At 62.3% G+C, this 57671-nt stretch carries 48 protein-coding genes, 2 tRNA genes and 1 pseudogene (2 of these 51 only partly in view); 17 read left to right on the top strand and 34 right to left on the bottom strand.

The annotated features are described in order from the left end of the window. From OBACDRAFT_RS10805 to OBACDRAFT_RS10775, 7 genes are all read right to left on the bottom strand, one after another. Window positions 1-12, bottom strand: the 5' end (the start) of a protein-coding gene (locus tag OBACDRAFT_RS10805; RefSeq protein WP_043585438.1) for a glycosyltransferase family 2 protein. 1701 nt of this gene lie to the left of the window's left edge; only the first 12 of its 1713 coding nucleotides appear in the window; it begins with the start codon at window positions 10-12; its stop codon lies off the left edge, out of view. Further along, window positions 9-1847: an ApeI family dehydratase gene (locus OBACDRAFT_RS10800; RefSeq protein WP_052361685.1), complete on the bottom strand. Its 1839-nt coding sequence runs from the start codon at window positions 1845-1847 to the stop codon at window positions 9-11. The genes OBACDRAFT_RS10805 and OBACDRAFT_RS10800 overlap by 4 nt, the downstream gene beginning before the upstream one ends. Then, window positions 1844-2452, bottom strand: coding sequence for a COG4648 family protein (locus tag OBACDRAFT_RS10795; RefSeq protein ID WP_043585437.1), 609 nt, complete (start codon window positions 2450-2452; stop codon window positions 1844-1846). Before OBACDRAFT_RS10795 ends, OBACDRAFT_RS10800 begins: the two co-directional genes overlap by 4 nt. 63 nt (window positions 2453-2515) lie before the next feature. Beyond that, window positions 2516-2794 carry an acyl carrier protein gene (locus OBACDRAFT_RS10790; RefSeq protein ID WP_043585436.1) on the bottom strand — a complete coding sequence of 93 codons (279 nt, stop codon included), beginning with the start codon at window positions 2792-2794 and terminating at the stop codon, window positions 2516-2518. Between the two features lie 22 nt (window positions 2795-2816). Then, entirely contained in the window at window positions 2817-3095 is a 279-nt protein-coding gene (locus tag OBACDRAFT_RS10785; protein ID WP_043585435.1) for a phosphopantetheine-binding protein, read from the bottom strand. After that, window positions 3092-3937 (bottom strand): lysophospholipid acyltransferase family protein, encoded by an 846-nt coding sequence (locus OBACDRAFT_RS10780; protein WP_052361684.1) that lies wholly within the window; start codon window positions 3935-3937, stop codon window positions 3092-3094. The genes OBACDRAFT_RS10785 and OBACDRAFT_RS10780 overlap by 4 nt, the downstream gene beginning before the upstream one ends. Beyond that, window positions 3910-4785 carry a beta-ketoacyl synthase chain length factor gene (locus OBACDRAFT_RS10775; protein ID WP_052361682.1) on the bottom strand — a complete coding sequence of 292 codons (876 nt, stop codon included), beginning with the start codon at window positions 4783-4785 and terminating at the stop codon, window positions 3910-3912. Before OBACDRAFT_RS10775 ends, OBACDRAFT_RS10780 begins: the two co-directional genes overlap by 28 nt. Before the next feature lie 125 nt (window positions 4786-4910). On the opposite strand from OBACDRAFT_RS10775, the gene OBACDRAFT_RS10770 reads away from it, so the two are divergent. Continuing rightward, a complete protein-coding gene (locus OBACDRAFT_RS10770) occupies window positions 4911-6020 on the top strand; it encodes a methyltransferase (RefSeq protein ID WP_052361681.1) in 1110 nt (369 codons plus the stop codon). A 54-nt stretch (window positions 6021-6074) separates the two neighbouring features. Here the strand turns inward: OBACDRAFT_RS10770 and OBACDRAFT_RS10765 are convergent, their stop codons facing one another. Further along, window positions 6075-7415 (bottom strand): hemolysin family protein, encoded by a 1341-nt coding sequence (locus tag OBACDRAFT_RS10765; RefSeq protein WP_052361679.1) that lies wholly within the window; start codon window positions 7413-7415, stop codon window positions 6075-6077. 200 nt (window positions 7416-7615) lie between these two features. Here OBACDRAFT_RS10765 and OBACDRAFT_RS10760 point away from each other — a divergent pair, with 200 nt between their 5' ends. The 6 genes from OBACDRAFT_RS10760 (at window position 7616) to eutC (ending at window position 15717) form a co-directional block, all read left to right on the top strand. Beyond that, on the top strand, window positions 7616-10105 hold the full coding sequence (locus tag OBACDRAFT_RS10760; protein WP_232766998.1) for a heavy metal translocating P-type ATPase: 2490 nt from the start codon (window positions 7616-7618) through the stop codon (window positions 10103-10105). 186 nt (window positions 10106-10291) lie between these two features. Further along, a complete protein-coding gene (locus tag OBACDRAFT_RS10755; protein WP_043585430.1) occupies window positions 10292-11332 on the top strand; it encodes a TRAP transporter substrate-binding protein in 1041 nt (346 codons plus the stop codon). 87 nt (window positions 11333-11419) lie between these two features. Then, the gene (locus tag OBACDRAFT_RS10750; RefSeq protein ID WP_232766997.1) at window positions 11420-12133 is read left to right on the top strand and encodes a TRAP transporter small permease subunit; all 714 of its coding nucleotides are present in this window, start codon (window positions 11420-11422) and stop codon (window positions 12131-12133) included. A gap of 36 nt (window positions 12134-12169) precedes the next feature. Beyond that, window positions 12170-13495: a TRAP transporter large permease gene (locus tag OBACDRAFT_RS10745; RefSeq protein ID WP_043585429.1), complete on the top strand. Its 1326-nt coding sequence runs from the start codon at window positions 12170-12172 to the stop codon at window positions 13493-13495. A 4-nt stretch (window positions 13496-13499) separates the two neighbouring features. Beyond that, window positions 13500-14867 (top strand): ethanolamine ammonia-lyase subunit EutB, encoded by a 1368-nt coding sequence (locus OBACDRAFT_RS10740; RefSeq protein ID WP_043585428.1) that lies wholly within the window; start codon window positions 13500-13502, stop codon window positions 14865-14867. Then, entirely contained in the window at window positions 14848-15717 is an 870-nt protein-coding gene (gene eutC / locus OBACDRAFT_RS10735; protein ID WP_081721958.1) for an ethanolamine ammonia-lyase subunit EutC, read from the top strand. The genes OBACDRAFT_RS10740 and eutC overlap by 20 nt, the downstream gene beginning before the upstream one ends. A 96-nt stretch (window positions 15718-15813) precedes the next feature. On the opposite strand, the gene OBACDRAFT_RS29665 is transcribed toward eutC, so the two are convergent. The 6 genes from OBACDRAFT_RS29665 to OBACDRAFT_RS10710 all read right to left on the bottom strand — a co-directional run bounded on the left by OBACDRAFT_RS29665 (window position 15814) and on the right by OBACDRAFT_RS10710 (window position 24875). Beyond that, complete coding sequence (locus OBACDRAFT_RS29665) at window positions 15814-16464, bottom strand: putative globular PEP-CTERM protein (protein WP_043585427.1); 651 nt, start codon at window positions 16462-16464, stop codon at window positions 15814-15816. A 71-nt stretch (window positions 16465-16535) separates the two neighbouring features. Beyond that, window positions 16536-18632, bottom strand: a complete 2097-nt coding sequence (locus OBACDRAFT_RS10725; RefSeq protein WP_043585426.1) for a hypothetical protein — start codon at window positions 18630-18632, stop codon at window positions 16536-16538. A 778-nt stretch (window positions 18633-19410) separates the two neighbouring features. Beyond that, entirely contained in the window at window positions 19411-19983 is a 573-nt protein-coding gene (locus tag OBACDRAFT_RS10720; protein WP_043585425.1) for a GNAT family N-acetyltransferase, read from the bottom strand. A 51-nt stretch (window positions 19984-20034) separates the two neighbouring features. After that, window positions 20035-21132, bottom strand: a complete 1098-nt coding sequence (locus OBACDRAFT_RS10715) for a uroporphyrinogen decarboxylase family protein (protein ID WP_081721957.1) — start codon at window positions 21130-21132, stop codon at window positions 20035-20037. Between the two features lie 77 nt (window positions 21133-21209). After that, window positions 21210-21335, bottom strand: coding sequence for a hypothetical protein (locus OBACDRAFT_RS30690; RefSeq protein ID WP_269799065.1), 126 nt, complete (start codon window positions 21333-21335; stop codon window positions 21210-21212). A 147-nt stretch (window positions 21336-21482) separates the two neighbouring features. Then, window positions 21483-24875 carry a glycoside hydrolase family 2 TIM barrel-domain containing protein gene (locus tag OBACDRAFT_RS10710; RefSeq protein WP_043585422.1) on the bottom strand — a complete coding sequence of 1131 codons (3393 nt, stop codon included), beginning with the start codon at window positions 24873-24875 and terminating at the stop codon, window positions 21483-21485. 203 nt (window positions 24876-25078) lie between these two features. Here OBACDRAFT_RS10710 and OBACDRAFT_RS25270 point away from each other — a divergent pair, with 203 nt between their 5' ends. Further along, window positions 25079-25816, top strand: a complete 738-nt coding sequence (locus OBACDRAFT_RS25270) for a DUF6515 family protein (protein WP_052361677.1) — start codon at window positions 25079-25081, stop codon at window positions 25814-25816. A gap of 219 nt (window positions 25817-26035) precedes the next feature. Here OBACDRAFT_RS25270 and OBACDRAFT_RS10700 read toward each other — a convergent pair whose 3' ends face one another. Both OBACDRAFT_RS10700 and OBACDRAFT_RS10695 read right to left on the bottom strand, forming a co-directional pair. Then, window positions 26036-27070, bottom strand: a complete 1035-nt coding sequence (locus tag OBACDRAFT_RS10700) for a zinc-dependent alcohol dehydrogenase (RefSeq protein WP_043585420.1) — start codon at window positions 27068-27070, stop codon at window positions 26036-26038. 145 nt (window positions 27071-27215) lie between these two features. Beyond that, complete coding sequence (locus OBACDRAFT_RS10695; protein ID WP_043585419.1) at window positions 27216-28238, bottom strand: zinc-dependent alcohol dehydrogenase; 1023 nt, start codon at window positions 28236-28238, stop codon at window positions 27216-27218. Window positions 28239-28329: 91 nt separating this feature from the next. On the opposite strand from OBACDRAFT_RS10695, the gene OBACDRAFT_RS10690 reads away from it, so the two are divergent. Next, on the top strand, window positions 28330-29283 hold the full coding sequence (locus OBACDRAFT_RS10690; RefSeq protein WP_043585418.1) for a helix-turn-helix domain-containing protein: 954 nt from the start codon (window positions 28330-28332) through the stop codon (window positions 29281-29283). Between the two features lie 57 nt (window positions 29284-29340). Here the strand turns inward: OBACDRAFT_RS10690 and OBACDRAFT_RS10685 are convergent, their stop codons facing one another. Continuing rightward, window positions 29341-29916 (bottom strand): NUDIX hydrolase, encoded by a 576-nt coding sequence (locus OBACDRAFT_RS10685; RefSeq protein WP_043585498.1) that lies wholly within the window; start codon window positions 29914-29916, stop codon window positions 29341-29343. Between the two features lie 62 nt (window positions 29917-29978). On the opposite strand from OBACDRAFT_RS10685, the gene OBACDRAFT_RS10680 reads away from it, so the two are divergent. Continuing rightward, window positions 29979-30452 carry a hypothetical protein gene (locus OBACDRAFT_RS10680; protein ID WP_043585417.1) on the top strand — a complete coding sequence of 158 codons (474 nt, stop codon included), beginning with the start codon at window positions 29979-29981 and terminating at the stop codon, window positions 30450-30452. A 414-nt stretch (window positions 30453-30866) separates the two neighbouring features. Here OBACDRAFT_RS10680 and rpoC read toward each other — a convergent pair whose 3' ends face one another. The 17 genes from rpoC to OBACDRAFT_RS10595 all read right to left on the bottom strand — a co-directional run bounded on the left by rpoC (window position 30867) and on the right by OBACDRAFT_RS10595 (window position 50112). Then, window positions 30867-35108, bottom strand: coding sequence for a DNA-directed RNA polymerase subunit beta' (rpoC, locus tag OBACDRAFT_RS10675; RefSeq protein ID WP_052361675.1), 4242 nt, complete (start codon window positions 35106-35108; stop codon window positions 30867-30869). Between the two features lie 104 nt (window positions 35109-35212). Further along, on the bottom strand, window positions 35213-39016 hold the full coding sequence (gene rpoB, locus OBACDRAFT_RS10670) for a DNA-directed RNA polymerase subunit beta (protein ID WP_043585415.1): 3804 nt from the start codon (window positions 39014-39016) through the stop codon (window positions 35213-35215). A gap of 229 nt (window positions 39017-39245) precedes the next feature. After that, window positions 39246-39620, bottom strand: a complete 375-nt coding sequence (gene rplL / locus OBACDRAFT_RS10665) for a 50S ribosomal protein L7/L12 (RefSeq protein WP_043585412.1) — start codon at window positions 39618-39620, stop codon at window positions 39246-39248. 152 nt (window positions 39621-39772) lie between these two features. Then, a complete protein-coding gene (rplJ, locus tag OBACDRAFT_RS10660) occupies window positions 39773-40291 on the bottom strand; it encodes a 50S ribosomal protein L10 (protein WP_043585411.1) in 519 nt (172 codons plus the stop codon). Between the two features lie 12 nt (window positions 40292-40303). After that, on the bottom strand, window positions 40304-41002 hold the full coding sequence (rplA, locus tag OBACDRAFT_RS10655; protein ID WP_043585410.1) for a 50S ribosomal protein L1: 699 nt from the start codon (window positions 41000-41002) through the stop codon (window positions 40304-40306). 90 nt (window positions 41003-41092) lie between these two features. Then, window positions 41093-41518 (bottom strand): 50S ribosomal protein L11, encoded by a 426-nt coding sequence (gene rplK, locus OBACDRAFT_RS10650; protein ID WP_007360545.1) that lies wholly within the window; start codon window positions 41516-41518, stop codon window positions 41093-41095. 134 nt (window positions 41519-41652) lie between these two features. Further along, entirely contained in the window at window positions 41653-42231 is a 579-nt protein-coding gene (nusG, locus tag OBACDRAFT_RS10645; RefSeq protein ID WP_043585408.1) for a transcription termination/antitermination protein NusG, read from the bottom strand. 24 nt (window positions 42232-42255) lie between these two features. After that, window positions 42256-42459, bottom strand: a complete 204-nt coding sequence (secE, locus tag OBACDRAFT_RS10640) for a preprotein translocase subunit SecE (protein ID WP_043585406.1) — start codon at window positions 42457-42459, stop codon at window positions 42256-42258. A 51-nt stretch (window positions 42460-42510) separates the two neighbouring features. Then, window positions 42511-42586, bottom strand: a tRNA-Trp gene (locus OBACDRAFT_RS10635). A 131-nt stretch (window positions 42587-42717) separates the two neighbouring features. Next, the gene (gene tuf / locus OBACDRAFT_RS10630; protein ID WP_043585405.1) at window positions 42718-43908 is read right to left on the bottom strand and encodes an elongation factor Tu; all 1191 of its coding nucleotides are present in this window, start codon (window positions 43906-43908) and stop codon (window positions 42718-42720) included. 80 nt (window positions 43909-43988) lie between these two features. Continuing rightward, a tRNA-Thr gene (locus OBACDRAFT_RS10625) sits at window positions 43989-44064 on the bottom strand. 94 nt (window positions 44065-44158) lie between these two features. After that, window positions 44159-45025: a hypothetical protein gene (locus OBACDRAFT_RS10620; RefSeq protein ID WP_043585404.1), complete on the bottom strand. Its 867-nt coding sequence runs from the start codon at window positions 45023-45025 to the stop codon at window positions 44159-44161. Then, window positions 45022-45477 (bottom strand): ExbD/TolR family protein, encoded by a 456-nt coding sequence (locus OBACDRAFT_RS10615; RefSeq protein ID WP_052361673.1) that lies wholly within the window; start codon window positions 45475-45477, stop codon window positions 45022-45024. Before OBACDRAFT_RS10615 ends, OBACDRAFT_RS10620 begins: the two co-directional genes overlap by 4 nt. A 2-nt stretch (window positions 45478-45479) precedes the next feature. Further along, the gene (locus OBACDRAFT_RS10610; RefSeq protein ID WP_052361671.1) at window positions 45480-46241 is read right to left on the bottom strand and encodes a MotA/TolQ/ExbB proton channel family protein; all 762 of its coding nucleotides are present in this window, start codon (window positions 46239-46241) and stop codon (window positions 45480-45482) included. Beyond that, entirely contained in the window at window positions 46196-48976 is a 2781-nt protein-coding gene (locus OBACDRAFT_RS30685; protein WP_043585402.1) for a tetratricopeptide repeat protein, read from the bottom strand. The genes OBACDRAFT_RS10610 and OBACDRAFT_RS30685 overlap by 46 nt, the downstream gene beginning before the upstream one ends. A gap of 124 nt (window positions 48977-49100) precedes the next feature. Continuing rightward, a complete protein-coding gene (locus OBACDRAFT_RS10600) occupies window positions 49101-49679 on the bottom strand; it encodes a DUF4202 domain-containing protein (RefSeq protein WP_043585400.1) in 579 nt (192 codons plus the stop codon). Between the two features lie 61 nt (window positions 49680-49740). Beyond that, the gene (locus OBACDRAFT_RS10595) at window positions 49741-50112 is read right to left on the bottom strand and encodes a dUTPase (protein ID WP_043585399.1); all 372 of its coding nucleotides are present in this window, start codon (window positions 50110-50112) and stop codon (window positions 49741-49743) included. A gap of 128 nt (window positions 50113-50240) precedes the next feature. Between OBACDRAFT_RS10595 and OBACDRAFT_RS10590 the strand changes: the two genes are divergently transcribed. From OBACDRAFT_RS10590 to OBACDRAFT_RS29650, 7 genes and pseudogenes are all read left to right on the top strand, one after another. Continuing rightward, a complete protein-coding gene (locus OBACDRAFT_RS10590) occupies window positions 50241-51776 on the top strand; it encodes a COG3014 family protein (protein WP_232766993.1) in 1536 nt (511 codons plus the stop codon). A gap of 186 nt (window positions 51777-51962) precedes the next feature. Beyond that, on the top strand, window positions 51963-52391 hold the full coding sequence (locus tag OBACDRAFT_RS10585) for a YcfL family putative periplasmic lipoprotein (protein ID WP_043585398.1): 429 nt from the start codon (window positions 51963-51965) through the stop codon (window positions 52389-52391). A gap of 85 nt (window positions 52392-52476) precedes the next feature. Next, window positions 52477-53058, top strand: a complete 582-nt coding sequence (locus OBACDRAFT_RS10580; protein ID WP_043585396.1) for a penicillin-binding protein activator LpoB — start codon at window positions 52477-52479, stop codon at window positions 53056-53058. Window positions 53059-53469: 411 nt separating this feature from the next. After that, on the top strand, window positions 53470-53952 hold the full coding sequence (locus OBACDRAFT_RS10575; RefSeq protein WP_043585394.1) for an HIT family protein: 483 nt from the start codon (window positions 53470-53472) through the stop codon (window positions 53950-53952). Between the two features lie 127 nt (window positions 53953-54079). Next, on the top strand, window positions 54080-55111 hold the full coding sequence (locus OBACDRAFT_RS10570) for a PhoH family protein (RefSeq protein ID WP_043585392.1): 1032 nt from the start codon (window positions 54080-54082) through the stop codon (window positions 55109-55111). 77 nt (window positions 55112-55188) lie between these two features. Next, a pseudogene (locus OBACDRAFT_RS31240) lies at window positions 55189-55569 on the top strand (HD family phosphohydrolase); the annotation flags it as partial. Then, window positions 55530-57671 carry the 5' portion of an HD family phosphohydrolase gene (locus OBACDRAFT_RS29650; RefSeq protein WP_425601737.1) on the top strand. 144 nt of this gene lie beyond the right edge of the window, so the window shows 2142 of its 2286 coding nt (coding positions 1-2142); its start codon is at window positions 55530-55532; the stop codon falls past the right edge of the window. The pseudogene OBACDRAFT_RS31240 and the gene OBACDRAFT_RS29650, both read left to right, overlap by 40 nt.

Genomic DNA, 57671 nt, shown 5'->3' with positions numbered 1-57671 from the left:
GCGGTGGCTCATGGCAGCGGAGGGGGGGGCGTTGCCGGGATGAGCGTGAGGCGTCCGGTACTGGCAACCGACGCGGCACCGGCACTGGGGGGGGGGGGGGGGACGGTGGCGGTAAAGTCGAGGCGGTTGGCTTCGGGCGTCCAGCGGAGGTGCATGCGCAGCGTCTCTCCGGGAAGGACGGGGCGTCGGAATTTCAGAGACTCAATGCGCGGAAGGCGTTCACCGAGTCCGAAGGCGCGCGCGGCATGTTGCAAAACCCAGTGAAGCTGGGCGACGCCGGGGAGGAGTTTGAGGCGGGGAAAGTGGCCGCGAAACCAGAGCAAATCCGGATGTAGCGGGATGTCGATGACGGCCTCGGTTGCCCCCGACGGGAGCGCGGTGGTGGCGGCGAGCGCAGGGGAGTCAGAGGGCAAGGGAGACGGGGCGAACAGGGCGGCGAGCAGGGAGGCGGGACGTTTGCCCTGCGGAGTGGCCGGGATGACGTCGGCGACATGGAGCCGGCGCGGGAGGGCAACGGGTTCGAGCCAGGCGCGGAGTTCGCGGCGGAGCGCGAGCAGGAACGCACCGTGGCCGTCGCGGTTGTAGCGGGCGCGGCCGGTTTCGGAGAGCACGAGGACGGCGCCAAGTTGCAGGCGGGCGCGACCCGACGGCGAGGGAGCGGACAGGGGGACGACGGCGGCGTCGGCCACGGAATCGAGGGAGAGAAGGCGCTGCTCGATTTCGGGGAGCGAGACGCGCTTTTCCTCGATCTTGATGATGCGATCGAGACGCCCGAGGAGTTCAAAGGAAGTGATGCCGGCGGCGGGGTCGCAGGCGGGGCGTATCTGGTCGTCGGTGACAAGCGTCTGGCCGGGAGGAAGAAAAGGGGAGGTAAGCGAGAGGCGTCCGTCCGCGGAGTCGCAGCGGAGGCGCACGCCGGGGAGAGGGGTCCAGAAGCGGCGTTCGACGGCGGTGTCGCGCCATGCGATGGCACCGGCCTCGGTGCTGCCGTAGATTTCAAATGGGGAGCGGCCAAGGACGCGCAGGCAGAGGCCGGCGTCATCGGGGGAGAGAAAACCCCCGGCGGAGAGGACGTGACGTACCGCGGAGGAATCGAGCGGTGGGAGGGCGGGATCGAGGCGTTTGATGAAGGCCGGGCTGGTGATGAGGGCGAAGGGCCGGGGGGCGGCGTGAAGGAGTTGCTCGTGGTATTCGATGATGCGCGTGTTGAAGGGAACGCCAAGGGTGAGCGGGAGAAGCATCCGGAACTGGAAGCCGTAAAGGTGCTGGTGGGAGGTGGTGCCCGCAACGCTGGTTCCGGCAAGAGCAGCGCCCCAGCGGGCAGCGTGGGTGTCGTTTTCCCGTTGCAGGGCGGCGAGGGTCTTGTGGACGGCCTTGGGGCTGCCGGTGGAGCCGGAGGTGTGGAAGGTGACGCCGGAGCAATCGGGACCGTGGGAAAAATCTCCAAAGGACGCGCCTGCGCCGGGCTCCGGGCAGGCGTCCGGATGCAGGCACGGGAGAGCCGGATTGTGGATCGGCAGGTCGGTGAGGAGGGCGTCGAAGGCGTGGCGTTGTTCGAGAAGAAGCGCCTCGCGCGTGTGGCCGGGCAGGACGACGGCCTTGCCGGTGTGCAGGGCGGCGAGGAAGGAGGCGGCGAGCCACCAGGTGTCTTCGAAGCAGAGCGCCCAGCGGTTTTCCGGACGGGCGGCGAGGGTGGCGGCGAGGCGCAGCGCGTCGCCGCGGAGCCGGTCGAGCGTCAGGGCGAGAGGAGGATGGCCGCCGACGGAAGGCGTCCAGGCGGCGGGGATGTTGTCCGTGCGTCCGGGCGCAAGGATTTCGGAAAACCGGAGCGGGAGGGCGGGCGTCATGGCGTGGACGGTGCGTGCCTGCTCATAAAACGGCGGCGGACGAACCATTCGCCGGCCATGAGGAGGCCGATGAGCAGGTAGCTGACGGCGCCGTTGTAGAGCGTCCAGAGGCGGAGGTCGCCGCGCAGGCAGGTGGCGAGGGCGGCGAGGGCGTTGCAGGCAAAGAAGACGCACCAAACGCGCGTGACGTTGCGCGTGTAGGCGACGGCGGCGGCGGGCAGGCGCGGATCGGCGAGGCGGGCCAGACGCTCGACGAGGCTGGGGGGGCGCAGAAGCGTCCAGCCGAAGACGGCGAGCAGGATGAGGCTGACGGCGACCGGATAATACAGAAGCCAGCCGCTCCTTTTGAGTATCCATGAAGCCATGACAAGGATGATGCCGACGGTGGCGATGGCAACGGTGACGGGAAACAACTCCCGGGTCCGGGGCCGGGCGCGGAGGAGGCGCAGCCCGAAGACGGCCAGAAGCAGCGGTGCGAGGACGCCGATTCCCCAGGACGAGACACCCGCGTAAATGGCAAACGGATACAGGACCAGCGCGAGCGTGGAGAGCAGATCAAGCGCCTTGAGCAAGACGGAGGCTGCGGAGGTGGAGGTGGCGGCCATGAGCGCTGTCGCGGAAAGGGAATCCTGTTTCGATGTTCAATGGGCGCGCCCGCCAGCGGCGGCTCATTGCCCACCGGAGGGCGGCGGGGAGTTGACGAGCTTGTGGATGGCGTCAACGACGTCGGAGACGGTGCGCACGGCCTTGAACTCCTCGGGCTTGATCTTGCGCCCGGTGGCCCGCTGGAGTTGCACGACCAGATCGACGGCGTCGATGGAGTCGAGGCCGAGATCCTGATAGATGCGGGATTCGGGCGTGACGGTGTCGGGAGCGATGTCGAAGAGTTTTTTGAGGTGCTCCTTGAGCTCGGCGAGAATCTCGGGCTTGGCTTTTTCTGTTGGCATAAGGTGAGGACGAGGAGGGAAATCAGGAGCGGGAGGAGGCGATGAGGGCGGCAAGGCTGGCGACGGAGGCGAAGTGTTTCCGGGTGTCGGCATTGTCGGAGGAGAGGACGATGCCGTAGCGGTTTTTTATGGCGAGGCCGAGTTCGAGCGCGTCGATGGAGTCGAGGCCGAGCCCTTCGTTGAAAAGCGGGGCGTCCGTTTCGATGTCGCCGGGCGAGATTCCTTCGAGGTTCAGCGACTCGATAATGAGGGCTTTTATCTCCTGGTGCAGGGAAGAGGTGTCCGGTTCGGGAGGATTCATGGTTGAGTGGCTTGAGTGGTGTTAGCCGGTGTGGCGCGGGGATCAAGCGCACGCTGGAGGCGGGCGTTGAGAAGACGGGCGGCGCGCCAGGGGGAAAACTCGCCGTCGGAGGATGCTTCGAGGAAGGGGATCACATCGATTTTTTCCCGGACGGTGATGCGAAAAACCGGCCGGGTGGCCGCCGTCTGCCACCACTTGTGCTGGCGGGTGAGGATGGGCGGGGTGCAGGTGATGTGGATCACCCGGAGGGGGACGCGGCAGCGGACGGCGAGGTTGGCCGCGCCTCGCTGGAGGAGAATGGGCTGTCCCGGCGTGCTGCGGGTGCCTTCGGGAAAAATGAGGATGCGCCGGCCTTGGGCAAAACGTTCCCGGCAGGCGTCGAACAACGCGGCCGTGTCGTCGTTGGGGATGTAACCGGCGGCCTTGACCAGCGGGCGGGTGAAAAAGTTGCGCTGCGCCAGGGGTTTTTTGACGATGCAATCGCACCGGGGCATCAGGGACGCGAGGAACACGTAGTCGAGAAGGCTCGGATGGTTGGCCACGACCAGCAGCGGCTGGTTTTCGTCCTCGCGGAGCAGCGCGGCGTTTTCGATCCGGAAGTCGATGGCGCGAAGGCCGCGCATGATGCGGATATAGATGCGGAAACTGGCCGAGATGCAGCGCTGGGCCAGATCATGCCGCGCGGAGGAGGTGCGGAGGCGCGAAAAAAGCGCGGCCAGCGGGATGACGGCAAAGGCAAGAAGAAGTCCGCCGAGGCCAAACAGGAAAAAGGAGAGCGCGGTGGCGGCGTTTCTCCATCGGCGGGCGATCAGATTCAGGAATGTGGCGTTTCCTGCGTCCATTGCCAGTCGTGGGTTTCACCGGGAATGACGAACGAGGCCGCTCCGGAAAGGTGGTTTTGAAGAAAGAGGAGGCTCTGCGGCAGCGCGCCGGACCGGGAGGCGGAGGATTCCGGACGGGGAACCGGAGCGATCCGCCATGAGGATTGAAGAGCCGGGGCGGATGCCGGATGCAGCAGCAGGGCCGCGGCATGGGGGGCGACCGGCGACGGCGACGGCAGCACGCCGGAGGAGGCCGGGTTCAGATCCGCACGGTAAAAGACGGGCAACTCGCCATCGAAATCGACGAGCAGGACCGATTTTTTCCCTGTGGCGTGAAAGGCCAGCACCTCGAACAGCGCCTGTTGAAATGTATCCGTGCCCGCGGCCACGGAGCTGGCCGGGAGCGGGGCGGCGGCGGTGATCGTCAGGAGTCCGGCGGCCGTGTTGTGGACCGAGGCGGCGAAGTCGGTCGGCGACACCTCATGCCCTTCCGCCAAACGCGTGATGATCTGCAGGGTGCGTCCAAGTTCCCCGTGGCGGCTGCAAAAGACAAGGGCATCCACGGGAGCGGACGCGCGAGCGGCGGCGTGCTCCTGCAGGAGCGCGAGGGCGGCTTCCACGGCAAGGCGGGAGCCGGCGCTCATGCGCCGGGCGGTCATCATGGGGATGTGCGGTGTTTTGGGGAGAGTCCCGCCCGTTGCCGGAGCGGCGGGAGCATCAGTGGATGCGCCGGAATGCGCAGCCCAGTCCGCCCATGCGTCGCGTGTGTCGAGGCCGGGGGCCAGAGCCAGCCAGCCGGACAAGACGAGCGTGAAGGAGCTGGCCTGACTGTGCGAAGCGGACGGGAGGTGGCTGGTTTTCTGAGTCATGCTGGACGATGACCATGCCCAGGGCATGGAGGCGCGAGAAAAGATAGGCAGACGCGCAAAAGCAAGAGAGGGATGATGTTTCGCTGATTGACAGCGGCGGAAGGCGGGCCGCACAACCTCGTCCCATGAAAAAAAACCGCAATCCCCGGCACGGCGAAAAAACACCGGCTTCCATGTCGGCCTTGGACGCCATCAGCGAGGCGCAAAAGATCGCGTTTGCCCCCCTGCTGTTTCAAGCGGCGGTGTGTCTGAGGGACTTCGGCATCCTGGCGTTTCTGGACGGCAGGGCCGATGGCGAGACGCGCGCGGCCATCGCCTCGGCCTGCGGTGTGAGCGACTACGGCGCGGGCGTGCTGCTCGACGCGGGGCTGGGTATCGGCTTGGTGGAGGAGCGGACCGGGCATGACGGCGGGCTGCGTTATGCGCTGGGGAAAACGGGCCATTTTTTTCTGCATGACCGGATGACGCGGGTGAACACGGATTTTGTCAGCGATGTCTGTTACCGGGGCATGGAGCATCTGAAAGAGGCGGTGGCCACCGGCGCGCCGGCGGGGTTGCGCGTGTTCGGCGAATGGCCGACGATTTATCAGGGCTTGTCGTCGCTGCCCGAACCGGCGCGCTCAAGCTGGTTTGCCTTCGATCATTTTTATTCGGACCAGGCCTTCGACGTCGCGCTCAGGGAAGTTTTCGCGCTGTCACCGCGTCCGACGCACATTTACGATGTCGGAGGCAACACGGGGCGCTGGGCGCTGAGGTGCGTGGCGCACGATCCGGACGTGCGGGTGACGGTGCTCGACCTGCCGCAACAGGTGGCGTTGCTGCGGCAGGCAGTCGCCGGGCAGAACGGCGCGGACCGCATCGACGCCGTGCCTGTGAATGTGCTCGAAGCGGCGGAGTTGCCGGGGGAGGCCGATGTCTGGTGGATGAGTCAGTTTCTGGATTGTTTCGGCAAGGAGCAGGTGACGGACATCCTGCGCCTGATCCGACGCAGCATGAAACCGGATGCGCGGGTCTGCATCCTCGAAACTTTTTGCGACCGGCAGCGGTTCCCGGCGGCGGCGCTGAGCCTCAACGCCGGCTCGCTTTACTTCACCTGCATGGCCAACGGGAACAGTCGTTTTTACCGGGCGACCGAGTTTGGGGAATGCGTGGCCAGCGCGGGATTCCGTGTGGAGAGGGAAATCAACGATATCGGCATCGGCGGCCACACGTTGCTCGTGTGCGGACGGAGTTGAGTCGGGCGGGGATGGCGTGACGGCAAGCGCCCCTCTGATAACAAAAGCTCCGCCCTACGCGGCGCTCACCGGTTCGCCCGCCGGGGCGGGCGGCGCAGGCGGCACCTGCGCCAGCAGAATTTTGTCCACGCGATGGCGGTCCATGTCCATGACCTCGAAACGCCAGCCGGCCCACTCAAAATATTCGCCGGGCGCGGGAATGTGGCCGAAGCGGTCGCTCACGAAGCCGGCCACGGTCTCGAAATCCTCGTCCTCCTCGCCCGGCAACGGATCGAAATCAAACCGGCGGCGAAACTCGGCCACGGTCAGAGCCCCGTCCACCAGCCAGGAGCCGTCCTCGCGCTGCTGCGCGCCGGGGGCTTGCCGGTCGCCGGGCTCGGGCAGGTCGCCAACAATGGCCTCCATGACGTCGATCAACGTCACCAATCCCTGGATACCGCCAAATTCGTCGGTGACGAGGGCGAGGTGTTTGCCCCGCTTTTTAAATGTTTCGAGGATCTGCACGGCGGTGATCGTCTCGGGAACGAACAGCGGCTTTTCGAGATGACTGCGCAGGTTGTTGGGCAGGCCGATGGCAACGTTGGCCCAGAGCGCCTTGACGGACACCATGCCGATGATCTGGTCGCGGGTGCCTTCGAAAACGGGGAAGTGCGAATGGCCGCTGGCGACGATCTTGCGCCAGTTGACTTCGTCGGAGTCATGGATGTTGAGCCACACGATGCTGGAGCGTCGCGTCATGATTTCGGTGACGGGCCGCTCGTCGAGGCGGAGCACGCCTTCGACCATGTCGCGCTCGGCCTTGTGAAACACGCCGGCCGTGGTGCCCTGCTCGATGAGGTGCGCGATCTCCTCCTCCGAGGGCGGGGTCTCCACGTCCTTGCCCAGGCCGAGAACCTTGAGGACGCAGTTGGTGGAGAGCGTGAGAAACCAGACAAAGGGCGTGGCAAGGCGCGCGAGCCCGGTCATGGCGCGCGCCACGAGCATCGCCCGCGCCTCGGGGTTGCCGAGCGCGATGCGCTTGGGCACGAGTTCGCCGATGATGAGCGAGAGATACGTGATGGCGCTCACGACGATGAAGATGGCGATGGGGCGGCTGTAGGAGGCGAGCGCGGGAATCTCCGCAATGACGGGCGCGAGTTGCCCGGCAAGCGTGGCGCCACCGTAGGCACCGGCGAGGATGCCGACGAGCGTGATGCCGATCTGCACGGTGGAGAGGAAACGCGTGGGATCCTGCGCCAGGGCGAGCGCGGCGCGGGCCGGGGCGGAGCCTTCGTCGGCGAGTTTTTTGAGACGGGCCTTGCGCGCGGAAACGACGGCGATTTCGGCCATGGCAAACACACCGTTGGCCAGAAGAAGGAGCAGGATGATGAGGATTTCTGTCAGGATTTCATTCATGAAAAGGTGCGCGCCACATGCGCCGCATGAGTAGTGAGGTGGCGTCGCAGATGTCGCAACATGAAGGCGGTCTCTGGGTTCGTCAACCGACTGGAATAGCGGCGGCATTCTCGTCGTCACCCTCCCCCCCCCCCCCTCCCCCCTTGCGAAGAAGTTTTGCCGTCCCGCCGCGCGCGTGTTGCGCTCCCGGCAACCGGCTCATGACAACTACCAACAAAAACAGCCCTGCTTGCATCCACTGCGGCGTGCCGGTGGCACCGGGTGAACGGTTTTGTTGCGCAGGGTGCGCGTTCGTTTACCGGCTGATTCGCGAGGAGGGGTTGGATGCGTTTTACCAGATCAAGGACGGTGTCACTCCGCCTGCCGATGCGGTGCTCCAGCCCGCCCGCGATTTTGCCTGGCTGGCCGAGGCGCAGCGAACGGCGGAGGCGGGCGTCGCGTCGGAACTCGTCGTGGCGATCCAAGGCATCTCGTGCGCGGGCTGCGTGTGGTTGATCGAACGGCTTTTCAGCAAACAACCGGGCGCGGGGCGCATCGACATCAACGCGCAAACCGGGCTGGCCCGGATGCGCTGGCAGACGGGCTCCGCCGGCACCGCGAACGCGGCAGACGCAACGAACGCCGGCGGAGGCGGCGGACGGTTTGAGGCGGCGGAGTTCGCGCGGGTGTTGCAGAGATTCAACTACCTGATCGGTCCCGCCGACCTGTCGCGCCCGGCGGCGGGGACGTCGGAGAGCCGGGGTCTCGTCAAACGGATAGGATTGTGCGCGGCGTTTGCGATGAACGTCATGCTTTTCGCACTACCGGCTTATTTTGGCATGGAGGCGGGCTTCGCCTACGCGCGCCTGTTCGAGACGCTCGCCATGCTCTTCGCCACGGCGAGTCTGGCGGCGGGCGGCGTCTACTTCCTGCGCCGCGCATGGCGCGCCCTCCGCGAACACGTGCTGCATATCGACCTGCCCATCGCACTGGGCATCGCGGGCGCATACGGCGGTTCGTTCTATGGCTGGGCCACGGCCAACCCGGAGTGCCAGTATTTCGATTTCGTGAGCGGGTTCATCCTCCTGATGCTGGTCGGACGCTGGGCGCAACTGGCGGCGGTGGAGCGCAACCAGCGCCGGCTGTTGCGCGAACAACCGCTGGCCGCGCGCGTGCGGCTGTTGCGAAGCGATTCCGATGTATCGGCGGAATCACTACGCATTGGCGACGTGTTCGAGATCGGCTCCGGGCACGTGGTCCCGGTGGAGTCGCGCCTTTTGGCGGGGGGGGGGGGGGAGGAGGGGGCGTTGGCCGCGTTTAACCTCGCCTGGATCACCGGCGAATCGGAACCGCGAACGTTCCTCGCCGGACAGCGCGTGCCGGCGGGGGCCACTTATGCGGGGCGGACACGCGTGCGGCTCGAGGCGGTGCAGACATGGAAGGGCTCGTTGCTGGCGGAATTGATGCGCGAACCGGAACGGGCGCCGGCGCGCGATTTGCTGATCGAACGGGTCATCCAAGGGTATCTGATTGCGATCATTGGCATTGCGGTCGCCGCGGGCGCGGCGTGGTGGTGGCGCACGGGCGGGAACCTGCCGGCCACGGGCGCGGTGGTCATTGCCATCCTCGTCGTGTCGTGCCCCTGCGCGCTGGGACTGGCATTCCCGCTGGCCGAGGAGATCGCCACGGTGGCCTTGCGCAAACGCGGGGTGTTCATCCGCGCGCGCGATGTATGGACGCGCCTCCGCCGCGTGCGCACCCTCGCGTTCGACAAGACGGGCACGCTCACTCTGGAAACCCCGGTGCTGCAAAACCCCGCCGCGCTCGACTCGCTCGACGCCGACGCCCAAGCCGCGCTCATGGCGCTCACGCGCGACAACCTGCATCCGGTGGGTCGCGCGCTCTACGAGGCCGCGCTCGTGCGCGGCTGGAACAACGCCGACGCCCTGCCCGGCGAAGTGCGCGAAGTCGTGGGCCACGGCGTGACACTCGGCGGCTGGTCACTGGAACGCGAAGACGCCGCCACGGTGCTGCGTCTGAATGTGGCGCGGGCGTCCCGCCCGCTTGTTCTCCAAAATGCGGATGGTCCTGCCCGACACGAACCGGACCGGGGCCCGGCGCTCCCAGCGGGCGGGACGCCCGCGCCACGCATCGCCGCCCGCTTTTATTTTGCCGACGCCGCCCGGGCCGACGCCCGCACCGAACTCGCCGCCCTGCGCGCGCGCGGGCTGGGCGTGACCATCCTGAGCGGCGACAGTCCGGAGAAAGTCGCCGCGCTGGCCCGCTCGCTCGACCTGCCGGAAGGCGCGGCGCTGGGCGGACTCTCGCCGCACGACAAGGCGGCATGGCTCGACAGTCATGGAGCGGCGGATACACTGATGCTCGGCGACGGCGCCAACGACAGCCTGGCCTTCGACCGCGCGCTCTGCCGGGGCACGCCGGTGATCCATCGCGGCGTGCTGGGGCAAAAGGCTGATTTCTATTACCTGGGCCGGGGCATCGCGGGCATCCGCGCCCTGCTGGAGATGAACGACGCGCGCCACCGCACGCACCTGGCGCTGCTTGTATTCATGATCCTCTACAATCTGTTTGCCGTGGGACTGGCGGCGACGGGACACATGAGCCCGTTGCTCGCGGCGGTGCTCATGCCTCTGAGTTCGCTGGCCACGCTGGGCATCGTTTACCTCGGTTTGTTCCGCCGGCTGCGCTGACCGGGGCGCTTCAACATCAATAAATAGCGCGCCTCCTTATCGGGGGCGGTCGGTTTTCTTATGCCGTTAATGGCGAATACGCGCCTGGTTATCGTGAGATTTCCCGGGGCGGTGGCATGGGGTGTGCTCTCTTGGTGTCGAACCATCCAACATCAATCCAGCACTCAGAGACTGGGAAACTACCATATGAACAAACGTGAATTCTTAAAAAGGGCGGGCTTGGGCGTGGCGGCGGCGGTGACCGCCCCCTATATCATGGGCGCGAAAAAAACCATCAAGTGGCGCCTGCAAACCTACGCGGGGTCGGCTCTTGGTGAGCATGTCGTCAAGCCGGCCGTCGATGCGTTCAACAAGGCGGCCAACGGTGAGATGGTCATTGAGCTTTACTACGCCGACCAACTCGTGCCGACCAGCGAGCTTTTCCGCGCCATGCAAAAGGGAACCATCGACGCCGTGCAGAGCGATGACGACTCGATGAACTCGCCCGCCGATGTCCGTGTTTTCGGCGGTTATTTCCCGTTCGCCTCCCGCTACAGCCTCGATGTGCCCGCACTCTTCTACAAGTTCGGCCTCGATAAGATATGGAAGGAATCCTACGACGACATCAAAGGCGGCGGCGTTACCTGGCTGAGCGCCGGCGCATGGGATCCCTGCCACTTTGCCACCACCAAGCCCATTAACAGCCTGGCCGACCTGAAGGGCAAAAAAGTGTATACCTTCCCAACCGCCGGCAAGTTCCTGACCAAGTTCGGCGTAGTGCCTGTCACACTACCCTATGAGGACGTGCAAATGGCGCTGCGCACCGGCGAACTCGATGGCGTGGCCTGGTCGGGCATCACCGAGGACTACACGGTGGGCTGGGCGGACGCGACGAAGTATTTCCTCACCAACAACCTCTCCGGCGCCTGGATTGGTCATTTTTTTGCCAATACCAAGGCGTGGGAGGCCGTCCCCGGCCATCTCAAGACGCTTTTCCAACTCTGCATGGACAGTTCGCACTACTATCGCCAGCACTGGTACTGGGCGGGTGAAGCCGACCTGCGCGTCAATGGCTCGAAGCTGCAACTCACCGCCATCCCCGACGCCGAATGGCAGACGGTCGAGGACGAGGCGGTGAAATTCTGGGACGAGATCGCCAAGGAAAGCCCGCGCGCGGCCAAGGTCGTGGAAATCTTCCGCAACTACAACGTGCTCATGGGCAAGGCGGGCCGCCCCTATCGTTATTGATCTGCCGGCCTTGCCACCTTCGCAGGACGCCGGCCTGCCCGGCCTCCTGATTCCATCGCCCTTATCTCCTTTTATTCACACACTGTTATGACCGACTCCGAGACAACCACCAACGGCCTGAGCGCCGCATCTGCGACGACCGCGGAGGATATGATCCCCTCCTTCCTCCAGACGCTGCGGGACAAGTTTGCCAATCCGGTCTCGCTTCCAGACCTGCTCGCGGACGGCAGGCTGACGGCCCTCCTCCTGCGCTGGCTGCGCTCCTACGTCAAAACGATCAACAAGATCAACTACGCCGTCGGGCACGTGGCGATGTACTTGCTCGTGGCGTTGCTCGGCATTCTGGTTTGGTCGATCGTGGCCAAGGGCATCCAAAGTCCATCTCTCTGGGTGATGGAGATGGCGCAATTTACGATGGCCGCCTACTACCTGCTCGGCGCGGGCTTTTCCATGCAGCAGGGGGCGCATGTGCGGATGGACTTTTTGTATGAAAAGTGGTCGCCCCGCCGCCGCTCGCTGGTGGATTCCATCACCAGTGTATTCATGATTTTCTATCTGGTGATGCTCGTCATCGGCGGATGGGGCAGCAGTGCCGACGCCATTATTTACGAACAGCGCAACCGCTCGGTTTGGGCGCCCTACATGGCCCCGATCAAAATCATCATGACCACCGGCATGTTCCTCATGCTGCTGCAAGCCACCGCCGAGTTGATCAAGGACATCTGCCGCGCCTGCAAAATCGAGCTGCTCCCGGAAACGCCCGCCTCCTCACAGCAGGAGGAGGATGCCGCCTCCGCATAACGCACGAAACATTACCTTGGCCAAAGGCCGTTGCGGATGAGTCCCACGCTTGTCATTCTATTGATGTTTTCGACGCTGATGCTGCTCATGATGACGGGGCAGCGCGTGTTCGGAGTCATGGGTTTTGTCGGTGTCGTTTGCGCCCTGTTTTTGTGGGGGGAAAATTGGGACACCGGCATGGGTTTCAACGCCGCGATCAAGCTCTTCAACTGGTACCCGATGCTCACGCTGCCCATGTTCATTTTCATGGGCTACATGATCTCGGAATCCGGCGTGGCCAACGACCTTTACCGGGCCTTGCACATCTGGACGGGCGGGCTGCGGGGCGGGCTCGCCCTCGGCACCATGGTGCTCATGGTGCTCATCTCCTGCATGAACGGGCTCAGCGTGGCGGGCATGGCCATCGGTTGCAGCGTGGCGCTGCCCGAACTGGTCAAGCGCAACTACGACAAGCGCATGATAAGCGGCATCATCCAGGCGGGCAGTTCGCTGGGCATTCTCACGCCGCCCAGCGTGGTGCTGGTGCTCTACGGCATGATTGCCCGCCAGTCGATCGAGGATCTCTGGCTGGCCGGCGTCATGCCGGGCCTGCTGCTGGCGGGCCTGTTCATAATTTACATCGCCGTTCGCTGCTGGCTTCAGCCTGAACTCGGTCCGGCCCTCCCCCCCTCCGAGCGCAACTTTTCGTGGGGCGAAAAATTCCGTGTGCTCAGCGCCGGCGTCATTCCGCTGGCGCTCATGCTGCTCGTCATTGGCTCGTTTTTCTTCGGCCTAACCAGCTTGGTGGAAAGCTCGGCCGTGGGCGCGCTTGGCGCCCTGCTCATCGCCTGGTTCAGAAAGCGCCTGACGAAAAAGGTATTCTACAACAGCCTTCTCCAGACGCTCAACGGCAGCGCCATGTTCATGTGGATCATGATGGCGGCGCTCGCCTTCGCGGCGGTGTTCGACGGACTCGGCGCCGTGCGCTCCATCGAAGGCCTGTTCCTCAACGACTGGGGCCTCTCGCCATGGACGGTGCTCATCCTCATGCAGGTGTCCTTCATCATCCTCGGCATCTTCCTGGACGACACGGCCATGCTCGTCATCGTCGCGCCGCTCTACATCCCGCTCATCACAAAACTCGGTTTCAGCCCCATCTGGTTCGGCGTGCTCTACACCATCACCTGCCAGATCGCCTACCTGACTCCGCCTTTTGGATACAACCTGTTTCTCATGCGCGCCATGTCGCCGCCCGAGTTCACGATCCGCGACATCTACGCGTCGATCGTTCCGTTTGTGGCGATCATGCTTCTCTCCATGGCGCTCATCATGATGTTCCCGCAAATCGCGTTGTGGCTGCCGGAGCTGTTCAAGGCAAAGTAAGCCCATGACCACCGGCCGCCACCACTTCGGCTCCCTGCGCGAACTCATGGCCAAGGCCACGCCGCTGCGCTCGGGCGACGTGCTCGCGGGCGTGGCCGCCGCCAACGCCGAGGAACGCGCCGCCGCCCAACAGTGCCTCGCCGACGTGCCGCTGGCTCGCTTTCTTGAGGACCTGCTCATCCCCTACGAAGACGATGCCGTGACGCGGCTCATCATCGACACACACGACCGCGCCGCCTTCGCGCCGGTCGCCGGTTTGTCGGTCGGCGAATTCCGCGACTGGCTGCTGCGCTACGAGACCGACCACACCGTGCTCACCGCGCTCGCCCCCGGACTCACACCCGAAATGGTCGCCGCCGTCTCCAAACTGATGAGCAACCAGGACCTCATCCTCGTGGCGAAAAAATGCCGCGTCGTCACCGCCTTTCGCAACACCATCGGTCTGCCCGGCCGCCTCTCCGTGCGCCTCCAGCCCAACCACCCGACCGACGACCCGCAAGGCATCGCCGCCTCCATGCTCGATGGACTTCTCTACGGTTGCGGCGACGCTGTCATCGGCATCAACCCGGCCACCGACAGCGTACCCACGATGGAAGCGCTCCTGCACCTGATCGACGAACTCATTCACCGCTACGAAATTCCCACGCAGTCGTGCGTGCTCGCACACGTGACCAACGCCATCGAAGTCATGAACCGCGGCGCGCCCGTGGACCTCGTTTTCCAATCCATCGCCGGCACCGAGGCGGCCAACCGCAGCTTCGGTGTCACGCTCCCGGTCCTCGCCGAGGCGCGCGACGCCGCCCTCGCGCTGCGGCGCGGCACGGTCGGCGACAACGTCATGTACTTCGAGACCGGCCAAGGCTCCGCGCTTTCCGCCGGCGCGCACCACGGCGTGGACCAGCAGACCTGCGAAGTCCGCGCCTATGCCGTGGCCCGCCCGTTCAAACCGCTGCTCGTCAACACTGTCGTCGGCTTCATCGGCCCCGAATATCTCTACGACGGCAAACAAATCATCCGCGCCGGGCTGGAGGACCACTGTTGCGGCAAACTCCTCGGCCTGCCGATGGGCTGCGACATCTGCTACACCAACCACGCCGAGGCCGACCAGGACGACATGGACAACCTGCTCACGCTCCTCGGCGTCGCCGGCTGCACCTACATCATGGGCATCCCCGGAGCCGACGACATCATGCTCGGCTACCAGTCCACCTCGTATCACGACAGCCACTACATCCGCCAGGTGCTCGGCCTGCGTCCCGCGCCCGAGTTCGAAGCGTGGCTGGAAAAAATGCGCATCGTCGCCGGCGGACGCCGCCTGCTGCCCGTTGCGCCAACCCACGCGCTGCTCGCCGATGACCGACTCGCCGGATAGCCCCCCCCCCCCCCCCCCCCCTGTCGCTTCCGCGCGTCCGCTGGCACCGGCGCACGGACGCGATCCATGGGCCGCGCTGCAACGCTACACCGCCGCGCGCATCGCGCTTGGCCGGACCGGAGGCAGCCAGCGCACGGAATCGGTGCTCGATTTCCGCCTCGCCCACGCCCGCGCCCGCGACGCCGTCCACGCCCCGCTCGATCTCGACGGACTCGCGCAACAATTCACACAACACGGCCTCGCCACCGAACGTCTCACCACCGCCGTCAGCGACCGGGCGTCCTACCTCGTGCGTCCCGATCTTGGCCGCCGTCTCGACGAAGCCTCGCGCACGCGCCTCCGCACGCTCGCCGCGCAGTGGGACCGCCGCGACCTGGCGATCATCGTCTCCGACGGCCTCGCCGCGCAAGCCGCCACGCGTCATGCCGTGGAGACTACAACACGCCTCGCCGGCCTCCTCACCGCCGCCGGATGGACGCTTTATCCGATCCTGCTCGTGCCGTTTGGCCGTGTAAAATTGCAGGATGAAATCGGCGGCATCCTCGGCGCACGTCACGCGCTCATGCTTCTCGGCGAACGCCCCGGCCTGGGTTCGCCCGACAGCCTTGGCGCTTATTTCACGCATTATCCGCGCGAGGAATGCACGGATGCCGACCGCAACTGCATTTCCAACATTCGTCCCGAAGGACTCTCGCCGGTCGCCGCCGCGCGCAAACTCGCCCGCCTGTTGCTTGAATCCGCCCGCCTCGGCGTGAGCGGCGTGGCACTCAAGGATATGGGAACCTCCGGCACACTGGAAACGTCACCGGCAGACGACACCAATCTCCCTAAAAATCATTCGGCAACGTAAACCTCCGAATGTGGCATCGCCCCCCGCAAAGTGCGGATGCCCGAAATGGATAGTGAATGAGTCGGGCTCTTGCGGACCCGACTCATTCACAATTCGTCAACTGCGTCGGCCACGGCGTGCCGCCACGTAGGCCAGCAACGCCAACCCGGCGATAGCCGCATACGTCGAGGGCTCCGGAACTGCCGTGACGCCGAGCGTCAGCGAAGACGTAGTGAAACTTTCGACCACCCCTGTGGCAAATGCACCACTGGGGGTTGATGTCATCGATCCATAGAGAATTCCCTGTTCCACACTGGTGCCTGCCACGAGATCCCACTGGTCGGCCCAATAGGCGATGCTCAGTCCATCAACATATGCCTGCGTGAGCGGACCGTCATTGTATTTGAAAATCCGAACCTCAAAGTCATAGGATGTGGTCGGAGCAATGGGGACATTCCCGTTAACCAGTTCGCCCGTTCTCTCAGACGTATCCCACTGGAAGAAACCTTCCAGTCCCTCACCGGGCAGAATATCCGCAGCGTCCAGAAAAGTTGACGCGCCATAGCACGTCAATGTTCCGGGGTCCGATGCCCCATACCAAAAGGTGGCCACATACCCCAATGCGGCCGAAGCCCGGGGACCTGCAGCAGTATAAACCGGAGTTTCATCCACTCCTATATCCGCAATATTAGACCAAAACAGATTTGAATCTGCCTGAACCCACACTGAAGACGCCAGTAGGGCAGCCATGCTTATTAGTTTTTTCATATATTTACCATGTTATAGATTACAGTTCGTTCTTCGGGTTTGCTGAAAATAGATCAGCAAAATTATTATATTTATTGCACAGTGTAAATCACCTCGAACCCGTCTGTGGTGGACAGACTTAATCTTTCGGTGAACTCTCTGGCCGTAGTCGGAGTATAATTGATGGCCTCGCCTACCGATACTGCTTGGATGGCTGGCTTCCATGAACCGAGCGAGTAGGAAGATTGGCTCCAGCTTGCGTCTGTCTTGTTCATATAGTTAACCCTGTCGTTGGTGGCCTTGGAAATACCCAACGAATCCGGCAGCCCGGAAATGGGGGCCCAAGAGGCAAAATAATTGCTTCCACCAGCAGTCAATGAATGGGTCACTTGTCCTGCTGTGATCACCCCAGTGATGTTGATATTCACAGCACTTGCGGCGGCTTTGACTGTCGCTATGGTGCCAAACGGTAGCTCAAGATTGGGATTGCCCCACCCACTCAGCGATTTGCTGCTGCTGGCTCCGGCAACGCCATCGCGATCGTGAATCCACACGACGGTTCCATTGGGTGCGCCGCTGAACAGCGTCCCTACCAAACTTGTCGCCTGGGCTTTCTGCACTTGGATTGAAATCAGGCGCGTTGCTCTCGCGGGTACGCTCACGGTGTAGCGGCCCGCCACGTTCGTCGAATACCTGGCGTCATCGTTGATCGTCGTGCCGTCCAGCTCATCGGCGCTCGTCACCAAACGGTAAAACTCCGCCGTGGCCGCACCCTTCTCAAAGGTCAGCGTCGCCGTGCCGTCTTCCTCAATTTGACCGGCAGTGTCAGACACAAAAGTCCAGCTATCAGCAGCACCAAGCAAGTTGCTGGAGCTGTAAAGGGCATAGTAGTTCCCAGCACCACCGTGTACATCAATCGTGATCGTGTTACCGCTGACCACCGGCTCGCCCAGTGTCGCAGGCGTGACGTCGCCGTCGATCACCTGCACCCAGATGGAGTTGCCTTGGACATATGCATAGGCGAACCTGCCAGAGTCCTCCAGAACCAGAGACCCATCTTCATCGAACGTCGTTAAAAGGATCGTGAACAGGTCGTTGATATTATCGACACTATAGTCATCGCCTAAAACGATATTCGCCGCACGGATCAGCTCATATGCCTGACCGCTCTCGAAATCCACCAAGGCCAAGTTCAGCCCCGTTGCTGGCAGCCCGGTATACTCGTCCGATTCCCAAGCTGCCTCTGTCACGTTGGTCAGATCAAGCGTCATGCCTTCGCCAAGAACGATATTACTGCCTGCATCGAAGAAGGCGATAGTTGCCCCATCATAAAAGTAAACGTTGCCCTCCTCCCTGTCCAAGGCTGAGGCAGTGTTGATGGCGAGAGTCGAACCCGGGGCGAACCCTCCCCCCACCCCTGTCGTCATGCCGAGAAATAGCTGTGAGTTGCCGGAAAAATAGACCGCGCTAGCCTCGATTGTGGAAGCACCACTGACCGCAAGCTGGCTTAGACCACGATTGCCGAGATCGGGCAGCTCGTCGCTTCCTATCGGCGATATGACTTCAGCTTCAAACAGAAGCTTGATGGCCTCGTTGCCGAACGCAACCGTACCCGCATACTCTCTTAACGCAATTACCCCCGAGGCTTCCCCACCTTGAAGCGGAGGAAGTGTGGCGGCGAGGATACCACCATTGTTGAGCGCCACGATTCCGTCCTCACCGATGCCGGCGCCAAATACCAAATATCCAAGCACTGTGTTATTGATAGTGAGACGGCCATGTCCAACACCCGGGAGGTAATCCTCTCCAATGTCACCATTGCTACCTATCATTCCTCCCATAATGGTGAGACGATCATTGAGGATCAGTCCGCTCGTGGAGTAGGGGTACAACACGTCGCTGTAAACACAAAGTATAGTTGCAGATAAATCCGCAACTTCGGAGCCATTCTCTACGATGGCGGTTGTGCCGTTATCAATTCTTATGAACAATTCTTCGCCGTTGGGCACGCCGGGCTGCGGCTCAGAACTGTTGTCGAGCCAGTTAGTGGGCTCTGACCAAGAAGCATTATTTTGGCCGATCCACTGGCGGCTGGCAAATGCCTGTGCATCAATGCCCGAAAGCAGACCTGTTCCGAGCGCTAGAAGGCCTCGTAACACGAGACCTATTTTTTGTTGTTTGTTTTTCATATTAACTAGAAAAAATCATCGATTGTAATAAACTTGGCATACCATTTATTATTTTATGCCATGTATCATTATTTCTGGCACGACCCATGGCACCGGTATAATCGGTGTCAGCGGTGTCGGGCGCGCCGGAGGCAGTGGCATGGGAACTGTAGGGTGATAAGCTGAGAAAGATAGACGCTCCATCCATTGATAAACCAAATGGATAGGTTCCTCTCCCAAGGGGGGGAGGGAGGAATCTAACTCAACCCTATTGCACAAGAAGCCCTTACGCAACATAGCTATTGCGAAGGCGAAGGGAATCATGTGTAAGGCACAGTGCATGTAATCTGAAAAATGAGGACAGATAGTAGCGACTTCCTCCTGCCCTGAATAGTCCGGTAAACGCCTGATAGCGTCCGAACGGTTGCCCTCAAATGCTTCACCTCTTCCACCCACAACCTGTAGCCGTTGTCTTAACGGTAGGGAGGCCTTTGTGCCCTCTGTCGAGGGCAGCCCTTCGGGCCATCGCCTTCGGCGATGCCATCTCCGCGCTGCTGCGCTCCGTCCGAGGCCTCCGAAACCACGCTCCATCTACCTATGAATTTCGCATCCTCACACCACGCACGGCGGAGGCCTCGGAGAGGCCTCCCTACCAGGTATCAAATGGCTACAGCTTAAATGAAATTGCTCTAACCGTAGAGATGCCTCCCCTACCGAACAGGAATGGATTGCTCTAACACATTGCTGGCGGTGTAGTTCTGACCGTGATCGCCTGGCACTGCCGCAGGCGGGCATCCCGTTAACCGTTGTCCATGACGGGGGCGGCCCATCCTTTGCGATACAGCACATGCGGGCGCAGAGGGTGGTTTTCCGGCACGGCGGGATGCAGGAAATCATCATGCGGGTTGCGCGTGAAACCCAGCCGTTCCATCAACCGGCGCGAACGCCAGTTGGTTTCGGTCGTGAAGGAAACCAGCTCCGGCAGACGCAGCGTGTCGCGCGCATACGTCACCGCCTGCGAGGCAGCAGCGAAGGCAATGCCGCGCCCCCAAAATTCCCGGCGAAACCGCCAGCCAATTTCGACGCACGGCGTGAAATACGTCTCCCAGGCCGGCTCCGCGAGCCCGGTAAAACCGGCAAACTCGCCGTCCACATCCACCGCCCAAAGTCCCCAGCCGCACCGCGCGATGCCAGCGCGTAATTTATCCATAAATACAACGCTCTCGTCGTGGGTGAGTGGCTTCAAAAAATACCGCATCACTTCCGCATCTGCATTCATCGCAGCCAACGGCTCAAGATCGGCGTCGCGCCACGGGCGCAGTTGGACGCATGGAATCGGGAGACAGGAATCGGAAAATTCAGAAGACGTCATCACCAATGCTGATTTACTTGTTTCCTGTTTCTCAAGCTGGTATCGGAAAATCTATGACAATCCTGCGTCCAGACAGGCTTGTTTTATGGCGAGGATGTTTTCAGAGGGAGTGCCGTAGGGGATGACGCCTGTTCCCACGATAAAACCGGGAAACTCCTTGTGAAACCACGCCTCTTGCACCGCCTGCGCGTGAATGCAATCAGGCGTTTGCGTCTCGATCAGACGCGGAGAAATGTTGCGGCGCAGGGCTCGTTTGTATCTGCGGCAAACGTCAAGCCACGGGACGACTTCGGTGGTGAAATCACTCAGCAGATTGTTCGCGCCGGTCTGCGCAAGCAGTTCGGCGATGGGCGTGGTGTTGCCACCGATGACCAGCGGCACGTCGCGCACGCCCTGCGAGGCGGCCCAGTCCACGAGTTTGCGGATTTCCGGAAGCACGAATTGTTCGAACATGGCGGGCGCAATCAGATCGGGCGAGGCCTGCGAATCGAAAATGACCAGCCCGGCGCCGGCATCAATGTAGGCCTTGGCGTATTCGCGGATGATGCGTCCTGAATAATCCAATACAGCGTGCACCCATTCGGGTTCTTCGAGGCACGCCATGAACACCGTGTCGGCACCGGCGAGCGAGATGGCCAGCGAGAAGGGGCCGGAAACCGCGCCGCGCAGCCACAGGTCGTCGCCGAGGGCGCGCCGCACGTTGCGCGCCGCGGCAATGTTGACCGGCATGCGGCCGTCTTTCAGCGGATTGGGTACGGGGGCGTTTTTGAAAAAATCCGGTTCCGTGCCCGCCGCGCCTGTGGCTCCCGCCGTTCCTTCGCCAAGGATGTGACGGCTGATGCTTGGGACGGAGGTGTCGCCTCCTTCGTAATAGGTCACGGTGCAACCGGCGGCCTCGGCCTCGATGTTGTAAACGTCGATGCCCACGGTAAGCGCGTCGGGCGCGAGTGTTTCGTATTCGGCGAGGAGTGCGCGGGTGAGCAGGTTGCTGTCGCGCGAGACCGCCGACGGGGTGCTTTGAACGAACCATGCCTTGTGCTCGTAAATGGCGGGCAGGAACAGGGGCGTTTTCCGGGACGGTTTGCATTGCAACACTGTATTCACTTCTTCACGACTGGCCGTCCGGGGTCTTGGGTTGTCTGGTGTCATGCGCGATTGAATAGAACAAAGCCTGCGTCGCGCCAAAGCAGGAAATCAACAGGTTCCCAACATTAGAGCAGTTTCATTTAAGCGGAGAGGAGAAGTGTGTGTGTGTGGGGGGGGGGGGGGGGGGGGGGCAACTCTGGCGCGTCAGCGTCTGGGACCGCCGGCATCTTGCCGGCAGACGACACGAAGCGTCGTTGGGTCGGCATCAAAAGTGGCGCGGGCGTCTCGCCCGCTGTAGGGGCGTCGCTTGCGACGCCCGCGCCACTTCCTATGGCACGACGGGGTTCCCGCCACGGCGCAACGGGCGCAACGCTGAGAGGCAACAGCAGTGCTGATGGCGTTGCGCCGTGGCGTCATGCCCCCGCGCTGGCGCTCAGCACGTAGCGGAAGGTGTAGCGGTTGGCGTTGAGTTTGTAGCGGGTGAGGGTGTCGGGGCCGCAGCTTTGCGTGCCGAGGCCACGGTGGGCGGCGTCGATGTAGAGGATCGTCTCGGCGCGAGGAGTGAGTTCATGCGCGTGCTTCGCGGTGTAAAGATCCTCCGCCGTGTAATGCGTGGCGTTGAACTCGAAAAACGGCGCGGCATCGAAACGAAGCGCGGGGAGTTGTTTCGCGGTCGCGTTGCGTTTGCCCGCGCGCCCAGAGGGGGGGGGGGGGGGGGCGGCAGGAGCGAGTTCGAGCCAGCGGATGTCGGTGTGGTGGCCGTGTTCCTGCGGCATCACGTAATCAACGTATTCGCCAGTGACGGTGTTTTCATACACACCAACCAGCGTGGAGGCGTGGCGGTCGTTGTAGTTTTCCCAAGGACCGCGTCCGAAGTAGGCGAGTTGTTCGTAGCCGGGGACGAGGTCGAGGCGGACGCCGGCGCGAGGAAGGTCGGTCATGTCGGCGCCGGAGAAAACGATGTCGTTGTCAACGATGAGCGTGCCGTCGGGCAGGAGCGTGTAGCGGTGCGTGTGCGTGCAATCGGTCCAACGGTCGCGTCCGCTGGCGTTGTGGGTGAGCGTCACGGTGACAGTGCCGTCGGCGTTGAGGGTGTGCTTGAAGGCGTTTTTCGCAGCGGGACGGTGTTGGATGGGTTTTTCAATGAGGCCGAGTTTGCGCCAGCGTCCGAGGGCTTTGTTGTCCTGACCGGTCCAGAGTTTGAGGCCGTCGTTGTCGGTGGCGGCGCGGTTGATTTCGACGAGGGGGGCGCGGGCGAGGACTTCGACGCCACGGATGCGGAGCGAGGAGAGGGTGCTGGTGGCACGGTCAAATTGCGCGGCGGTGTTGCCGGCAATAAGGAGCAAGCCGCCGGTGGTCTCTTCGACGATCACGGCGTCGGCGGTGGACGCGGGCTGGGGGGCATGAAGCGGGCGAGACGCCCGCGTCACTTCAGTGAGGGCGAGTTGCTGCCAGGCGATTTCGTGGCCCTTCTTCGCATAAAGGGTGTCCTTGCCGGTGGCGAACCAGACGTTGATGTGCGCCTCGGTATCCGCAGGGACATTACCGATGGAAAGGGAAATCTCCCTCGACTCGCCGGGGGCGAGGTTGAGGGCGGGGAGTTTTTGTTGTCTGGCGAGTTCTCCGTTGAGGAGGAGTTCCCAGGAGCCGTTGAGCCAGCCGAGGGTCGTGAAATCCTGATCGTTGCGAATGCGGATGCGCGCAAGGCCGCGGCGGGCGTTGATGGAAACGAGTTCGATGGCAACGGGCTGCGCGAGGTGCTTGTGCTCCCACATGGCGGGATGCGGGTGACGGTCGGCGGAGACGAGCCCGTCGCACACGAAGTTGGCGTCGTTGGGGGTGTCGCCGAAATCGCCGCCGTAGGCGAACCATTCGCGTCCGTCGGTAGTTTTTTTTCGGATACCGTGGTCAAGCCATTCCCAGATAAAGCCGCCTTGGACGCCGGGTTTGGTCTTGAAGGTGTGGAAGTAGTCGGAGAGGGAGCCGTTGGAGTTGCCCATGGCGTGCGAGTATTCGCAGAGGATGAGCGGGCGCTGGAGGGGGTGGATGGGTGTGTGCGGGACGATGCCGGGGAGGCATTCTTTGCGGTAGGTGGCGCGTTGTTTTTCGAGGGCGGCGGCGGTGGCGTCGTCGATCCAGGGGGCGGAGTGTTTTGAAGGGTTGTAGTGTTTCGTGCAGAGGTCGCTCCAGGCTTCGATTTCGGCGATGCTGGCATACATGGGGCAGATGAGGTCGGTGACGGCGGAGCCGTGCTGCCAGGAGGAGCGGGACTGGCCGGAGATGCCGCCTTCGTAATGGACGAGGCGTGTGGGGTCGTAGGCGCGAATCCAGCCGGCGGCGGCGTCATGGTTGGCTCCGTGGCCGGATTCGTTGCCAAGGGACCAGGCGATGATGGCGGGGTGGTTTTGGTCGCGGATGACCATGCGCATGGGGCGGTCGAGCCAGGGAGTGGCGTAGCGGGGGTCGTGGCAGAGTTCGTTGTGGAAGTCGTGCGATTCGATGTTGGCTTCGTCGATGACGTAGAGGCCGAAGCGGTCGCAGAGGTCGAGCCAGCGTGGGTCGTTGGGGTAGTGCGAGGTGCGGACGGCGTTGAAGTTGAATTGCTTCATCAGCGTGACGTCGCGGAGGAGGGTTTCGTAGGGGACGGCCTTGCCGAAGTCGGGGTGGTGGTCGTGGCGGTTGACGCCTTTGATGAGGACGCGGCGGCCGTTGATGAGGAGGTCGCGGCCGGAGATTTCAACGCGTCGGAAACCGATGCGGATGGCGGCGTGCTCTTCGCCGTGCGGGGATTTTACGCTGATGAGAGCGGTGTAGAGCGCGGGGGTTTCATGCGACCAGGGGCGGAGTCTGGCGGGGGGGATGTCGGCCTGAAAACGGGCAATGTAACGGGTGAGGTTCCAGGCACCGCGTTTGGAAACGACGGGCTGTTGAAGTGGTTTCTTGAATACAGGTTTGCCGGCAGGGTCGAGGAGCTGGAGGGTGACGGTGGCGTCTTCGTGGAGGCCGTCGGTGTATGCGAGGCGGGCGTCGAGCTGGAGGGTGGCGCTGCGGTTGTCCTCGTGGAGGGTCGGTATTGCGTGGATGTCGGCGAGGTGGGTGCGCGGGGTGGCGTAAAGGAACACTTCGCGGTGGAGACCGGAGAGCCACCACATGTCTTGGTCTTCGATGAAGGAGGCGTCGGACCATTTGATGACGACGGCGAGGAGTTCGTTTTCACGTTTGTCGCCGGCGGGGTGGAGGGCGGGGGTGATGTCGAACTCCGCGGGAAGGCGGGCGTCTTTGCTGAGGCCGATGGCGGTGCCGTTCACGTAAACGGCGAGGACGCTGTCCGCGCCGCCGAAGTGGGCGACGATGCGCTGGTTTTTCCAGGCTGCGGGGGTGGCAAAGGTTTTGCGGAAGATGGCGGTGGGGTTCTGCTGCGGGACGTGCGGGGGCTCATCGCGGAAGGGCATCACGATGTTGGAATAGTGGGGTTTGCCGTGGCCCTGGCATTCGAGGCTGCCGGGGACGGTGATGGGTGTCCAGCCGGCGGCGTCGGCGGATGCTGTTGCGGAGCCGGTGGCGCGGGTGGTGTGGTCGTCGATGAAGCGCTGGGCGTCGGCGGGGGTGGGTTCGATGCGGAGTTGCCAGGTGCCGTCAAGCGTGAGGCGGCGAGGGTGTTTGGGCGCGGCGGCGTTTTGGGGTTCGAGGAGCGCGAGAGCTTGTTTTGTCGTGGCGCAGGCGTGGAAGGTCGCGCGGGGGGCGAGTTTGTTGAGGGAGGTAAGCTCGGGAGTTTCCCAAGCGTTGATGAGGCCGTTTTTGATCATGACGTGAGGAAAGTGTCGCGGATGCAGTTGGTGCGGAAAAATAAAGCAACGAGCTTACGCATGACTGCACGCGGGTTGGCGACTGCAAAAGGGCAGTGAAAAGGTGGGATCGAAACCTGCCGGGGATGTGAGGCGTCAATGGTTCAATCCGACCGAACCGGTTCGGATGCAAAATCGAATCAAACTCCATTACAGCACACACCATGAAAGCCACACGTTCTCTCCGTTCGCTCCTTGGATGTTTTCTCGTCGTCGCCCTCGGCGCGACGGGACTGGTTGCCCAGCCTCGCAATGGTCCGCCGCATCATAATGGCGGCAAATCGAGCGGTTCCAGTTTCAACATCAGTGTGGGCGTGGGGACGCCGGGCGGGTTCGTGCAGGTCGCTTACGGCAAGGACAAATACTACTACAATCGCGGCGTGTTTTACCAACCGTGGGCGCAGAGCTACCGTGTGGTGCGTCCGCCCTACGGCTGTGTGGTGCCGGTGTTGCCGCCGCGTTATGCGCGGGTGTATGTCGGCAACACGTTTTATTACCGATACGACGACATCTACTATCAGCAGGTAAGCAATGGTTACATGGTCGTTGCCGCGCCCGCGCCGGTGGTGGTGAATCCAGCCCCCGCGACGCAAGTCGTGGTTTCCCAGCCTGCAACGCCGGCCCCGGTGGTGAAGATGGCGGAGGGCGCGCAATCGGTGTGGGTGGGCGATGTGGAATATCTGTTCAAGGACGGTCAGTTTTTCCGCAAGACGAAGGATGGCCTGATCTGGTCCGAGGCCCCGATGGGGGCGATCACGCGCACGCTGCCGCTGGATGCGACAAGCGTGTGGTATCAGGATATCGAATACTTTGAATGCGACAACATCTACTTCCGCAAGACGCCCGACGGCTACAAGGTCGTCACTGCTCCGTGGAAAACGCAGTTGCAGCCATCGTCTTAACGGTAGGGAGGCCTTTGTGCCCTCTGCCGAGGGCAGCCCTTCGGGCCATCGCCTTCGGCGATGCCATCTCCGCGCTGCTGCGCTCCGTCCGAGGCCTCCGAAACCACGCTCCATCTACCTATGCGCTTCGCATTCTCACACTACGCACGGCGGAGGCCTCGGAGAGGCCTCCCTACCAGATAGGTGATGGCTGCAGATCTCTTGAAAACGCTCTAAAGATCATCCGATCCGTATCCAGCCTTTCACGACATCCGTGCCGTCACCGTAGGCTTGGGCGTAGTCGGCGAGAGGCCAGTTGTGCGTCATGAGTTTGTCCGCCGGGATCAATCCGCGCTTCAACAAGTCGCACACCCAGGCATACGCCAGATGCTCTTCCGCGGGAGGACGCATGATAGTGACGTGGCCGGGTCCGACAGAGAAATCGAGCGCGGCATAGGCCTGCCCCTCGGGGACTCCATAAATGGCAATCACGCCGCCGTCGCCAACCATCGACAAACCTGTCTGCACCTGACCGGGCTCGCCGACGGCATCAAAGAAAAAGTCGGCACCGCGTCCGCCGTTGAGTTCACGCAGGCGGGCGGCGGGATTCGGTGTAGTTTTTACATTGATACCACAGGTCGCGCCGATGTCGCGGGCGAGCTGCAGGCGTTCGTCGCGGCGTCCGAGGACGATGATGCGCGCCGCGCCTCCGAACAGGCTCCAGAGCACGATGCCGAGTCCGGCAATGCCGGTGCCGGAAACGCACACGGTCTTGCCCGCGACGGAGGGAATGTAACGAAACCAGCTCGCCGTCTCGGCCAGCGAGATGGCGAGCACGGCGTGCGGCAGAGCAGTGCCTGCAGGCACGACTTGCTGGCGCAAGGCGGTGTAGTCATTAAGCAATGACGCGTCACCATCGGCGGCCATTGCAAGGCGGTCGCGCACGATGCCGAGTTCGGCGTGTCCACCCCAGGCGCTGGCGAGTCCGTCGCGCGAAGTGCCGGGCATGATCGAAGCAGGGCGCGTAACGAGATCACCGCGTTTGAAGGTGCGGACTTTCGCGCCGGTTTCGATCACCTCGCCGATGGCTTCGTGGCCGAGCACGGCAGGGTAGTCTTTGTGATAAGGCTGGCGTCCTTTGATGAGTTCGCGGTCGGTGGTGGCGCACACACCACAACCGAGGATGCGGACAAGAGCGTCGTAGGGACCGGGACGAGGCGCGGGAATATCGCGCAGTTCGAGTTTGCCGGGCGTGGGAACAATGAGGGCCTTCATGGGATTTACTGGATTTTTATTTTAACCACAGAGACACGGAGGCACGGAGAATCAATCCACGGAGAATGAGATTCTTTGTGTGATTGGTCTCTGTGACTCCGTGCCTCTGTGGTTAATTTTTAAGTGATGGAGGGGGGGGGGGAGATCAGCGCCAGTCGAAGAGCACGCCGAGGAAGTTTTCGGAACCGGCGCCGATCATTTTGTAAATTTCGGGAGCCTGCGCGGGACGGGCGTCGTGGGTGATGAAGTTGCCCGTTTTGATGTGTCCGTCGGCGATCCATTGCATGACGGCTTTCACCGCCGTGCCCGAATGCGCGCAGGGCGAGAAGCACGTGGGCAGGCGCTGATGCAGCGCATTGAGGTCGAGCGGAGTGGGGGGGGGATACCAGCCTTGGAAAACGAATTTGCCGCGCATGCGCAGAAGCGGAAACAGCGAATTGACGACGGCGGCGGAACTCGTGGTGTCGATGATGATGTCGTAGCCAAGCGGGGCGATTTCACGCGAGCGGGCGGCAAGATCCTCGGAAGTTGCGTCGATAACCCAGTCGGCGCCGTTGTCGGCGGCGATCTTGAGGCGCGAAACCACGCGGTCGGTCACGGCGACTTCCGCGCCTTTGAGACGGCAAATTTGCGCGGCGAACTGGCCGATAACGCCGAGCCCGGCCACAAGGACTTTCGCGCCCGCGGGTATGACGGCCATCTCGATGCCACGCATGGCCACGGCACCGAGTCCGGCGAGGACAACGGCGCGTGGATCGGCCCCGGCGGGGACGCGTTCACAACGATGCACATCGAGGGCGTCGCGGTTGAATTCCACGCCGTTGCACACATCGACGACGGCGTGCGAAAGATGGCTCGACATCCAACTCGCGCCCTCGAACTCGCCCGCGAGTTTGCTGGCAAAATAATACACAAGGTCGCCGTTCTTGTATCCGCGCGCAGCGGCATCGGCTCCCGTTTCAAGCACGCGGCCCACAGCCATGTAGCCGGGCACGTTGGGAAAACGGATCTCGGCCCGTTTGCCGAGCCAAGCCCAGCGTTCGGTGCCCACGGACACGCCACTGACAAGCGTCTCCACAAGGAGGTCGGAAGAGGTGGGCGCGGGCAATGGCACCTCGCCCAGCTCCACGGTTTCAGGTCGGACAAAAACAATCGCTTTGGAGTTCATACGCCGTCCAGCATCGGACACATCCACCTTGCAGGCCAGAGGGAGAAAACTGCTTTGATTAGGACAAAAATAAGATTATCCATCTCCGACAATGCCGTCTTGGATCACGCAAATTTCCCCGCAAATCAACCTCGTCTGGCGTGGTCGCTGGAAGGCGGAGGACATCGAACCGGCACGCGTACTCTACGATCACGAGTTGGTGGTCATCACCGAGGGACGTTGCACGATCCGGGTGGGTGAACGGGAACACGAATTGACGGCAGGTGATTTTTTGATCGTACCGCCAGAAACACTACACGTGACGACCGCCGGCGAAGGCGGCGTATATCGCTGGTGCGTGCATTTCGACTGGGTGCCGACGAGGCGCAAGGTGCTGCGCCCCTACTACTGTTTTTATCCACGCAAGCCGGTGGCGTCGCGCATCGTGACCACGCCGGCCTTCGTGCCGCCATCCGTGTTTCGCGGGAGTTGGCAGACGGAGGGCGTGATACCGGGTTTGCTGGAAACGCTGTTTCACCGCTGGCAGACCGGCGAGCCCCTGACGCAAGCGACATGCCGGGGCACCTTGATCGAATTGCTCACGCACCTGACCTGGCCGCGTCAGGACAGCAGCAGTGACAACGTTCGCAAAGACGCCAGACGCGGCCGCGAACGGACCCGCGAGGACCGCGCGCGCCAACTCGCACATTCCGTCAAAGACCTGCTCGACTGCGACGAGATGCCGCCGTTTGCCGGGATGGTGGAACAGCTCCGGCGCGGCGGACGCGGGCGGCGCGCGGCGACCAAAACCGAAGGCAGCATCCAGGCACGGCTGGCGTCGCTGGGTTTCAGTTATCCGCACTTGTGCCGGTTGTTCCGGCTCACGTTTGGCGTGACGCCGGTGGAGTACCGGACGGCGCGGCGGCTGGAGTATGCGAAGACCTTGCTGAGGACGCGCAAATTCACCGTTGCCGAAGTGGCGGCGGCGGCGGGCTTTGAGGACGCAGGATACTTCGCCCGAAAATTCCGCCAGCAAAACGGCGTGACGCCCTCGACCTTTGGCTGATGCTCGCCAAGCGCGGTTTTTGTTTTTGTCCGCCGCCTTTACAGCTTTCACCCATCATTACCGTCCAAGCTCCGTTTCCAGCCGCTGCCAGAGGTAGAGGAACGACAGGGCGAAGGAACGCGGGCGTTCGGCGATTTCGGCGGCGAGTTCCTCGCGCGTGAACCAGCGGCCGTCGTCGATCTCGGCGGGATGCAGCACAAAAGGGCCCTCGTGCTCCAGTCGGTAAACCCACACGAACTCCCAGCCGGTTTCGCGGCAGGGACCGGCGCGATGCCAGCGGGGGGGGGGGGCGGTGACGGTGATGCCAATCTCCTCGGCAAGTTCGCGCACGACCGCCTGATCGTAGTCCTCGCCCGCATCGACGTGGCCGGAGCATGATGACGCCCAGCAGCCGGGCGCGGTGTCCTTGGCCAGGGAGCGTTTCTGCAAAAATACCCGGCACGCGCGATCAAATACCAGCACGTGGATGGATCGGTGCAGGAGTTTCTGGCGGTGCACCTCGGCGCGCGTCTCTTGACGGAGCACGCGGTCGTTTTCGTCAACGACATCGAACAACTCGTCGAGGCGCTGGGCGTGGACAGGGACGGACGGCGTGGTGGCGGCAGAAGTGGCAGGGGGTCGGGTGGTGCTCATGTTTTTATTGCCGCAAGTCCGCGACACGTGTGCCTTGGTGGATTCAAAACCGCCCAAACACCATGCCAAAAATCGAAGTCAACAAGGTTGCCGAGATCCTGAAGCGCAACGAACTGGAACCCGCCGTCATGCGCGCGATCATTGAGGAAATGAACGCCCTCACGCAGCCCGAAGTGGACGAGGAGAAGCCACCTCCGGTCAAAAAACAGTGGTGCATCCTCATTTCCGATCCCGAAGGCACGCTCCCCGAAAACGACCTGACGGGCTGGGTGTTGCAGATTCCGGAAAACGAGAGCGTGCTCACCACGCAGGAGCGCATCCACAAGGCCGCCTACGAATTTAACACTACGAAGAAGGGCCGCATGTTGCCCGCCGAAACCATGGGCGACGCCATCGAAAACATCCCGGCCAAGCACTTCAAGGAACAGCAGGTATGGGTCAAATCGAAGACCCCGGTGCTCATGCTCCGCACGGACAACGAGATCCCGATGGAAAAAAGCGACAAGGACACACGCCGCCGCAAGGGCGACGTGTAAGGTGTAATTGAAAGCTTGGCGCGGGCGTCGCAAGCGACGCCCCTACAGCGGGCGGGACGCCCGCGCCACTTTGCCTTCAGCACGATGCCGGCAGGATGCCGGCGCTCCCAGGCGCTACCGCGCCAAATCCAAACTTTTCCGCCTGTCCCTCCCCCCCCCCCCCCCTCGCTAAACAGTTACCCGAGGCCTCCCTACCAAGTATCAAATGAGCTCCGCGTGAGTTTCTTTTTTATGCTGGTATGCGGCCCATCGGGTTGAGGATTTCAGGATAAAAAAACCGCAGCTTTTGAGGGCTGCGGTTTTTTTGGACGGGCGAAGGGTTTCGCGCCGGATTGTTGGTGTAGCCACACGGCGGAGGCCTCGGAGAGGCCTCCCTACCAGGTAGGTGATGGCTACAGTTTAGATGAAACTGTTCTAGCTGGCTTGCGCGTCGGCTTCGGCGGAGGCGGCCGCTGCAGGAGCGATCTCGGGAACGGCAGGCGTGGGCACTTCGGCAGCGACGGGGATCGGTGAACCGGTGTCGGTCGTTGCCATCGGCTCGGGCTCGGGAAGGTCGGCGCCAAAGGGCAGGCTGATCTTCACGCGTTTGTAAGCGGGGAGACCGGTGCCGGCTGGGATCAAGTGACCCATGATGACGTTTTCCTTGAAGCCTTTCAAGAGGTCCACCTTGCCGAGCGTCGAGGCGTCGGTGAGGACGCGCGTCGTTTCCTGGAAGGAGGCGGCAGAGATGAAGGACTCGGTTTCGAGCGAGGCCTTGGTGATGCCAAGGAGGATCGGCTCGGCTTCGGCTGGCTTGCCACCGGCTTCTTCAATGCGACGGTTGTCGGCAAGGAAGGAGGCGCGATCGACTTGCTCACCCCAGAAGTATTCGCTGTCGCCCGGATCAGTGATGCGGACTTTGCGGAGCATCTGGCGGATGATGATTTCGATGTGCTTGTCGTTAATCGTCACACCTTGCAGGCGGTAAACTTCCTGCACCTGGCCGATGAGGAATTCATACAGCGCAGAGGGGCCGAGGATTTCGAGAATTTCGTGCGGATCGGCAGAGCCTTCGGTGAGGTGCTGGCCTTTGTGAACGACGTCGCCGGGTTGCACGATGATGTGTTTGCCGGCAGGGATGAGATGCTCTTCTTCCTGCGAGGTTTCTTCGTTGCGAACGACGAGCTTGCGCTTGCCGCGCAGGGTTCCTTCGAACGACACGATGCCTTCGATGCGGGCCATTTCGGCGGCGTCCTTCGGGCGGCGGGCTTCAAAGAGTTCGGCAACGCGGGGAAGACCACCGGTGATGTCCTTCGTCTTGGAGGCTTGGCGGGGCGTCTTGGCGAGCAGGGCGCCGGGAGCAATGATGTCGCCTTCGTTAACGACGATCTGCGCACCAACGGGAATCGAGTAGGCGGCGAGCGGTTTGCCGGCATCGTCACGGATTTCGACCTGCGGATTGAGGTCTTCTTTGTGTTCGATAACGACAGTGGCAATGCGGCCCGAGGCTTCGTCCAACTCGTTCTTCACGGTGACACCGCGGATCATGTCCTTGAAGGCGAGCGTGCCGCCCTTTTCGGAGAGAACAGGAATGTTGTACGGGTCCCATTGGGCGAGGACGTCGCCTTTCTTGATCGGCTGGCCGTCGGCAACGTGAAGGAAGGAACCGACAACGATGTTGTGGGTTTCAACTTCATCACCGTCGTCGTCGAGGATGCTGATGGTGCCGGTTTTGTTGAGAACGATGCTGGCGCCTTCGGCGGTGTGCACGAGGCGGAGGCCGGTGTATTTGACCTTGCCAGCGGCACGGACGCGGATCTCGGGCGTTTTGAAGCCGCCGGAGGCAACGCCACCGATGTGGAAGGTACGCATGGTGAGCTGCGTGCCGGGTTCGCCGATGGATTGGGCGGCGATGATGCCGACGGAGTCACCTTGCTTGGCCACGCGGTTGGTGGCGGGGTTGATGCCGTAGCTCTTGGCGTCGATGCCGGTTTTGCTGATGGAGGTCAGCGGCGACATGATCTTAACGCGCTCGATGCCGGAATCGACGATCTTGGCGGCGAGTTCCTCGGTGATGAGGCCGCCGGATTCGATGAGGAGTTCGGAGGGATTGAGCGGGTTGTAGATGTCGTCGGAGGAGCAGCGACCGATGATACGTTCGGCGAGGCCGACGATTTCGTCGTCACCTTCGTAAATGGCTTTTTTCCAGATGCCGTCGCGGCTGCCGGTGTCTTCCTCGGCAATGACAACGTCCATGGCCACGTCGCAGAGTTTGCGCGTGAGGTAACCGGCGTCAGCGGTTTTGAGCGCTGTATCCGCCAAGCCCTTACGAGCGCCGTGCGTGGAGATGAAGTATTCGAGAACGGTGAGGCCTTCGCGGAAGGAGGAGAGAATCGGGCGTTCGATGATTTCGCCGGAAGGCTTGGCCATGAGTCCGCGGGTGCCGCAGAGCTGACGCACCTGCTGTTTGTTACCGCGGGCGCCGGAATCCATCATGATGTAAACCGGGTTAACTTCGTCGCGTCCGTCGTTGTTTTCGAGTTTGGCGAACACGGCCTTGGCAATGCGGTCGGTGGAGCTGGTCCACAAGTCGATGACTTTGTTCTTCCGCTCGCCTTCGGTGATGATGCCCTTGTTGAACTGGGCTTCGACTTCGGCGATCTTTTTGCGCGTGTCGGCAACGATGTCCTTCTTTTCCTCGGGGATGATCATGTCACCGGTTCCGATGGAGATGCCGGCTTGGAAGGCGGTCTGGAAACCGAGTTCCTTGAGCTTGTCGAGCATGACGACGGTGGCGTCGTGTCCGGCGGTCTTGTAGGTGTTGAGGATGAGGTCGCCGAGCTTGCCCTTGGGAACAGGGAAGTTCACGAAGCCGAGCGTGGAGGGCCAGATTTGGTTGAAGATGACGCGGCCCACGGTGGTGCGGACAACCTTGCGGTCGGCGTGGCCGTAAACGGTTTCGCGTTTGTAGTCGGGATTGGGAACGTCAACCCAGTCGTGCATCTTGAACGCGCCGTCGGCCTTGGCGAAGAGGACTTCGTTGAGGCCGGAGAGGAGCGGAACGTGCACGCCAGCGGCGGGTTTTTTGCGGGGTTCAATCGTCAGGTAGTAGGCACCGAGAACGATGTCCTGCGAGGGCGTGAGGATGGGTTTGCCGGAGGAGGGCGAGAAGATGTTGTTCGTCGCCATCATCAGCAATTTGCACTCCATGACCGCTTCGAGTGAGAGCGGGACGTGGACAGCCATTTGGTCACCGTCGAAGTCGGCGTTGTAAGCCGTACAAACGAGGGGGTGAACGCGGATGGCTTCGCCTTCGATCAAGACGGGCTCGAAAGCCTGAATCGACAAACGGTGGAGCGTGGGTGCGCGGTTGAGGAGCACCGGGTGGCCTTTGGTGACTTCTTCGAGGATGTCCCAGACTTCGGGGGATTTTTTTTCGATCATCTTGCGCGCGCCGCGAACGGTGTGCACGAAGCCGAGTTCCTTGAGGCGGCGGATGATGAAGGGTTCGAAGAGGACAAGGGCCATCTTCTTGGGAAGTCCGCATTGGTTGAGCTTGAGCTCAGGGCCGATGACGATGACGGAACGGCCAGAGTAATCGACGCGCTTGCCGAGCAAGTTTTGACGGAAGCGGCCTTGCTTGCCCTTGAGCATGTCGGAGAGCGACTTGAGGGGGCGGTTGCCTGCGCCGGTAACGGGGCGTCCGTGACGTCCGTTATCAAAGAGGGCGTCAACGGCTTCCTGCAACATGCGCTTTTCGTTATGGATGATAACGTCGGGCGTCTTGAGCTGCATCAGGTTGCGCAAGCGGTTGTTGCGGTTGATGACGCGGCGGTAGAGGTCGTTGAGGTCGGAGGTGGCGAAGCGGCCACCTTCGAGCGGGACGAGGGGGCGAAGGTCGGGCGGGATGACGGGGAGGACTTCGAGCACCATCCACTCGGGACGCGAGTGGGATTGGATAAAGCCTTGGATGACCTTGAGGCGCTTGGAGAGCTTTTTCTTGATCTGCTTGGACTTGGTGGCGCGCATCTGCTCCTGGAGTTCCAGGACGGTGGCTTCCATGTCCATGTTGACGAGACACTCGCGGACGGCTTCAGCGCCCATCTTGGCAACGAAGGAGTCGTCGCCGTATTCGTCGAGGGCCTGACGGTATTCGGTGTCGGTGAGGAGTTGTTTGAGTTCGAGCGGGGTTTTGCCCGGATCGGTCACCATGTAGTTCTCGTAGTAGATGACGCGCTCAAGGGAGCGGGCCGTCATGTCGAGCAGGAGGCCGAGGCGGCTGGGCATCGACTTGAGGAACCAGATGTGGGAAACAGGAACGGCGAGTTCGATGTGGCCCATGCGTTCGCGGCGAACGCGGGAGATGGTGACTTCAACGCCGCAGCGGTCGCAAACGACGTCTTTGTATTTGATGCGTTTGTATTTTCCGCAGGCGCATTCGTAGTCGCGCACGGGGCCGAAAATCTTCTGGCAGAAGAGTCCTCCGGGCTCGGGCTTGAAGGTGCGATAATTGATGGTCTCGGGGTTTTTGACTTCGCCCTTGGACCAGGTGCGGATGGTTTCAGGCGAGGAGACGGTGATTGAAACGCAGTCGAAGGGATTTTCTTCGGACCCCATGGCGGAGCGGGCTTCGTCGCGGGCATGGCCGCCGGCGGTTTCGTTGGGTTGGATGCTCATGTGTGGTGTCGTGTAATTGATGAACGGATACGCGGTGCGCGGGGGGGGGGGGGGGGGGGGGGAGGTCTCCACCGAGGAGAACCGCCCCCCTTGTGCCCTTGTGTTTAGTTGTTGGCGGCGAGCGTGGCGCTGAGGGCGTCGCGTTTGTTGAGCTTGATGTCGAGACCCAGGGACTGGATTTCCTTGATGAGAACGTTGAAGGACTCAGGCGTGCCAGCGATGAGGGTGTTGTCTCCCTTGACCAGAGATTCGTAAATCTTGGTGCGGCCTTGCACGTCGTCGGACTTGACGGTGAGGAGTTCCTGCAGGGTGTGCGCGGCGCCGTAGGCTTCGAGCGCCCACACTTCCATTTCGCCGAAGCGTTGTCCGCCGTACTGGGCTTTGCCACCGAGCGGTTGCTGCGTGACGAGCGAGTAGGGTCCAACGGCGCGGGCGTGGATCTTGTGGGAAACAAGGTGATTGAGCTTCATCATGTAGATGTAGCCGACCACGACTTCCTGATCGATTTTCTCGCCAGTGCGTCCGTCGTAGAGCGGGCTCTTGCCGGAGACAGGGAGGCCGGCGTCCTTGAGGTATTCGCGGATTTTTTTCTCCGGAATGCCGTCGAACACAGGCGTGGCGACTTTGATGCCGAGCTTGGAACAGGCCCAGCCGAGGTGCGTTTCGAGAACCTGGCCGACGTTCATACGCGAGGGCACGCCGAGGGGGTTCAAGCAGATCTGGATGGGCGTTCCGTCGGGGAGGAAGGGCATGTCTTCCTCGGGCACGATCTTGGCGACCACACCTTTGTTACCGTGACGGCCAGCCATTTTGTCGCCGACTTCGAGCTTTTGCTTGGTGGCGATGTAAACCTTCACCTGCTTGATCGCGCCGTTGCCGTTGTCTTCGCCGGATTCGACGCTGGAGACTTTGCGCTCACGGTCGGTTTCGAGTTCGTCGAACTTGGACTGGAAGGAGCCAATGATCTCCATGATCTTGATGCGAACCGGTGAGGGATCGATTTCGATGTGCTTGGAGACAGCGGCGAGTTTGCGCAGGAGGGTTTTGGTGATCTTGCGGTTGGCGGGAATGATGATTTCGCCGTTGGCACCGTTGACGACGTCGAGCGGGATTTTTTCGCCGAGGAGAATGTTGGAGAGGGACTCGGTGAGTGACTCACGGAGTTTGTCCATCTGCGTTTTGTATTCTTCCTGGATTTGCTTGGTCTGGCGGCGACGGTCAGAGGGAGAGAGTTTCTCGGCTTGATTGTCGATGCGGCTGGAGACTTTGACATCCATGACGATGCCGCTCTCGCCCGAGGGGACGATGAGGGAGGTGTCTTTCACGTCGGCGGCCTTTTCACCGAAGATGGCGCGGAGGAGTTTTTCTTCCGGGGCGAGTTCGGTTTCGGACTTGGGCGTGATTTTGCCAACGAGGATGTCGCCCGGTTTGACTTCGGCACCGACGCGAATGACGCCGTTGTGATCGAGGTTCTTGAGGGCTTCTTCGCCGACGTTCGGGATGTCGCGGGTGATTTCTTCAGGCCCGAGCTTGGTGTCGCGCGCAGTGACTTCGAATTCGTGGATGTGAATCGAGGTGAAGATGTCTTCCTTGAGCACTTTCTCGGAGATGAGAATGGCGTCTTCGAAGTTGTATCCGTTCCAAGGCATGAAGGCCACGAGGACGTTGCGACCGAGGGCCATTTCGCCTTTTTCGGTCGAGGGTCCGTCAGCGATGATGTCACCGATTTTGACGGGCTGGCCTTTTTTCACGATGGGCTTCTGGTTGAAGCAGGTGCTCGCATTGGAGCGCATGTATTTGCGCAGTTCGTAAATGCGGACGCCGTTTTTCGGGTCGTTCTTCGGGTTTTTGTCGAAGTTTTTCGGGAGCTGTCCGTCGGGCGTGACGACGATGCGCTTGGCATCGACGAGGGCAACGAGACCGGCTTCCTCGGCGACTTGGACGATCTTGGAGTCGCGGGCAACGCGCTCTTCGATGCCGGTGCCGACGTAGGGCGACTGCGCCTGGAGGAGCGGCACGCCTTGGCGTTGCATGTTGGCTCCCATGAGTGCGCGGTTGGCGTCGTCGTGCTCAAGGAAGGGAATCATGCCGGCAGCAATCGAGATGACCTGCTTGGGCGAGACGTCCATGTAGTGGACTTCGCTGGCATCGACTTCGAGGAATTCGCCGTCCTGACGGACGGTGACTTTGCCGACAAAGTGACCCTTGTCGTCGATCTCGGCGTTGGCCTGGGCGATGATCTTGGCCTCTTCCTGATTGGCGGTGAGGTATTCGATTTTGTCGGTGACGCGTCCGTCCTTAACAATGCGATACGGCGTTTCGATGAAGCCGAACATGTTGACGTGCGCGTAGGTCGAGAGGGAGTTGATAAGACCGATGTTCGGACCTTCAGGGGTCTCGATCGGGCAGATGCGTCCGTAGTGCGAGGGGTGAACGTCGCGGACTTCGAAGCCGGCGCGTTCGCGGTTGAGACCGCCAGGCCCGAGCGCGGAGAGGCGGCGCTTGTGCGTGACCTCGGCGAGCGGGTTGATCTGGTCCATGAACTGCGACAGTTGCGAGCGGGCAAAGAAGTCGCGGATGACGGTGGTGAGAGCCTTCGGGTTGATCAGCTTGTTGGGCGTGATCGAATCGACGCTTTGATCATACATCGTCATGCGTTCGCGGACGAGGCGCTCGGTGCGGGCAAGACCTTTGCGGCATTCGTTGGCGAGGAGTTCGCCGACGGTGCGGACGCGGCGGGAACCGAGGTGATCGATGTCGTCCACCACGCCTTGGCCCTGACGGAGTTTGACCAGATATTTGGTCGAGAGAATGATGTCTTCGCTGTTAACGATGCGCTCTTCAAGGGAGGTATCGAGGTTGAGCTTTTGGTTGATCTTGTAGCGACCAACGGCACCGAGGTCGTAGCGCTTGGGATCGAAGAAAAGGCGTTTGAGGAGTGCCTTGGCGTTGGCCGTGGTGGGCGGTTCGCCGGGACGGAGGCGCTTGTAGATTTCCTTGAGGGCTTCTTCTTCGTTGCGGGTCGGGTCCTTCTTGAGGGCGCGAACGATGGCGCCTTCGTCGATGGCGGTGTCGATGACGCGCAGCGAGGTGACGTCGTGTTTTTCGAAGGAGCGGACGATCTGCTTGGTGAGGGGTTCGAGGGCGCGGGCAAGGACAACGCCCTTGTGCGCGTCGATCACGTCCTCAACGAACGCGAGCGTGGACACGTTTTCCATCTCCAAGAGCTTGGAAACCTTAATGTCCTGAACGTTGTAGAAGAGTTCGAGGATCTTGGTGTTGTCGGAGTAGCCGAGGGCGCGGAAGAGCGTCGTGATGAGGAATTTGCGGCGGCGACGACGGCGGTCGAGATAGACGTAAAGGAGGTCGTTGATGTCGAACTGGACTTCGAGCCAGGTGCCGCGGTCAGGGATGATGCGGAAGGCAAAGAGTTCCTTGCCGTTGGTGTGGCGGTCCTTTTCGAAACAGAGGCCGGGGGAGCGGTGTAGTTGGGAAACGACTACGCGTTCGGCGCCGTTGATGATGAAGGAGCCGCGTTCGGTGACCATGGGGATTTCGCCCATGTAGATTTCCTCGTCCTTGATGAAGTCTTCCTCGCGCAGGCGGAGCTTCACGTAGAGCGGGACTGAAAAAGTAATGCCCTCGCGGATACACTCGATCTCGGAGCTCTTGGGCTCGCCGAGGGTGTAGCTGACGTATTCGAGGTTGAGGCGCCCGTCGTAGGATTCGATCGGGAAGACCTCGCGAAACACTGCCTCAAGACCCTGCGGCTTGCGCTGCTTGTCCGGCACGCCTTTCTGCAAGAAGTCCAAGTAGGACGTGATCTGGATTTCGATGAGGTTGGGCGGCTGGATTACTTCGCGTAGCTTGCCGAAGTTGAGACGCTCGGGTTGATTGCGGTCGGCCATGGGTGTTCCAGGTTGGATGAAAAAGTGAAAAGGACGTGCGGGCGGCGCTGGTCAGAATGCGCTGAAACGCGGAGATGAAAACAGCGCCTCCTAGTGGTGCAGGGGCGCGAAAAAATAACCTAAAAAGAACAGTTAATTGAAAAGGCAAAGGACAGGCCGCGCAAAAACACGGCCTGTCCCGAAATATCAGAAAGTTGCTTTGTGTCGGAAAACCAAGTGTGCGTGTGCGTTACTTGAGTTCGACTTTGGCACCGGCGGCCTCGAGCTTCTTTTTGATTTCCTCGGCGTCAGCCTTGGAGGCGCCTTCCTTGACGGGCTTGGGAGCGCCTTCAACGAGGTCCTTGGCTTCCTTGAGGCCCAGGCCGGTGATGGCGCGGACTTCCTTGATGACGCCGATCTTGTTGGCGCCAGCATTGGCGAGGATGACGTCAAACTCGGTCTTCTCCTCGGCGGGAGCGGCGGCGGCAGCGGCGGGAGCGGCGGCCACGGCAGCGGCGGCGGAAACGCCCCACTTGGCTTCGAGGTCTTTGACGAGGGCGGCGAGTTCGAGGACGGGCTGCGCGGACAGCCACTCGATGACTTGGTCTTTGGTGATGTTGCTCATGGTATTCAGATCCTGTCTTTGGCTAGCGGCGGTAAAATTGAGCCGCGCGTTTAAGAGACGTATCTCCTAGCTGTCGGACGGTTGATGGTTGAGTACCGCGCACCGGAGTGCGCGGAAGTGTGTTAATGGTTGATGTTGTGGTAGTGAAAAACTCAGGCGGCGGCAGGCGCTTCGGCAGCGGGAGCCTCGGGACCAGCGTCCTTCTTGGCCTTGGCGTCGAGCAGGCGAACGAACGAGGCGGCGTTGCTCGTGAGAAGGCTGAGGAACTGGGCGCGCAGGGCGTCGAACGGAGGCAGGTCAGCGATGGCGTTGAGGTCCTTGGCGGAGACGAGTTTTTTCTCCATCACGCCGACCTTGATTTCCAGCTTCTGCCTGGCCTCGAAGAATTTCTTCAAAACCTTGGCAACGCCGGCAACGTTTTCACCACCGACAACGATGGCGGTGGGACCGCTGAGGCTCTCGTCGATGTCGGGCAGGCCGAGGGCCTTGGCCGCGACTTTGAGGGAGCTGTTCTTGACGACGTGGAACTCGGCTTTTTCGGCACGGAGGCCGGCGCGGAGTTCGGCAACGTCGGAGACGGTGACCTGATTGTAGTTCGCGAGAATGACGTAGTCAGACTTTTTGAGGTGAGTTTCGACCTCGGCGATGATGTATTTTTTTTCAGCTCTCATGGGTCGATTTCCTTAGAATTTGCTGTATTCGGTGGCGGAAAGGCGGACGCCGGGGCTCATCGAAGCGGAAAGAGTGATGCTCTTGATGAAGCCGGTGCCTTTGAAGCCGGAGGGTTTGGCCTTGCCGATGGCATCAATGACGGCCTGGGCGTTTTCGATGACTTGAGCGGTGGTGAAGGAGCGTTTGCCGATGCCGACGCCGATGTTGGCGGCTTTGTCCATCTTGAACTCGACGCGACCGGCTTTGACGGCCTTGACGCCAGCGGCGATGTCGTCGGTGACGGTGCCAGCCTTCGGGTTGGGCATGAGGCCCTTGGGACCGAGGACGCGGGCGAGGGTGCGGACTTGCTTCATGGCTTCGGTGGTCGCAATGGCGACGTCGAAGTCGAGCCAGCCTTCGGTGATCTTCTTCATGAGCTCGGCGAGGCCGGCTTCATCGGCACCAGCGGCGAGGGCGGCTTCGGGATTGTCGGTGAAGACGATCACGCGGACTTTTTTACCGGAACCATTGGGGAGCGGCGTGGTGCCACGAACCATCTGGTCGCCTTGCGCCGGATCAACGGCCAGACGGAAGGAAAGCTCAACGGTCTCGTCGAACTTGGTTTTCGGGAACTTGGCGAGAACCTCGGCGGCTTCGGCCAATGTGTAGTCTTTGGTCAGATCCGCAGCTTTGAGGGCATTACGGAAGCGTTTGCTTTGTTTGGCGGGCATTGGTGACTCCTTGCGGTGCGAACGTCCTTGCGGTTTTGAAGCGCGGAGGACTCCCGCGTTGAGTTGATGGTTGTCTAACGGAAAAATCTATTAATCGACGACTTCGAGGCCCATGTTGCGGGCGGTGCCGGCGATGATGCGGATGCCCGCTTCCTCGTCATTGGCGTTCATGTCCTTGGCCTTGAGCTTGTAGATCTCAGCGAGCTGTTTCTTGGTGACCTTGCCCACCTTGTCCATGTTGGGCTTGGCGGAGCCGGAGGCGATGTTGGCGGCCTTCTTGAGCAGCACCGCGGCGGGCGGCGACTTGAGGATGAAGGTAAAGCTCTTGTCGGAGTAAACCGTGATGACGACCGGCAGAATCATGCCGTTCTGGTCTTTGGTCTTGGCGTTGAATTCTTTACAGAACGCCATGATGTTGACGCCTTGCGCACCGAGAGCGGGACCGACCGGGGGAGCGGGATTGGCCGCGCCGGCGGGGAGTTGGAGGCGAATGTAACCTTGAATCTTCTTAGCCATGTGAAACGTGATTTTTGATTTTGGATTTTAGCTTTTTGAACTGGTGGAATTTCGCCGCGGCTTAGAGGCGGGCTTGGGTCGAAAATCCGAGATCAAAAACCGAAAACCGGTGAGTCTCGCGTTGGTGCCGTGTGTTATTCGGTGATGCGCTGGACTTGCCAGTATTCGAGCTCGACCGGCGTGAACCGGCCGAAAATGGAAACGGAAATTTTGAGTTTGCCTCGTTCGGGGTCGATTTCGTCGATGCGGCCCGTGAGGTTGGCGAATGCGCCGTCGGTGATCTTGAGTTCTTCGCCGACTTCGTAGGAAACCTTGGGCACTTCTTTGCCGCTGGCGGCTTCGATGCGGGCGCGAATCTCGTCGATTTCGCTCTGACGGAGGGCAGCGGGCTTGTCGCCACCGACAAAGCCGATGACTCCGGCCGTCTCCTTCATGAAATACCACGGCTTGTTGATGAGCTTTTTTTCTTCATCGAACAGCTTGGCGTGGACGAAGACATAACCCGGATAGAGCTTGCGGGTCTTGGTGGTCTTCTTGCCGTTCTTCACCTCGGATACGACTTCGGTCGGAAGCAGCACCTCGAAGATGTAATCGCTGAGCTCCTCGGGCGCGATAAATTTGTCAATGTAGAGCTTCACCTTGTTCTCCTGGCCGGAGAGGGTGTGAAGCGCAAACCATTGGGCACCTGCGGGCACTTGGGTCTCAGTGGACATCGTTTTGGGTGTGGCGGAGTTAACTTAGCTCACCCATTTGGTGAACAGGCTGACGACCTCGAAAAGCGAGAAGTCGCAAATGCTGGTAAAAAGCCCGAGGATAATCGCGGCGGCGATCACCACGATCGTAGAGTCGCGCAATTCGCGGAGAGTCGGCCAGGCGGCCTTGCGAAGCTCAGTGACCATCTCCCCAAAGAAGATGCGGATGCTGCGAAACGGGTTTTTCATTGATGACGAACTCGGATGGACTGACGGACTTGACAGGTTTGACGGAAAAAGTGGCAGGCGCGGAGGGACTCGAACCCCCAACCGACGGTTTTGGAGACCGCTACTCTACCAATTGAGCTACACGCCTGTGTTTTTGATGACGAACTGACGAACTTATGGGAAATAAACTGACTTGTCGATCTGCAAAAAACTTTAGACGACGCAGCCGAGGCCCCGGAACCGGAGACCTCGGCGGTCGTGAAAACGAAACTCGAAATCTTATTCGATGATTTCGGTGATACGACCGGCACCGATGGTGCGGCCGCCTTCGCGGATGGCGAAGCGCTGGGTCTTCTCCATGGCGATGGGGACGATCAGATCGAGCTCAACGGCGATGTTGTCACCAGGCATGACCATTTCGACACCCTTCGGGAGGTTGACAACGCCCGTGACGTCCGTCGTGCGGAAGTAGAACTGGGGGCGATAGCCATTGAAGAACGGCGTATGACGGCCGCCTTCTTCCTTGGTGAGAACGTAGATCTCGGCCTTGGCCTTCTTGTGAGGAGTGATGGACTTGGGAGCCGCGAGGACTTGACCGCGCTCAATGGCTTCCTTGTCAACGCCGCGGAGGAGGAGGCCGACGTTGTCACCGGCCTGGCCGCTGTCGAGGAGCTTGCGGAACATTTCAACGCCAGTGACGACGGTGGTGGCGGTGTCCTTGAGGCCGACGATCTCAACGGTGTCGTTGACCTTGACGATACCGCGCTCGATACGACCGGTGGCAACGGTGCCGCGGCCAGTGATCGAGAAGACGTCTTCAACGGACATCAGGAAGGGTTTGTCGGTTTCGCGAGCGGGCTCGGGAATTTCGCTGTCGATGGCGTCCATGAGTTCGCTGATGGCAGCGATACCTTCGGGCTTGCCATCAAGAGCGGCGGTGGCGGAACCACGGACGATCTTGGCGTTGTCGCCGTCGAACTGGTACTTGGAGAGGAGCTCGCGGATTTCCATTTCGACGAGGTCGAGGAGCTCGGGATCGTCGATGAGGTCAACTTTGTTGAGCCAGACAACGATCTTCGGCACGCCGACCTGGCGGGCGAGAAGGATGTGTTCGCGGGTCTGGGGCATCGGGCCGTCAGCAGCGGAGACAACGAGGATCGCGCCGTCCATCTGGGCGGCGCCAGTGATCATGTTCTTGACGAAGTCGGCGTGGCCCGGGCAGTCAACGTGGGCATAGTGACGGTTGGCCGTCTCGTATTCCACGTGAGCGACAGAGATCGTCACGATCTTGGAGGCGTCACGGACGGTGCCGCCCTTGGCGATATCCGCGTAGGACTTGAACTCAGCCAAGCCTTTGTCGGCCTGGACCTTGAGGATCGCGGTCGTGGTGGTGGTTTTGCCATGGTCGACGTGGCCGATGGTGCCGACGTTGACGTGCGGTTTGGTGCGCTCGAATGTGCCTTTAGCCATAGTAGTAAGAGAGGTTAGGTTGGTTAGTTGAAGTAGGAGACCTCGGGGATTTGCGTCGCGAAGTCGATGGCGACGTGACCTGGAGCCCAGAATCAGATTCGAACTGACGACCTCACCCTTACCAAGGGTGTGCTCTACCAACTGAGCTATCTGGGCGAACCGGGAAGGTCAAAAAACGAGAAAAAGAGCGCAGACCGTGGGCATCTGTTTTTCCTTCGTCAACCGAAATCTGGCACGTTTTTCCAAATAGTTACGGGCCGACAGTAACGACGTAGGTTCCGGGACTTAAGCGGGAACCGATCCATGCCATCCTGGCCAGATAGCCGGCAAAATAGTCATCCCGCTCGGTCGATCCCGAACTGGCAATCACGCGCGGCATCCCAGCCAGTCCATCGGATTCCACTTTGACGAGAAACTCCATCACGGCGGGCGGCAACGCGTCGGTGGGGTCGGGCGGCAGGGAGCCCCGCTTCCCTGTCAGGACAAACTCCGCAACGACACGTCCGTCACCAACCCGGGCAACAGAAACGGCTCCAACCCTGTGAGGCAATGGGTCGCCATCAGCGTCATCCCGGCGGCCAATGCCCTGATACATATCCTTAACCGGGAAAATCCCCTGCCAGCCGGACGCCGGATCGGGCAGCGGGGGGGAGGGGGGAAGCGTCACACGGGCGCTCGCATCGGGGAAAAAGCTCTTGTCCTGCTCTTCGCCAAAAGCCGCCACCGTCCCGCCTCGCAAGGTCTCACGCGGCCCGGCCTGCGCGCTGCTCATGACGGTGGGCAGAAAGAGCGGGGTCGGATCAAGCAACGCAACCTGTTCGCGCACGGCGGGAGAATCACCCGCGCCTCTGGACTTGATGACCAGCCCCGGCACGGCAGGAACCTTGGTTTGCGCCCCTCCCCCCCCCCCCCCCCCTCCGCGAACAGGAGGGGCCATCGACGACATAGGGCCGGAAACGGGGAAACGCAGCCAGCTTGCGAGAGCGGCCAGAATCAGCGCAACCACGACGGTGGCCACAATGCGCGGCCACACGAGCTGACGTTCCTTGAGGATTGAGGCGCGCAGTCCTCCGGCGGCAGGGGCGGTGATGTCGGTAATGTTTTTCCGGATACTCACTGCGGGCGTTTCTCATGTTCCACCGGCATCTCGGCGGCGAGGACCACGCCCGCAAAGCCGGCTTCGGCGGCGATGGCGTAGAGTTGGGCGAGGTCGGCGGCGGAGACGGATGCCCCGGCCTGCACGAGCAAACGCGCGCCCGGACGTCCGGCAATCCGTTCTCTCAACCAGTTCCCCTCCTGCAGTTGTTTGAAAGTGCGCACTTCGCCATCGACCAGCGCCATGTCGTGACGCGGCACCGCGATCACCACGTCGGTCATTTGCGCGCCCGCCATGCTCGTCCCCGTTTCGGGAAGTTTAAAATCCGTGGCCAGCCCGGGAAACAGGATGAAGCGCGAGCCAAACAAACCGAAGAACAACAGGATCAGCCCGATGTTGACGTAATAAAACGCGTCGTAGCTGCGCGGCGGGTTGCGCAGGCGGCTGGCAAGATCGAGTGGACGAGTGATCATGGTCAGATGACAGGGGAGGCTGACGAAGGCGGCGACGACGGCCGCGCAGGCGACGTGGAGGGTGAAGCGCCGGCGGCGGGTGTCTGGACTGGGACTGGAAATTTGGGAGTTGGGATTTCCCCGCCCGCCGCAGAAAAGCTCTCTTTGTAGTCGGTTAGCAAATACCGCATGATCTCATTGCCCGCCCATTCGACATCGCGGACGATGGCGCGCACGCGGCCGTTGAGGAGGTGGTAGGCGAGATGCGCCGGGATGCCGAGCGCAAGGCCCGCGCCCGCCGTGATGAGTGACTGCCACATGCCGCCGGCGAGGGCGCGGGCGGTGGCATACTCGCCGCCTTGCATGAAGGAGTGAAACGTCGCCGTAAGCCCGAGCACCGTGCCGAGCAGGCCGACCAGCGGCGCGATCTGGGCGATGGCGGCGATGGAGCCGAGCCGGCGTTCGAGCGAGGGCAATTCGATGACGGCGGCGTCCTGCACGGCATAACGCATGCGCGTTTCGTCGTCGCCCGCGTGGATGAGCGCGGCCTTGACGACCGCCGCCACGGGGCCGGGCGTCTCTTCGCAAACTGTCACCGCTTCTACGATACGTCGTTTGGCGAGGATGTTTTTGATGCCGTCCACAAACGACGTGGAACGAATCTGTCCGCGGTGCAGGTAGAGCGTGCGTTCGATGAACAGAACGAGCCCGAGCGCGCCCATGAGCAACAGGACCCAGATCATGGGTCCGCCGCGGGAGAGGAGACTGAGGTGGAAGCCTTCCATGGTGAAAAAAGAGTAGCGAGCAGTGAGGAGTGAGTAGCGAGTAGAAAGGTTGCCAGTTGGTTAGCTGCCGATCGCAGGCGCAGGTGTTGTCGATGGGGGGGGGGGGGGGGGGAGACGGCGCGGCGGGACGTCCGGCGAGGCGCTGGCGGGCCAAGGGTCGCGCCGGGCAGCCCTTTGGTGATGATTAACTGCCAGGCGGTGCGCGCTTCCTCGTGGCGCGCGGCGGATTCGAGCAACTCGGCTTTGCGGAGGAGCAGGCGGGCCATCCAGTAACGGCCTTTCGGGCCGAGTTCGGCGGCGCGTTCTTCGTTGAGCAGAAAGGCGTCCTCCACGACCCACCAGGCGCGCAGGGCGCGGTCGGTGTCGCCACGGTCGGCCAGCATGTCACCGAGTTGGAATCCGGCCTCGACGCGGAGGTCCGCGCCGGCGCGGGTGTCGGCCAGGTCGCGGAGGCGTTCGTAGATCGTGAGCGCGCTTTCGTAGTGCGACACGTCGGGCGGAGCGGAGCGGGCGCGGTGGCAGTTGGCCAGGGCGAGGTGCGCGGCGAGCACGTCGGCGTGCTGGCTGTAGTTGTTAATCAGATACTCGTAGGCGAGTTGCGCGTCGGAGAAGTTGTTGTATTCGCGGGCGAGGTCGCCCTGCTTCATGCGGGCGTAAAAGACGAGGTCGCTCGCGGGGTAGTCCTTCGCCAGACGTTCGAGCAGGCGGTAGGCTTCGCGGATGTGCTCCTCGCCGCCGCGCCGGGCGGCGTGCAGGGCGGCCTGATAGAGCGCTTCGGGAGCGTAGGAACTGGTGCGGTAGTCGTCGGCCAGACTGGTCATGAGCCGCTGGGCTTCGGCAAGGTTGCCGGTGCGGGCGTAGTAGTCGGCTTCGACGATGAAGGAACGCATCTTCGTGTCCGAGTCCTGTGCGTCGGTGCGCAGCTTGCGAAGCTGGGCCACGGCCTCGGCGGGATTGCCCAGCGCGAAATTGGCCTCGGCCTGCAACAGGAGGGAACGGGCGGGGAGTTCGCGGCGGAGCACGGATTCCACGCCTTCGAGCGCCCGGGGTTCGGCGAAATTTTTGGCCAGCGCGAGGGCGCGCTCCGGCGCTCCGGAGTCGAGCGCAAGGCGCGCCTCCAGCCAGGCCATGCGGGCGCGCAGGTTGGGAGGCACGCCGGGTGTCTCGGCACGCAGGCGGGTGACGCGGGCCAGCGCATCGGCGGTACGGCCGGCGCTTTGCATGGCGAGGGCGAGATTCCATTCGGTCTGCCAGCGGCTCACGGCGTCGAATCGCCGGTCCGCCGCCAGCCGGTCCGCCACCGTCTGGGCGCGCGTCAGGGCGTCGGCGTCGCCGGATTTGAGTTCGGACATCACTTGCTGAAACATCAGGCCGCCGGCTGAAACACCCGCAGGAACCCGGGCAAGTGCCGCGGCGTAGGCGCCCGCCGCGCTGCGATAGTCACCCGCACGATAATAGGACTCCGCCACGAGGACGCCAAACAGGGCGCGGGCCGCGGGGTCGCGGGTGGCGTCGCGCGCCTGGGCCGCATAGCTCGCGGCGGCGCGGAAACGGCGCTGCTGCCACGAAGCGTCGGCCAGTTGCGCAAAAGCAGCGGCCCGGAGCGGCGATTGGGGGAAGCGTTCCACGACGGCTTTCGCATCCGCCTCGGCCTGCGAATAATCCTGCACGGCGAGCGCCGTCTCGGCGCGCACGAGGAGAAGGTTTTCCAGGATCGGGCTGGGACGGGGCGCGTCGATCCAGCCGTTGAGCCGGGTACGAAAGGTCGAGGATGCCGTGTCGTCGCCCGCGGTGACGGCGAGGAGTTGCAAGGCCACGCGTTGCTTGTCGCGGTCCACGCCGTCGGCCACGAGCGCGTCGAGCGCGTCGCGCCCGGCTTTGTTGGAAGCACCGGCGATGAGGCCGATGAGCAGACGATAATCATCGCGCACGGCGGGCTCGGAAAGCGGAAGCGCGGCGAGTTGTTTTTGCAGGAAATCGACCGCACTGCCCGCCCCGGTTTTGCGTCCGGCCTGCGCCAGAGTCATGGCATACTGGCGGGCGTAATCGTAGCCGACGGCGCGACCTTGGTATTTTTCGACGGAGGCCTTGAGTTGGTCGAGTTGCTCGTCGGTCACCGGCGCGCCGGACTCCAGCCGCGAGCGTTCGCGGGCGAGCAGGAAGCGGGCGCGTTGCAGATCGGAAATGGCCGACTCCTGCGCCTGCTGGAAGGCGGAGGTGGCCTTTTCGTAGTCCTTGTCCGCCTCGGCGATCAGGCCCTGCGCGTAGTGCCACCAGCCGCGTTCATCGGGGGCGAGTTCCGCCGGGTTGATCGTGCCGAGCACCGTGGTCGCCTCGCTCATCCGGCGCTGGCGCACGGCAACCAATCCGCTGAGCAAACGATAGGAAGAACTCGGCGCCCCGCGAAACTTCGCCAGCGCGGCCTGCGCCAGATCCGTGCGCCCCTCGTCCAGCCGCGCCTCCACCAGCGACAGCAGCAACTCGTCCGTCGCCGGGCCCGCCGGGGCGTGCGCCAGCAATTCCTCGTAAAGCGTGGCCGCCACCGAGGGAAATCCCATCGCCAGCGCCCGGCGCGCGCCCGCCTCCTCCACCAGCAACGGCCCCACCGTCACGGGACGGGGAGCGAGCGGCACGGGGTTGTTGGTTTGCGTAAAAAAGGGTTCATCCGCACGCACGCCGACAACGCCCCAGACGAGCGGGAGCAACAACAGGAGCGCGACGCGGAGGCGATTCATCATAAAACAAAAACGAGCTTCGTAACAAACCGCCCTCGCTGTCAGCGGCAAACCGAATCATGGCGGGCACGCGCGGGGGGGGGGGGGGGGGGAGGGAGGGACTGAATACCGTACCGTCGCTCCATCACCCCAATGCTTCGCCGACCAAGCCGGCGATGGCGGGCGGAAGATCGAGGGCGAGCGCGGCCTGCTGCGCGGCGGGGCTGAGCTTGCGCCAAGTCTTGCGCAGGATGTCCACGAATTTTTCCCGCGTGTAATCGGCATGCTGCGCGGCAAAGGCACCGATCTCGTTTTCCAAAAACACCAGCACCGCCGCATCTTCCAGCGCCTGGGTGCCGGGATTTGTTTTGAGCCCGGTCTTGGAAACCCAGGTGCGCACCTCGTCGGCCTCGGCGGCGGGCACGCCGGCGGCGAGGAGCAACTCGCGGGCGCGATCCGCCTGCTTTTGATAGAGAAAACGCCGCCATGCCAGATAACCGGGCTTGTCCATCGGATAGGACGAGCGAGGCACGCTCCAGCGTTCGAGATGCTGGCAGCGGGCGGCAAGGCGCAGCACGGGACTGGCGTCGGGCACGAGTTTCACCACCCAAGCCTCCACGCGGTCGGCGTAAACACGTTCGGCGGCACGGCCATCGGGCAATCGGGTCGGGTCGGCGTCGTGCGCCTGGTCGATCAACTGACGGGCATGGTCGTAGGGGGACATGTGCGAGGTGTGGAGATTGTCGATACGCGATCGAATATCAGAAAACGAGAATCGAGAATCCTCAGATGTGCTTCGAATCGGCGGCGTCTTTTTGCGCGTAACCGGTTTCCTGACGCTGATGGTTGACCTGGTTCTTCTTGACGTAGGCCTGATAAACATCGTCCGCCGTCATACCGAGCGTTTGCGCGAGCGAGACCAGAAAGTGAAACAAATCCACGACCTCGACGCGGGCGTTTTGCTCGTCGAATTTCTGGTATTTGGCCCACCATTTCCACGGCACGCTGTCGATCAACTCGGCAGTCTCCTGCTGAAGCGCACGCGTGTAGTTGAGAATCCACTTCGCCTTTTCCTCGTCGGAGACGGGCGGGAGATTAACGCCGATGCGCGAATTGAGCGCGTGTTGCATGCGGAAGATTTCTTCGAGTTTGTCCATGGCGGGAACGCGGATGCGTGGGTTGTGTGCGGATGGTTGGGAACGTGTGGAGTTGTTTTATGCATCATGCAATCATGGACGTTGCGCGCCTCGCTGGTTTTATCCAATGTCTCCCCTTTCCCATTACTGTGGCCCGCAACGCACGCACACCCGCCCTAGTCCTCCCCCCGCTGGCCGCCGCCGTCCTTCTCTTCCTCGGCGGCGGTTGCGCCACCTACACGGAAAAAACCTCCTCGCGCGACGCCGCCTGGCGCACCGGCAACCTCGCCGCCGCCGTCTCCACCGCCAAGGCCGACGCCGAGGCCAACCGCGACAACAAGGACACCCTCCTCTACCAACTCGAACAAGGCGCCATCCTCCGCGCCGCCGCCCTCGACATCTCCACGCCCGGCGCCGGCGGCACCTCCTCAGTCCCCCCCCCCCCCTCCGCGCGCGATTATCTTGTCCAATCCAACGCCGCCCTCGACGCCGCCGAACAACGCGTCAACGCCTACGAAGCCGCCGCCCGGATCAAAGTCGGCTCCGAAGTCGGCGCCCTCCTCACCAACCAAGCCAACACCCCCTACCGAGGACGCTCCTACGACAAGGTGATGCTCAACACCTACAAGGCGCTCAACCACCTCCAACTCGGCAACCGCGACAACGCCCGCGTCGAACTCAACCGCGCCCTCCAGCGCCAGCGCGACGCCGTCGATGAAAACGCCCGCCACATCGAAGAAGCGCAAGCCTCCGCCCTTGCCGCCAGACAAGGCCGCGCCACCGACGAAAAAGGCCGCACCGGAGCTGCCTACGACGTCGATCGCGCCACCTCCGACCCGCGCACTGCCGCCAACCTCAGCCGCATCGAATCCTCCGCCGACACCGTCCTCCAACTCCAACCCTACGCCGACTACGTCAACCCCTTCTCCGTCCTCCTCGACGGCCTCTATTTTCTGAACCTCGGAGCCGACTCCTCCGACGCCGAGCGCGCTCGCAAATCCCTCGAACGCGCCGCCTCCATGGCCCCGCTCAACCCCTACCTCAAACAAGACCTCGACGACGCCACCGCCGGCCGCCGCCCGCACGGCGTCACCTACATCCTTTACGAAACCGGCTCCGCTCCCTCGCGCGATCAGGTGCGCATCGACATCCCCATCTTTATTGTCACCAGCTCCATCTCCTACGTCGGCGCCGCCTTCCCCACCCTCCGTTACAACCCCGCCTTCACCCCCGCCATCAGCATCGCCTACGGCGACGGCCGCGCCCCCGCGCAAACCGCCCTCGTGTGCAACATGGACGCCGTCGTGGCCCGCGACTTCAAAAACGACTGGCCCACCATCGTCACCAAAACCCTCGTCGCCACCGCCACCCGCGCCACCCTCGACGCCGTCGTCCAGAAACAGGCGCGCGACAACTTTGGCGACACCGGCCAGATCGTCACCCAACTCTTCAGCTTCATCACCCAGGCTGCCATCAACATCGCCGACACCCGCACCTGGCGCACCCTCCCCAAAGAATTCCACTACGCGCGCATCCCCACCCCCACCGACCGCGTCCTCGGCATCACGGTCGGCAACCGCCTCAACCGCGTGCCCCTCAGCCCCGGCGACGTGAACATCGTTTACGTAAAAAGCATCGCCCCCGGCACCGCCCCGCTTATTTCCGAATTTCCGCTCAAAAATTAACCACAGAGACACAAAGGCACAGAAGACAAACCACGAAGTCCTCCCCTTCCCCCCCCCCCCCCCCCCCCACACACACATACACAATCACCCACCAAATATTTCTCCGGCTTGCTCCTCCGAGCCTCTGTGTCTCTGTGGTTAACTGTCTTCCAACCTCACAGCCCGCCCGCGATTCACTCCAACACCATGAAAAAACTAATCCCGCTCCTTGCCTCCTCCACGGTGGCCTTTGTCGCCGCCTTCTTTGCTCCCGGCTGCTCCAACAGCGTCAACACCGTGCAACGCGCCGACCCGCAAGCCCGGCCCGACACCGTCACCGACCAGCGCATCATCACCGACAGTTCCCTTGCCCGCGCCCTTGCCATCGTATCCGTCAATCAGGCCACCGTCAGCGGCGACCTCCTCCAAGTGCAAGTCACCTTGGAAAACCGCAAAAACGACCCGCGCACCTTCCGTTACAAATTTGACTGGATCGCCGCCAACGGCATGCAACTCGACTCCACTGGCGGCTGGCGCGTCATCCATCTGCGTGGCCGCGAAACCAGCGCCATCTCCGCCGTCGCCACCTCGCCCCGCGCCGTGGACTTCCGCGTCAAACTCGAAGCCACCGACTGACCTGCCGCGCCGCATTCCCACGACTCGCCACTCACTGTTCACTGTTTCACTGTTTCACTGCTCACTGTTCACTGCTCACCGCACCATGAAAACACACCGCCACACCACCCTCCTCGCCGCCGGACTCGCCATGCTGCTCCTCGCCGCCGGATGCTCCTCGCGCGACGCCGCCTACGTTGATTCCAAGGGACCCAACACCATCGTCTCGCTCAACCAGATCAACATCCAGGACTTCAACGCCGCCGCCGACGACCTCGTTGCCGACCTGCTTGCCTCCGGCGTTCTCGAACGCGCGCCGAGCAAACCCGCCGTCATGGCCGTCTCGCGCATCGTCAACAACACGCAGGACAACTTCGACATGGATTCACTGACCAAGAAAATCCGCGTCGCCCTCTACCAATCCGGCAAAGTCCTCACGACCACGACCATTGCCTACGGAGGTTCAGAAGACCCGCTCGCCGCCGAACTCGGCCCCAAGCAAGGCACCGCGATGCCCTACTATACGCTCACCGGCAAAATCATCCAAGACACCGCCAAGGCCGGCAAAGTGAACCAAGTGACCTATTCCTTCCAACTCACGCTCACCACCGTGCAAAACGGCCTCGGTGTATGGGAAGGTGAAAAACAGATCACCAAACAAGGCCACAAATCCGCCGTAGGCTGGTAAGCGTCCCCCCCCCCCTGGCCTCTGCCTAGCCCTGCTGAAAAGCACTGTTAGGCTGAGCAGTTTCATGTAAGCTGTAGCTATTTGATACCTGGTAGGGAGGCCTCTCCGAGGCCTCCGCCGTGCGTAGTGTGAAAATGCGAAATTCATAGGTGTTTGGAGCGTGGTTTCGGAGGCCTCGGACGGAGCGCAGCAGCGCGGAGATGGCCTTCACCGAAGGCGATGGCCGCCGAAGGGCTGCCCTCGACAGAGGGCACAAAGGCCTCCCTACCGTTAAGACGATGAACGGCCGCCATCTCATGGCGACAACCCCTAGGAATAGCCATCCATCGCAAGAGATAAAAGCACTGCCCCCCCCTGACCGCAGGCTTTGACAAGCCCCCTGTCGGCCGTTTCCCTCGACCGGTTCCAATTATGCAGCAGCTCCATCCTTACTGGCGCATGGATTACATCGAAGCGCCGCGCACACCGGCGTTTCAACGCCCCTTCACCGAGTTGCCTGCCCTCGGTGATGACCGCGCCGCCCTCATCGTGCATCGTTCGCCGCTTTCCTACTTGATGCTCAACCGCTTCCCCTACAATCCCGGGCATCTCCTCGCCATCCCCTTCCGCGAAGTGGCCGACATCGAAGACCTCACCGACGACGAACGCGCCGACCTGTTCGCCATCATCACCCACGGCAAACGCCTCCTGCGCACCGTGATGAAACCCGACGCCTTCAACATCGGCTTCAACCTCGGACGCGCCTCCGGCGGCAGCATCGACCACCTACACGGCCACATCGTCCCCCGCTGGAACGGCGACAACAACTTCATGCCCGTCCTCGGCCAAACCCGCATCCTCCCACAAGCCCTCGAACAAACCTGGGAACGACTCACCGGAAAAATTAGGAATTAGAAATTAAAAATTAGAAAAACGAGCCCATGCACACGAATAAGCCCGGATATCCCGACTCCCAAACCGACGACGCAACCGCCCATTCCTAATTTCTAATTCCTAATTCCTAACTCCTAATTTTCCACTCGTGCCCTCTACCACGCTCCATTTTCCCAACCCCCGCCACCTCTCCCAACTCTACGCGGGACGCCCCGACAACCTCGCGCTCGCCGAACGCGCCCTCGGCGTTACCCTCGTCACCCGCGAAGACTGGCTGCGCATCGAGACCCCCGACGCCCCCGCCAACGACACCCGTGCCACCACCGATGCCGCCGCACGCATCGCGCGCGTTGAACAACTCTTCGACTTCCTCAACCAAGCCCGCACCCAAGGCCTCCATGTGCGCACCCCCGACTTTGCCCGTTTCGTCGAACTCATGGCGCGTGACGACGGCGCCCCCCTGCGCGAACTCTTCGGCAAACCCCTCGTCATCCCCACGCACCGCAAAAGCATCGTTCCCAAAACCCTCGGCCAAAAACTCTACCTCCAGTCCATCCTTCAAAAACCCCTCACCTTTGGCATCGGCCCCGCCGGCACCGGCAAAACCTACCTCGCCATGGCCGCCGCCGTCTCCGCGCTCCTCAAAGGCGAGGTCGAACGCATCGTCCTCACCCGCCCCGCCGTCGAAGCCGGCGAAGCCCTCGGCTTCCTCCCCGGCGACCTCCGCGAAAAAATCCTCCCCTACCTCCGCCCCCTTTACGACGCCATGCACGACATGCTTGACGCCACCGAAGTCGCCAAGCTCACCGAAAAAGACGTCATCGAAATCGCCCCCCTCGCCTACATGCGCGGACGCACCCTCCCGCACAGCTTCATCATCCTCGACGAAGCGCAAAACACCACCTCCGAGCAGATGATGATGTTCCTCACCCGCCTCGGCGAAGACTCCCGCATGGTCGTCACCGGCGACATCACCCAGATCGACCTCCCCCGCGCGCGCCAGTCCGGCCTCATCGAAGTCGAACGCATCCTGCGCGACGTGCCCGACATCGCGTTCCACCACTTCAGCGGCGCCGACGTCGTCCGGCACCCCCTCGTCCACCAAATCATCGACGCCTACGAACGCTTCAAAAACCCCATCTCTGCCGACGCCAACGACTCCGACGACGCCAAAAACTGAACCACCGTCGAAACCTGCAACCCATTCCGCATCCCACACTTCAGCGTTTCAGTTTTCAGCATTTCAGCTCTTTCATCATGATCTTCCTCCGCAACCTCTTCCGCCGCCTCTTTCTCGGATCACCCGCGCCACGACGGCGCAAATCCGCCGAGAAATCCAGTTTCGCCAGCTTCCTCGAATCCAGCCGCATCGTAGGCGTCATCATCTTTGCCCTCACCGTCGCCGCCATCGTCCTCATCAGCTTCGTCGGCATCACCAGTCACACCCTGCCCGTCCTCCCCAACCAGATCGCCTCCACCCGCATCGCCGCCAGCGAAACCTTCACCTACACCAGCGCCGAACGCACCCAACGCCTCCGCGAACAAATCAGCAACCGCGTCGCCCCCATCTACCGCATCGACACAGCCCCCCTCGAACAATTCGAACAACACCTCGCCACCCTCCGCGCCGAACTCAAACGCATCAGCAACCTCCCCCCCCCCCCCCTGCCGCGCTCGAAAAAGCCGTCTCCGACTTCAACTCCCTCAGCACCCAGCGCGTCAGTGCCGCCGACGCCTCCACCCTCCTCAACTCCACCAACGGCAAGACCGCCGCCAACGGCAAACCCGCCCTCGACGAACTCTTCGACATCGGCCTCGCCACCCTCCGTGCCATCTGCCACGCCGGCATCTACACCGACGCGCAGCACGCCCAACTCCACGTCGCCCCCGGCTCCATTGCCCTCTTCCAAGTCCTGCGCGCCGACGGCGAAGTCATCTCCAACCCCGTCGAATCCCACGAAGAAGCCCTCACCTACCTCCGCATCAACCTCTCCGCCGAGATCACCGACCGCCCCCTCGCCCTTGCCCTCTTCCGCGTCCTCCGCGGCGGCCTCTCGCCCAACCTCATCTACGACGAAGACGCCACCGAACAAAGCCGCCTGCGCACCCTGGCCACCCTCCAGCCCGTGCAAATCACCGTCGAACGCGGCGCCACCATCATCGAACCCGACACCCGCGTCACCCCCGAGCAATACGAAATGCTCGCCGCCTACCGCCAGCACCTCCTCCAAAGCGGCTCCCTCTCCAGCGACGAAAACCTCACCATTGCCAGCCGCCTCCTCCTCGTCCTGGCCATGACCATCGCCAGCATCCTTTACATCCGCATCGAAGACCCCGAAACCCTGCGCAGCAACGGCCGCCTCGCCCTCCTTGCCCTCGTCGTCGTGGTCAACCTCGCCCTCGTCCGCGCCACCTACTCGCTCGGCAGCCTCCCCGTCTTCCTCGCCAACACCTCCGCCGCCTCCGCCCTCCCCTACGTTGCCCCCGTCATCATCGCCCCCCTCATCGTCGCCATCATGATCGACGCCGGCTCCGGCATCTTCATGGCCCTGCTCATCGCCATCTTCACCAGCGTCATTTACGGCAACCGCGTCGATCTCCTCGTCCTTGCCGTCGCCTCCTCCATGGTGGCCATCTTCTGCGCGCAAAACACCCGCAAACGCAGCAACGTCGTCCGCGCCGCCACCTACGCCGGACTCGTCACCGCCGTTGCCGTTGCCCTCCTCGGCTACTTCGACCGCCTCGACTGGTTCACCATTGTCCGCCAGATGATCGCCGCCCTCGGCACCGGCATCCTCAGCGGCGTCATTGTCGCCGGCCTGCTACCCATCCTCGAAGCCCTCTTCAAACGCACCACCGACATCACCCTCCTCGAACTCACCGACTACAACCACCCCCTCCTGCGCACCATGCAAATGGAGGCCCCCGGCACCTACCACCACTCCCTCGTCGTCGCCCAACTCTCCGAAAACGCCGCCTCCGCCATCGGTGCCAACCCCCTCCTCGCCCGCGTCTGCGCCCTCTTCCACGACATCGGCAAAACCAACAAACCCGAGTACTTCATGGAAAACCAGATCGACGGCGTGAACCCGCACGACGACAACAACCCCTCCCTCTCCGCCCTCATCATCAAAAGCCACGTCAAGGACGGCGTGGACCTCGCCGTAAAAAGCAAACTCCCCCGAGCCGTCATCGACGTCATCCAACAGCACCACGGCACCACCCTCATCCGCTACTTTTTTCACCGCGCCGTCACCAACGCCACGCAACCCCCCTTCGCCCTGCGCAGCGGCGCCGGCGCCACCGCCCCCTTTGTCGCGCCGCGCGGCGCCACGCCCCAACCCTTCCCCCGCCCCCCCGGCGGCAGCAACCCCGCCACCCCCGCCGGCCTGCAACCCGCCCCCGTGTCCGAGACCACCTATCGCTACGACGGCCCCCCCCCCCGCTTCAAGGAAAGCGCCATCATACACCTTGCCGACGGCGTCGAAGCCGCCTCGCGCTCCCTGCGCCGCGTCACCCCGCAACACCTCGGAGAACTCATCGAACAAGTCGTCAACGACCGCGTGGCTGACGGCCAGCTCGACGAAGCCCCCCTGACCCTTGCCGAACTCGCCGAGATCAAGGAAAGCTTCGCCCACACCCTCCTCAACATGCTGCACGGCCGCATCGCGTATCCAAAAACCGAGGACGAAGAAAAAGCCACCGCCGCCGAAGAGGACGACGACGATGACGACGAAAAA

This window comes from Geminisphaera colitermitum TAV2 (genome assembly GCF_000171235.2).
In the GTDB taxonomy this organism is placed as follows: domain Bacteria; phylum Verrucomicrobiota; class Verrucomicrobiia; order Opitutales; family Opitutaceae; genus Geminisphaera; species Geminisphaera colitermitum.
Note: the sequence above shows the minus strand (reverse complement) of the source record. Positions and strands in the feature narration are given on the sequence as shown.

Bases quoted from the DNA above. Each gene is read 5' to 3' on its own strand.
- OBACDRAFT_RS10800 (WP_052361685.1), bottom strand. From the start codon at position 1,847: ATGACGCCCGCCCTCCCGCTCCGGTTTTCCGAAATCCTTGCGCCCGGA.
- OBACDRAFT_RS10795 (WP_043585437.1), bottom strand. From the start codon at position 2,452: ATGGCCGCCACCTCCACCTCCGCAGCCTCCGTCTTGCTCAAGGCGCTT.
- OBACDRAFT_RS10790 (WP_043585436.1), bottom strand. From the start codon at position 2,794: ATGCCAACAGAAAAAGCCAAGCCCGAGATTCTCGCCGAGCTCAAGGAG.
- OBACDRAFT_RS10785 (WP_043585435.1), bottom strand. From the start codon at position 3,095: ATGAATCCTCCCGAACCGGACACCTCTTCCCTGCACCAGGAGATAAAA.
- OBACDRAFT_RS10780 (WP_052361684.1), bottom strand. From the start codon at position 3,937: ATGGACGCAGGAAACGCCACATTCCTGAATCTGATCGCCCGCCGATGG.
- OBACDRAFT_RS10775 (WP_052361682.1), bottom strand. From the start codon at position 4,785: ATGACTCAGAAAACCAGCCACCTCCCGTCCGCTTCGCACAGTCAGGCC.
- OBACDRAFT_RS10770 (WP_052361681.1), top strand. From the start codon at position 4,911: ATGAAAAAAAACCGCAATCCCCGGCACGGCGAAAAAACACCGGCTTCC.
- OBACDRAFT_RS10765 (WP_052361679.1), bottom strand. From the start codon at position 7,415: ATGAATGAAATCCTGACAGAAATCCTCATCATCCTGCTCCTTCTTCTG.
- OBACDRAFT_RS10760 (WP_232766998.1), top strand. From the start codon at position 7,616: ATGACAACTACCAACAAAAACAGCCCTGCTTGCATCCACTGCGGCGTG.
- OBACDRAFT_RS10755 (WP_043585430.1), top strand. From the start codon at position 10,292: ATGAACAAACGTGAATTCTTAAAAAGGGCGGGCTTGGGCGTGGCGGCG.
- OBACDRAFT_RS10750 (WP_232766997.1), top strand. From the start codon at position 11,420: ATGACCGACTCCGAGACAACCACCAACGGCCTGAGCGCCGCATCTGCG.
- OBACDRAFT_RS10745 (WP_043585429.1), top strand. From the start codon at position 12,170: ATGAGTCCCACGCTTGTCATTCTATTGATGTTTTCGACGCTGATGCTG.
- OBACDRAFT_RS10740 (WP_043585428.1), top strand. From the start codon at position 13,500: ATGACCACCGGCCGCCACCACTTCGGCTCCCTGCGCGAACTCATGGCC.
- eutC (WP_081721958.1), top strand. From the start codon at position 14,848: ATGACCGACTCGCCGGATAGCCCCCCCCCCCCCCCCCCCCCTGTCGCT.
- OBACDRAFT_RS29665 (WP_043585427.1), bottom strand. From the start codon at position 16,464: ATGAAAAAACTAATAAGCATGGCTGCCCTACTGGCGTCTTCAGTGTGG.
- OBACDRAFT_RS10725 (WP_043585426.1), bottom strand. From the start codon at position 18,632: ATGAAAAACAAACAACAAAAAATAGGTCTCGTGTTACGAGGCCTTCTA.
- OBACDRAFT_RS10720 (WP_043585425.1), bottom strand. From the start codon at position 19,983: ATGACGTCTTCTGAATTTTCCGATTCCTGTCTCCCGATTCCATGCGTC.
- OBACDRAFT_RS10715 (WP_081721957.1), bottom strand. From the start codon at position 21,132: ATGACACCAGACAACCCAAGACCCCGGACGGCCAGTCGTGAAGAAGTG.
- OBACDRAFT_RS30690 (WP_269799065.1), bottom strand. From the start codon at position 21,335: ATGCCGACCCAACGACGCTTCGTGTCGTCTGCCGGCAAGATGCCGGCG.
- OBACDRAFT_RS10710 (WP_043585422.1), bottom strand. From the start codon at position 24,875: ATGATCAAAAACGGCCTCATCAACGCTTGGGAAACTCCCGAGCTTACC.
- OBACDRAFT_RS25270 (WP_052361677.1), top strand. From the start codon at position 25,079: ATGAAAGCCACACGTTCTCTCCGTTCGCTCCTTGGATGTTTTCTCGTC.
- OBACDRAFT_RS10700 (WP_043585420.1), bottom strand. From the start codon at position 27,070: ATGAAGGCCCTCATTGTTCCCACGCCCGGCAAACTCGAACTGCGCGAT.
- OBACDRAFT_RS10695 (WP_043585419.1), bottom strand. From the start codon at position 28,238: ATGAACTCCAAAGCGATTGTTTTTGTCCGACCTGAAACCGTGGAGCTG.
- OBACDRAFT_RS10690 (WP_043585418.1), top strand. From the start codon at position 28,330: ATGCCGTCTTGGATCACGCAAATTTCCCCGCAAATCAACCTCGTCTGG.
- OBACDRAFT_RS10685 (WP_043585498.1), bottom strand. From the start codon at position 29,916: ATGAGCACCACCCGACCCCCTGCCACTTCTGCCGCCACCACGCCGTCC.
- OBACDRAFT_RS10680 (WP_043585417.1), top strand. From the start codon at position 29,979: ATGCCAAAAATCGAAGTCAACAAGGTTGCCGAGATCCTGAAGCGCAAC.
- rpoC (WP_052361675.1), bottom strand. From the start codon at position 35,108: ATGAGCATCCAACCCAACGAAACCGCCGGCGGCCATGCCCGCGACGAA.
- rpoB (WP_043585415.1), bottom strand. From the start codon at position 39,016: ATGGCCGACCGCAATCAACCCGAGCGTCTCAACTTCGGCAAGCTACGC.
- rplL (WP_043585412.1), bottom strand. From the start codon at position 39,620: ATGAGCAACATCACCAAAGACCAAGTCATCGAGTGGCTGTCCGCGCAG.
- rplJ (WP_043585411.1), bottom strand. From the start codon at position 40,291: ATGAGAGCTGAAAAAAAATACATCATCGCCGAGGTCGAAACTCACCTC.
- rplA (WP_043585410.1), bottom strand. From the start codon at position 41,002: ATGCCCGCCAAACAAAGCAAACGCTTCCGTAATGCCCTCAAAGCTGCG.
- rplK (WP_007360545.1), bottom strand. From the start codon at position 41,518: ATGGCTAAGAAGATTCAAGGTTACATTCGCCTCCAACTCCCCGCCGGC.
- nusG (WP_043585408.1), bottom strand. From the start codon at position 42,231: ATGTCCACTGAGACCCAAGTGCCCGCAGGTGCCCAATGGTTTGCGCTT.
- secE (WP_043585406.1), bottom strand. From the start codon at position 42,459: ATGAAAAACCCGTTTCGCAGCATCCGCATCTTCTTTGGGGAGATGGTC.
- tuf (WP_043585405.1), bottom strand. From the start codon at position 43,908: ATGGCTAAAGGCACATTCGAGCGCACCAAACCGCACGTCAACGTCGGC.
- OBACDRAFT_RS10615 (WP_052361673.1), bottom strand. From the start codon at position 45,477: ATGATCACTCGTCCACTCGATCTTGCCAGCCGCCTGCGCAACCCGCCG.
- OBACDRAFT_RS10610 (WP_052361671.1), bottom strand. From the start codon at position 46,241: ATGGAAGGCTTCCACCTCAGTCTCCTCTCCCGCGGCGGACCCATGATC.
- OBACDRAFT_RS30685 (WP_043585402.1), bottom strand. From the start codon at position 48,976: ATGAATCGCCTCCGCGTCGCGCTCCTGTTGTTGCTCCCGCTCGTCTGG.
- OBACDRAFT_RS10600 (WP_043585400.1), bottom strand. From the start codon at position 49,679: ATGTCCCCCTACGACCATGCCCGTCAGTTGATCGACCAGGCGCACGAC.
- OBACDRAFT_RS10595 (WP_043585399.1), bottom strand. From the start codon at position 50,112: ATGGACAAACTCGAAGAAATCTTCCGCATGCAACACGCGCTCAATTCG.
- OBACDRAFT_RS10585 (WP_043585398.1), top strand. From the start codon at position 51,963: ATGAAAAAACTAATCCCGCTCCTTGCCTCCTCCACGGTGGCCTTTGTC.
- OBACDRAFT_RS10580 (WP_043585396.1), top strand. From the start codon at position 52,477: ATGAAAACACACCGCCACACCACCCTCCTCGCCGCCGGACTCGCCATG.
- OBACDRAFT_RS10575 (WP_043585394.1), top strand. From the start codon at position 53,470: ATGCAGCAGCTCCATCCTTACTGGCGCATGGATTACATCGAAGCGCCG.